At 34.3% G+C, this 57,671-nt stretch carries 56 protein-coding genes and 1 tRNA gene (1 of these 57 running past the window's edge); 26 read left to right on the top strand and 31 right to left on the bottom strand.

The genetic code is table 11. The features are described 5' to 3' along the window. The 12 genes from DK865_RS15025 to yieE all read right to left on the bottom strand — a co-directional run. Positions 1–598, bottom strand: partial view of a fimbrial biogenesis chaperone gene (locus DK865_RS15025; protein WP_023582957.1) — the 5' portion only. The gene continues 98 nt to the left of window position 1, outside the view; 598 of the gene's 696 nt are visible here — the first part of the coding sequence; the start codon lies at positions 596–598; the stop codon falls past the left edge of the window. A gap of 8 nt (positions 599–606) precedes the next feature. Next, the gene (locus tag DK865_RS15020; RefSeq protein WP_023582956.1) at positions 607–1,149 is read right to left on the bottom strand and encodes a fimbrial protein; all 543 of its coding nucleotides are present in this window, start codon (positions 1,147–1,149) and stop codon (positions 607–609) included. Between the two features lie 10 nt (positions 1,150–1,159). After that, positions 1,160–1,714, bottom strand: a complete 555-nt coding sequence (locus tag DK865_RS15015) for a fimbrial protein (protein ID WP_162556636.1) — start codon at positions 1,712–1,714, stop codon at positions 1,160–1,162. Then, complete coding sequence (locus DK865_RS15010) at positions 1,692–2,393, bottom strand: fimbrial biogenesis chaperone (RefSeq protein ID WP_081705910.1); 702 nt, start codon at positions 2,391–2,393, stop codon at positions 1,692–1,694. The genes DK865_RS15015 and DK865_RS15010 overlap by 23 nt, the downstream gene beginning before the upstream one ends. Positions 2,394–2,453: 60 nt before the next feature. Then, a complete protein-coding gene (locus DK865_RS15005; RefSeq protein WP_228407797.1) occupies positions 2,454–2,915 on the bottom strand; it encodes a fimbrial protein in 462 nt (153 codons plus the stop codon). An 825-nt stretch (positions 2,916–3,740) separates the two neighbouring features. Continuing rightward, positions 3,741–5,120, bottom strand: coding sequence for an APC family permease (locus DK865_RS15000; RefSeq protein WP_023581404.1), 1,380 nt, complete (start codon positions 5,118–5,120; stop codon positions 3,741–3,743). Continuing rightward, positions 5,110–5,319 (bottom strand): hypothetical protein, encoded by a 210-nt coding sequence (locus tag DK865_RS19075; RefSeq protein WP_071788546.1) that lies wholly within the window; start codon positions 5,317–5,319, stop codon positions 5,110–5,112. Before DK865_RS19075 ends, DK865_RS15000 begins: the two co-directional genes overlap by 11 nt. A gap of 766 nt (positions 5,320–6,085) precedes the next feature. Beyond that, positions 6,086–8,104 (bottom strand): ligand-gated channel protein, encoded by a 2,019-nt coding sequence (locus tag DK865_RS14990; protein WP_023581403.1) that lies wholly within the window; start codon positions 8,102–8,104, stop codon positions 6,086–6,088. Positions 8,105–8,276: 172 nt separating this feature from the next. Then, complete coding sequence (locus DK865_RS14985; RefSeq protein WP_023581402.1) at positions 8,277–9,059, bottom strand: ABC transporter ATP-binding protein; 783 nt, start codon at positions 9,057–9,059, stop codon at positions 8,277–8,279. Then, positions 9,059–10,066, bottom strand: a complete 1,008-nt coding sequence (locus tag DK865_RS14980) for a FecCD family ABC transporter permease (protein ID WP_373931058.1) — start codon at positions 10,064–10,066, stop codon at positions 9,059–9,061. Before DK865_RS14980 ends, DK865_RS14985 begins: the two co-directional genes overlap by 1 nt. A 566-nt stretch (positions 10,067–10,632) precedes the next feature. Further along, positions 10,633–12,120, bottom strand: coding sequence for an amino acid permease (locus DK865_RS14975; RefSeq protein ID WP_023581400.1), 1,488 nt, complete (start codon positions 12,118–12,120; stop codon positions 10,633–10,635). 118 nt (positions 12,121–12,238) lie between these two features. Then, entirely contained in the window at positions 12,239–13,132 is an 894-nt protein-coding gene (gene yieE, locus DK865_RS14970; protein WP_036912259.1) for a DNA-binding transcriptional regulator YeiE, read from the bottom strand. 184 nt (positions 13,133–13,316) lie between these two features. On the opposite strand from yieE, the gene DK865_RS14965 reads away from it, so the two are divergent. Then, positions 13,317–14,411 (top strand): YeiH family protein, encoded by a 1,095-nt coding sequence (locus DK865_RS14965; protein ID WP_162556635.1) that lies wholly within the window; start codon positions 13,317–13,319, stop codon positions 14,409–14,411. A 165-nt stretch (positions 14,412–14,576) separates the two neighbouring features. Further along, on the top strand, positions 14,577–15,419 hold the full coding sequence (nfo, locus tag DK865_RS14960) for a deoxyribonuclease IV (protein ID WP_023581397.1): 843 nt from the start codon (positions 14,577–14,579) through the stop codon (positions 15,417–15,419). A 52-nt stretch (positions 15,420–15,471) separates the two neighbouring features. On the opposite strand, the gene fruK is transcribed toward nfo, so the two are convergent. Further along, positions 15,472–16,410: a 1-phosphofructokinase gene (gene fruK, locus DK865_RS14955; RefSeq protein ID WP_023581396.1), complete on the bottom strand. Its 939-nt coding sequence runs from the start codon at positions 16,408–16,410 to the stop codon at positions 15,472–15,474. A gap of 188 nt (positions 16,411–16,598) precedes the next feature. Between fruK and DK865_RS14950 the strand changes: the two genes are divergently transcribed. The 3 genes from DK865_RS14950 to yeiP all read left to right on the top strand — a co-directional run bounded on the left by DK865_RS14950 (position 16,599) and on the right by yeiP (position 19,281). Further along, positions 16,599–17,015: an NUDIX domain-containing protein gene (locus DK865_RS14950; protein WP_023581395.1), complete on the top strand. Its 417-nt coding sequence runs from the start codon at positions 16,599–16,601 to the stop codon at positions 17,013–17,015. A gap of 290 nt (positions 17,016–17,305) precedes the next feature. Continuing rightward, the gene (gene mtr / locus DK865_RS14945; RefSeq protein WP_023581394.1) at positions 17,306–18,547 is read left to right on the top strand and encodes a tryptophan permease; all 1,242 of its coding nucleotides are present in this window, start codon (positions 17,306–17,308) and stop codon (positions 18,545–18,547) included. A gap of 161 nt (positions 18,548–18,708) precedes the next feature. Continuing rightward, positions 18,709–19,281 carry an elongation factor P-like protein YeiP gene (gene yeiP / locus DK865_RS14940; protein WP_036912255.1) on the top strand — a complete coding sequence of 191 codons (573 nt, stop codon included), beginning with the start codon at positions 18,709–18,711 and terminating at the stop codon, positions 19,279–19,281. A 141-nt stretch (positions 19,282–19,422) separates the two neighbouring features. On the opposite strand, the gene DK865_RS14935 is transcribed toward yeiP, so the two are convergent. Then, a complete protein-coding gene (locus DK865_RS14935) occupies positions 19,423–19,752 on the bottom strand; it encodes a hypothetical protein (protein WP_109392272.1) in 330 nt (109 codons plus the stop codon). Positions 19,753–20,017: 265 nt separating this feature from the next. Then, entirely contained in the window at positions 20,018–20,329 is a 312-nt protein-coding gene (locus DK865_RS14930; RefSeq protein WP_036912249.1) for a hypothetical protein, read from the bottom strand. Positions 20,330–20,675: 346 nt separating this feature from the next. On the opposite strand from DK865_RS14930, the gene DK865_RS14925 reads away from it, so the two are divergent. Next, positions 20,676–21,383, top strand: a complete 708-nt coding sequence (locus DK865_RS14925) for a phosphatase PAP2 family protein (RefSeq protein WP_023581390.1) — start codon at positions 20,676–20,678, stop codon at positions 21,381–21,383. 362 nt (positions 21,384–21,745) lie between these two features. After that, positions 21,746–22,360 (top strand): bifunctional murein DD-endopeptidase/murein LD-carboxypeptidase, encoded by a 615-nt coding sequence (gene mepS, locus DK865_RS14920; RefSeq protein WP_109392271.1) that lies wholly within the window; start codon positions 21,746–21,748, stop codon positions 22,358–22,360. Positions 22,361–22,486: 126 nt separating this feature from the next. Here mepS and DK865_RS14915 read toward each other — a convergent pair whose 3' ends face one another. The 3 genes from DK865_RS14915 to rsuA form a co-directional block, all read right to left on the bottom strand. Then, a complete protein-coding gene (locus tag DK865_RS14915) occupies positions 22,487–22,834 on the bottom strand; it encodes a YejG family protein (RefSeq protein WP_036912246.1) in 348 nt (115 codons plus the stop codon). Between the two features lie 521 nt (positions 22,835–23,355). Then, positions 23,356–24,540, bottom strand: coding sequence for a Bcr/CflA family multidrug efflux MFS transporter (locus tag DK865_RS14910; RefSeq protein ID WP_323368375.1), 1,185 nt, complete (start codon positions 24,538–24,540; stop codon positions 23,356–23,358). A gap of 37 nt (positions 24,541–24,577) precedes the next feature. After that, positions 24,578–25,282 carry a 16S rRNA pseudouridine(516) synthase RsuA gene (gene rsuA / locus DK865_RS14905; RefSeq protein WP_036912241.1) on the bottom strand — a complete coding sequence of 235 codons (705 nt, stop codon included), beginning with the start codon at positions 25,280–25,282 and terminating at the stop codon, positions 24,578–24,580. Positions 25,283–25,463: 181 nt separating this feature from the next. Here rsuA and DK865_RS14900 point away from each other — a divergent pair, with 181 nt between their 5' ends. Together DK865_RS14900 and rplY are read left to right on the top strand one after the other, a co-directional pair. Further along, positions 25,464–27,227: a DEAD/DEAH box helicase gene (locus DK865_RS14900; RefSeq protein ID WP_109392269.1), complete on the top strand. Its 1,764-nt coding sequence runs from the start codon at positions 25,464–25,466 to the stop codon at positions 27,225–27,227. A gap of 144 nt (positions 27,228–27,371) precedes the next feature. Next, on the top strand, positions 27,372–27,656 hold the full coding sequence (gene rplY, locus DK865_RS14895) for a 50S ribosomal protein L25 (RefSeq protein ID WP_023581385.1): 285 nt from the start codon (positions 27,372–27,374) through the stop codon (positions 27,654–27,656). 82 nt (positions 27,657–27,738) lie between these two features. Here the strand turns inward: rplY and yejK are convergent, their stop codons facing one another. Continuing rightward, positions 27,739–28,743 (bottom strand): nucleoid-associated protein YejK, encoded by a 1,005-nt coding sequence (yejK, locus tag DK865_RS14890; protein ID WP_023581384.1) that lies wholly within the window; start codon positions 28,741–28,743, stop codon positions 27,739–27,741. 155 nt (positions 28,744–28,898) lie between these two features. Between yejK and DK865_RS14885 the strand changes: the two genes are divergently transcribed. The 9 genes from DK865_RS14885 (at position 28,899) to DK865_RS14845 (ending at position 36,108) form a co-directional block, all read left to right on the top strand. Beyond that, positions 28,899–29,126, top strand: coding sequence for a YejL family protein (locus DK865_RS14885; protein WP_004247042.1), 228 nt, complete (start codon positions 28,899–28,901; stop codon positions 29,124–29,126). A 26-nt stretch (positions 29,127–29,152) separates the two neighbouring features. Next, positions 29,153–30,889 carry an LPS biosynthesis-modulating metalloenzyme YejM gene (yejM, locus tag DK865_RS14880; RefSeq protein WP_023581383.1) on the top strand — a complete coding sequence of 579 codons (1,737 nt, stop codon included), beginning with the start codon at positions 29,153–29,155 and terminating at the stop codon, positions 30,887–30,889. A 203-nt stretch (positions 30,890–31,092) separates the two neighbouring features. Next, positions 31,093–31,169, top strand: a tRNA-Pro gene (locus DK865_RS14875). A 214-nt stretch (positions 31,170–31,383) separates the two neighbouring features. Then, positions 31,384–31,635, top strand: coding sequence for a hypothetical protein (locus DK865_RS14870; protein ID WP_109392268.1), 252 nt, complete (start codon positions 31,384–31,386; stop codon positions 31,633–31,635). A gap of 58 nt (positions 31,636–31,693) precedes the next feature. Continuing rightward, entirely contained in the window at positions 31,694–32,263 is a 570-nt protein-coding gene (locus DK865_RS14865; protein WP_109392267.1) for a serine acetyltransferase, read from the top strand. Positions 32,264–32,449: 186 nt separating this feature from the next. Next, positions 32,450–33,625 (top strand): tyrosine-type recombinase/integrase, encoded by a 1,176-nt coding sequence (locus tag DK865_RS14860; protein ID WP_109392266.1) that lies wholly within the window; start codon positions 32,450–32,452, stop codon positions 33,623–33,625. Positions 33,626–33,959: 334 nt separating this feature from the next. Further along, positions 33,960–34,463, top strand: a complete 504-nt coding sequence (locus DK865_RS14855) for a hypothetical protein (RefSeq protein WP_109392265.1) — start codon at positions 33,960–33,962, stop codon at positions 34,461–34,463. A 434-nt stretch (positions 34,464–34,897) separates the two neighbouring features. Beyond that, on the top strand, positions 34,898–35,491 hold the full coding sequence (locus DK865_RS14850; RefSeq protein WP_109392264.1) for a hypothetical protein: 594 nt from the start codon (positions 34,898–34,900) through the stop codon (positions 35,489–35,491). Between the two features lie 182 nt (positions 35,492–35,673). After that, on the top strand, positions 35,674–36,108 hold the full coding sequence (locus DK865_RS14845) for a hypothetical protein (protein WP_023581381.1): 435 nt from the start codon (positions 35,674–35,676) through the stop codon (positions 36,106–36,108). 444 nt (positions 36,109–36,552) lie between these two features. Here the strand turns inward: DK865_RS14845 and DK865_RS14840 are convergent, their stop codons facing one another. After that, positions 36,553–36,732 (bottom strand): hypothetical protein, encoded by a 180-nt coding sequence (locus DK865_RS14840; RefSeq protein ID WP_036912237.1) that lies wholly within the window; start codon positions 36,730–36,732, stop codon positions 36,553–36,555. A 260-nt stretch (positions 36,733–36,992) separates the two neighbouring features. Continuing rightward, positions 36,993–37,916, bottom strand: a complete 924-nt coding sequence (locus tag DK865_RS14835; RefSeq protein ID WP_109392263.1) for a 5'-nucleotidase — start codon at positions 37,914–37,916, stop codon at positions 36,993–36,995. Positions 37,917–38,495: 579 nt separating this feature from the next. On the opposite strand from DK865_RS14835, the gene DK865_RS14830 reads away from it, so the two are divergent. Then, positions 38,496–39,917 carry an SMI1/KNR4 family protein gene (locus DK865_RS14830; RefSeq protein WP_109392262.1) on the top strand — a complete coding sequence of 474 codons (1,422 nt, stop codon included), beginning with the start codon at positions 38,496–38,498 and terminating at the stop codon, positions 39,915–39,917. A gap of 1,014 nt (positions 39,918–40,931) precedes the next feature. Then, positions 40,932–41,243 (top strand): hypothetical protein, encoded by a 312-nt coding sequence (locus tag DK865_RS14825; RefSeq protein WP_109392261.1) that lies wholly within the window; start codon positions 40,932–40,934, stop codon positions 41,241–41,243. 423 nt (positions 41,244–41,666) lie between these two features. Here DK865_RS14825 and lpxL read toward each other — a convergent pair whose 3' ends face one another. The 4 genes from lpxL to DK865_RS14805 all read right to left on the bottom strand — a co-directional run bounded on the left by lpxL (position 41,667) and on the right by DK865_RS14805 (position 45,327). Further along, positions 41,667–42,596 carry an LpxL/LpxP family Kdo(2)-lipid IV(A) lauroyl/palmitoleoyl acyltransferase gene (gene lpxL / locus DK865_RS14820; RefSeq protein WP_109392260.1) on the bottom strand — a complete coding sequence of 310 codons (930 nt, stop codon included), beginning with the start codon at positions 42,594–42,596 and terminating at the stop codon, positions 41,667–41,669. A gap of 468 nt (positions 42,597–43,064) precedes the next feature. Beyond that, a complete protein-coding gene (cspE, locus tag DK865_RS14815) occupies positions 43,065–43,277 on the bottom strand; it encodes a transcription antiterminator/RNA stability regulator CspE (RefSeq protein WP_004247021.1) in 213 nt (70 codons plus the stop codon). Positions 43,278–43,672: 395 nt separating this feature from the next. Then, a complete protein-coding gene (locus tag DK865_RS14810) occupies positions 43,673–44,530 on the bottom strand; it encodes an alpha/beta fold hydrolase (protein ID WP_109392259.1) in 858 nt (285 codons plus the stop codon). Between the two features lie 464 nt (positions 44,531–44,994). Further along, on the bottom strand, positions 44,995–45,327 hold the full coding sequence (locus DK865_RS14805) for an MliC family protein (protein ID WP_023581374.1): 333 nt from the start codon (positions 45,325–45,327) through the stop codon (positions 44,995–44,997). A 377-nt stretch (positions 45,328–45,704) separates the two neighbouring features. Between DK865_RS14805 and DK865_RS14800 the strand changes: the two genes are divergently transcribed. Next, positions 45,705–46,601 carry an AraC family transcriptional regulator gene (locus DK865_RS14800; RefSeq protein ID WP_109392258.1) on the top strand — a complete coding sequence of 299 codons (897 nt, stop codon included), beginning with the start codon at positions 45,705–45,707 and terminating at the stop codon, positions 46,599–46,601. 76 nt (positions 46,602–46,677) lie between these two features. Here DK865_RS14800 and DK865_RS14795 read toward each other — a convergent pair whose 3' ends face one another. Beyond that, positions 46,678–48,174, bottom strand: a complete 1,497-nt coding sequence (locus DK865_RS14795; RefSeq protein ID WP_109392257.1) for a C69 family dipeptidase — start codon at positions 48,172–48,174, stop codon at positions 46,678–46,680. A gap of 597 nt (positions 48,175–48,771) precedes the next feature. Here DK865_RS14795 and DK865_RS14790 point away from each other — a divergent pair. Continuing rightward, a complete protein-coding gene (locus DK865_RS14790; protein ID WP_109392256.1) occupies positions 48,772–49,704 on the top strand; it encodes a LysR family transcriptional regulator in 933 nt (310 codons plus the stop codon). 51 nt (positions 49,705–49,755) lie between these two features. Here DK865_RS14790 and DK865_RS14785 read toward each other — a convergent pair whose 3' ends face one another. The 3 genes from DK865_RS14785 to cbpA form a co-directional block, all read right to left on the bottom strand. After that, entirely contained in the window at positions 49,756–51,030 is a 1,275-nt protein-coding gene (locus DK865_RS14785; RefSeq protein WP_109392255.1) for an amidohydrolase, read from the bottom strand. A gap of 246 nt (positions 51,031–51,276) precedes the next feature. After that, complete coding sequence (gene cbpM / locus DK865_RS14780) at positions 51,277–51,582, bottom strand: chaperone modulator CbpM (protein WP_023581369.1); 306 nt, start codon at positions 51,580–51,582, stop codon at positions 51,277–51,279. Continuing rightward, positions 51,582–52,523: a curved DNA-binding protein gene (cbpA, locus tag DK865_RS14775; protein ID WP_023581368.1), complete on the bottom strand. Its 942-nt coding sequence runs from the start codon at positions 52,521–52,523 to the stop codon at positions 51,582–51,584. The genes cbpM and cbpA overlap by 1 nt, the downstream gene beginning before the upstream one ends. 361 nt (positions 52,524–52,884) lie before the next feature. On the opposite strand from cbpA, the gene DK865_RS14770 reads away from it, so the two are divergent. Both DK865_RS14770 and DK865_RS14765 read left to right on the top strand, forming a co-directional pair. After that, positions 52,885–53,217, top strand: a complete 333-nt coding sequence (locus DK865_RS14770) for a DUF1971 domain-containing protein (RefSeq protein ID WP_023581367.1) — start codon at positions 52,885–52,887, stop codon at positions 53,215–53,217. Positions 53,218–53,226: 9 nt separating this feature from the next. After that, positions 53,227–53,565, top strand: a complete 339-nt coding sequence (locus DK865_RS14765) for a DUF1869 domain-containing protein (protein ID WP_023581366.1) — start codon at positions 53,227–53,229, stop codon at positions 53,563–53,565. Positions 53,566–53,646: 81 nt separating this feature from the next. On the opposite strand, the gene DK865_RS14760 is transcribed toward DK865_RS14765, so the two are convergent. Then, positions 53,647–54,510, bottom strand: coding sequence for a LysR family transcriptional regulator (locus DK865_RS14760; RefSeq protein ID WP_023581365.1), 864 nt, complete (start codon positions 54,508–54,510; stop codon positions 53,647–53,649). A 100-nt stretch (positions 54,511–54,610) separates the two neighbouring features. Here DK865_RS14760 and DK865_RS14755 point away from each other — a divergent pair, with 100 nt between their 5' ends. Both DK865_RS14755 and DK865_RS14750 read left to right on the top strand, forming a co-directional pair. Next, positions 54,611–55,063, top strand: a complete 453-nt coding sequence (locus tag DK865_RS14755; protein ID WP_109392254.1) for a multidrug/biocide efflux PACE transporter — start codon at positions 54,611–54,613, stop codon at positions 55,061–55,063. Positions 55,064–55,273: 210 nt separating this feature from the next. Then, positions 55,274–55,798, top strand: coding sequence for a DUF4303 domain-containing protein (locus tag DK865_RS14750; protein WP_109392253.1), 525 nt, complete (start codon positions 55,274–55,276; stop codon positions 55,796–55,798). Between the two features lie 348 nt (positions 55,799–56,146). On the opposite strand, the gene DK865_RS14740 is transcribed toward DK865_RS14750, so the two are convergent. Beyond that, positions 56,147–57,274: an ABC transporter substrate-binding protein gene (locus tag DK865_RS14740; RefSeq protein ID WP_109392251.1), complete on the bottom strand. Its 1,128-nt coding sequence runs from the start codon at positions 57,272–57,274 to the stop codon at positions 56,147–56,149. Positions 57,275–57,671: the final 397 nt, after the last annotated feature.

Raw genomic sequence — 57,671 nt, 5'->3', positions numbered from 1 at the left:
TCGTTTGAGAATAAGGTGCAATAATGATGCTTTTACTATATTTCTCTTTATTTAATGTTATTTTTGTTAATGTAAAGTAATAAGGTGTTGGGTTATTAAAAGACCAGTTTTTTCCTTGATTTTGTAGTTTTATTTTTCTGTAATCAATATCAGTAGGTTTACTTAAAGAATCAGGTCGATAAATAACTTTAATAACGAAACTTGTAATTAAAACTAATTTAGAGATCTCATCATCTGGATTATTCTTTTCCGTTGAAGGAATAATCTTTGTATTCAAGTAAAAAAGTGATTCTTTATCATTAGGTAAAGAAACAACATCTTTTAATAAAATTCGCATTGACGATGTGCTTTTATTTTCTAGCCGAAATATAGGCGGTGTAACAATAAAATGAGGGGATAAATTACCATCAAGATCCGTCGTTACACCGGCTTGTATTAAGTAAGGCTTATTATCATCATTGGTGATAGTGACACTTTCACTATAGCTTTCACTAAAAATAACCCGCGTTTTGCCTAAGCTAACACCTTGTGTATAAGCCCCAAAACTTGTCATAAACAAAGTAAAAGTTAATATGATATCTCTTATTAAATTTTTCATTTCAGCTATTAATCAACATAATATGAAAATGTTAATGTAGAAAAAAATTCACCCGCTTCTGGTTCACAGGCAGTTCCCGTTTTACATTTAACATAAGTATAAAGTTTCTTTTCTAAATTATTTTTATCAATATTCGTCCAAACAGTGTCACCTGATTTAATAAAATCAGCATCATTATTTGATTGAGTTGCCGTTTCACTTTCTGATACCCGAATACCAAAGCTTTTCGTTATATCGTCATTAAACGTGACTGTGTTCAATGTGGATTTTGCTGCCATTTTTACGTAGGTATCAGAGAAATCATCTGTTTTACAATCTGTAAGTAATAATTTAATTGGGATAGGGTCCACTAAATTATTTTTGATTTTAGAGGCTTGAATGCTACCAAAATCAACTTCATTGTTACTGGTTCCAGTAACCGACAATTTGCAAGTTTGTTTATCAACAGTCACTTTGAATTCAAATTCAACGCTTTGCACATCAAAGCTAATAAAAGACAACATCAAGATAAATAAACTTAAAATCTTTCTTTTTAATAGAACTATCTTCATTTTTATCTTCTCAAGGTTGTACCAATGTCAGTGCTAATATTGCTTTTAAAGCCCCTGGTTTAGCCGTTGAAGTGTCTTTTTTTACCACTTCGACCTGAAAATCTTTATTTTTTGTTCCGTTACCAGTTTGAATAAACACAGAGCTCACACCTGCGTTAAAATTCACTAATGAACAGTTGCTACTTTTACAGTCATAAAGTGCAAAACTTGAATTTGTTATATTGGTGACTGGTGATATTTTATTATTCGTAATTTGAGTTCCGGCGCCTGCTTTAATTATGACTTCCATATCGGGTGTTTCATCTGAAAACTCTTGGCAGTTATACTCGACCGTAAATGGTAATTTGTTTTCATCTTTTTCACCTATTTCAACAACATTCTCCACTAAAATAGGCTTAGAAAATTTCACTGTTTGATCTGATAAAGTAAAGGCACAAGTCCCCCTAGTGACTTTACCTTTAACAATTAACACGGCGTCTGAATTTACTGCACTATATCCAGAGCTCGTCAGCGCCAATAAAACAATCCCACATAAATAGTGACTAAAATTTAGCTGAAAATTCATTATATCCACCCAAGTCATCAATAGTACGCCAGTGAATGTTTCCTTTCGTCACACCTGTCGGTAGAAAATATTTGATTGAGCTATAAGGTGCTATCATTGCATTATTGTTTGCTAAGCTAACATCAAGTTTGATGTTATTAACTGAAAAACCAGCAAAGTTAATATAATAAGGAGAGTTGTTGGTCACTTTTAATTGTTTTCCCTCTACACTAAAACTTAATTTTGCTTGAGCTTCATCAGAAGTCATAGGTAAGTTATTTGGGCGATAAAATAATTTAATAACATTATCGAAACCAACACTTATACCTAAATTATCGGTTTTACCTGCTTGTCCTGGGATCATCTTTGCATGGAAATAAAATACGCTTTCTCTGTCTTTAGCTAATTCATTACTTTTTGCATAGATTTTTACTTCATGCCTAGAGGCACTATTAAGTCTAAAAATAGGAGGCGTTACTTCAAAAGTAATTGGATATTCATTTGATGTAATAAAGGCTTGAACTAAGTAGTTAATATTAGGCTCTTGGTTACGAACCACTATTCCAACACTTTTTTCATTCTCAGGATAAATAATCCTAGTGGCATCTAATCCGACACCCTTAGAATATGCCAGAGGAGAGATTATCATTAGTAATACAACAAAAAATTTTGCTATTTTATCTGTAATATTAATCATCATAACTCTCTTTGAAAGAGAGACCCTGTTATAAACAGAGTCTCTTAATTAGTTTAAGTAGAATTAGTTATAAGCCACAGTAAATGTTACTGGTACTTTTAATTCATCTCGATCAACTTTACCTGTAGTTAAATAAAGTCCAGCAGTCATAGGAATTGTTGCATTACCACCTTGAACAATCTCAGTACCTAATTTCAAACCTGTTTCTACGTTAGGGACAACTAATACATTCTTCGATGTTGCTAATAATTTAACCGCCAAAGAACGCGCTGTTGGGTTAGCAAACATTTCAGCATCAAAATTTGATTTATTACCACGAGCATATAGATTGATGGTGCCATCGGCGGCCAATGGAGCGGAACAGTTAGTGAGTTCTAAATTAAATGTTTTGTCTTCACCCAATTTGTCGCCCACGTTTTTACTAGCTACATCAGCACTCGTAAAGGTTCCCCAGTCAATTCTGGAACCTTCAGTTGTCGAAGAAACATCACAACTTGCGGCACGAATTAATGCTTCAAATGTCACAGTTGTACCCTGTGTTTGCGCTATTGCATTACCAGCTACTAAAAAGCCTGACATTACAATAAATGGAGCAACTTTTTTAATTAAAGACATATTGTCACCTTTTGTTTTTAGATGAACTTCATTTATAGATTAGTTATATTTCCTTATTAAGAACAAGTAATAAAACATATTTACTAATCCTATTTAAAGCGTAGCACAACAATAAAATAATACTTATGAAGTAAGTAAGTTGATAGGGGTAAAATGATGATGAAAAATGATGACTTTATAAATAAAAAGTAAGTTATTTAGTTATATATACCTATTACACAACTAAATAAAAATAAATTTATAAGCTTAGGAAACATAACATAAAGTAAAGATACGTTTTTGTTTTTATTAAAATATAGTTATTTAAATTTAAATATTAACTTATTCTAACTTATAGAAAACGTACGTAATTATCATTAAGTAATAACTATTAAGTGTTTTTTACTAGCTACTTTTTATTTATTCTCATAACTATGATAGAGATCAAAATTATTAAACAGTTCTTCTTTGTTTACTTATTAAAATAATTAAATATAAAATAGTAATAATTGATTAATATGATTATAGATGTTAAATATAAATTAACATTATATTAATATTTTGTTTATAGCGATACGATTAGTTATTTTGTAACGTAATGCTGAACATTAGAAAATGTATAAACCATCCTATTATTATTGTTTCATTTCCTCGTTGATACTGCGAAATTAATATTGATACTTTAATCTGGACAAAAAAATGGCTTCATTACTGAAGCCATTTTTACACTGATTTTTTATGACTTTTTTTATCGCTTTACTTTTCTGGCATCTGTGGCATTGGGCGACGGAAACGACGGGTGAGCCACACCATATAAAGGATACCAATTGCACCCCAAACAAGCCCTAACTCCATAGAACCTGGTTCAAGGTTTATCCACAAGACACCCATTGTCGCGGCACCAATAATAGGTAATATCAGGTAATTAATGTGATCCATTAATCCTTTATTACGGCGCTCACGAATATAGAATTGTGAAATAACAGACAAGTTCACGAAAGTAAACGCCACTAACGCACCAAAGTTAATTAATGCAGTTGCCGTCACTAAATCAAAGAATACGGCACCTAAGGCTAAGAAACCGACTAATAGCACGTTAAATGCAGGTGTACGCCATTTAGGGTGTACGTAACCAAATGTCTTCTCTGGGAATACACCATCGCGACCCATAACATAAAGTAAACGAGCAACACCTGCGTGAGCCGCCATACCAGATGCTAATACAGTCACACATGAGAACACTAAAATAATAGACTGGAATAAAGCCCCAGCAACATACAGCATTATTTCAGGTTGTGACTCTTCTGGGTTTTTAAATCGTGAAATATCTGGGAAATACAATTGTAAAAAGTAAGATACGGCAATAAAGATGATCCCACCAATCAGCGCAGTTAAGAAAATCGCTTTAGGGATAACTTTACCGGCATTGGGTGTCTCTTCTGATAATGTACTGATACCATCAAAACCTAAGAATGAGAAACAGAGTATTGTTGCTCCGGTTATCATAGGTATAACTTCAGCATCAACAGACGCAAACGGTCTAAAGGTCCATAACTCCCCTGCACCTTCTCCGTTATACACACCGTGAATAAGTAATCCTACAAACACAACCATTACTGCAACTTGCACAATAACAATTGCTGTATTTAAGTTAGCAACAACGTTAATACCCCGTAGGTTAAAGAACGTCATTAACGCCACTAAACCAAATACAAAGATCCACGGTTCAACGCCCGGGAATATTGCTTGTAAATAGATTTTAGCCAATAAGATATTGATCATTGGCATAAATAAATAGTCAAGTAAAGATGACCATCCCACCATAAAGCCAACATAAGGACTCATGGATTTTTGAGCATAAGTATACGCAGAGCCTGCTGAAGGAAAACGCTTAACTAATTTTCCATAGCTTACCGCTGTAAATAAAATGGCAATCAATGCAATCGCATACGAGGTTGCTACGTGACCATTCGTAATGCCAGAAACGATACCAAATGTATCGAAAATAGTCATAGGCTGTAAAAAAGCAAGCCCCATCATGACTACCTGCATGAGCGTCAAGGTTTTACGTAATTGAACTCGATTGTTAGCACCAGTTTGGTTAGTGCCGATAGAGGAGATGACGTTATCTGACATTCGCGAACCCTCCCATAACTTCGGTTTGAGTATTCAATAAACTCAACCGACAGTTACTGGGAAGACTTCGCATCTGCCTATAAACAGAATAGAATGAAGTTTTTAAGGATGTGTATGTGTTTAGGAGACGCCGTGCTCCGTAGTCATCATTACCGCAGGTGCCGTTAGGCCCGACTGCGAAAGAGAATAATTGTACCATATTAGCATTCCTCTATCATGACAACCCTTTCTCTAAGGGGCTGGCTGCTAATCAAATTATGTTATCTATTCAGACTCAAATGAATCTGACCTCTTGGTGTAGTAATAAGTAAAAATGCAAAAAAAAACCGATGCACTTTAAACGCATCAGTCATATTTTTAGTGGGCGCATTTTGCACGTCTCAGACTTAAATAGCAATACATTTTCATCAAAAAACCCCCTTTTTTTACGATCTTTTCAATTCGCAAACTAAGTCAACATATAACGCCACATTTTATTAACAATAATTGTGATTTTATCACAAAGACTAAGATGTAAATATTTAGAAAAACAGAATCACACCTCAAAAAACAACCACGCAACTCATTGATAAATAAAAACTAAAAGACATTTTAAATTTAGCATCAATATCAAACAATCAAAATAAGGCACTTAAAATACATTAATAAGATTAATGCTATTAAATTGTTAAAACTCAGTCCGACTTTTCATCAAAACGTTTTTTTAATAAAAAATATCTATTTTTTATAGACCTATTTAACACAACAAAAATGTAAGAAAAAAAATCAAAGGAAAAATGGCAAATAATACGTAGAAATAACAAGTTATTAGTCAGAATAAAGCGATTAATAAGATTATTTATTGAGCTAAATATAAACCTCAATATTTAAACTTTCCAGTATTAATTATGTACAAATGAAAGGAAATTAGAGATAAAAAAAGACTCCACAAAGGGAGTCTTAATGACACAATATGAGGGGGGAAATTAGAAGTTATAGTTCAAACCAATGTTGTAACGACGACCTTCTAATGTAGTATTAAAATGTTCTTGGTCAATACGGCGATCTAACACATTATAAACACCACCAATCACATTTAATTGCTTGGTTAAGCTGTAGCTGGTACCGATATCAACAAATGCATAAGAAGGCGTACCATGTGACATAGAGGTGCGTGATAAGTAATCAGAGGTTTTACCACGGAAGTTAATACGCGCCCATGTTTCCATTTCTGGTGTTGTTTCCCAGTTTAAGGTCGCATTAGCCATATGGCGTGGCTGTTTATTTAAAGGCTTACCTTTGAAATCACCACTTTTTTGTTCAGTATCCGTAAAGGTATAGTTAGCCGCTAAATTCCACTCTGGTGATATTGTCCAGTTAAAGGTCGCTTCAATACCACGCATATTGGCTTTATCTACGTTAGTTCTATCACTAACAAAGTCATAAGGCTTCCCATTATTACCCACGCCATCTGCTAATGTACAATCACGTAGATCCGTCATTTTAGAACCGTCTTTATTTGTACGGCTATCACAACGACGCTCTTCCATAATCTTATCTTTAAAGTCGGTATTGAAAAGACCTAAACTTGCCGTCAGATTTTCACGATTATCCCAAATAATCGAGATCTCTTCAGTAACAGATTTTTCAGGTTTTAAGCTTGGGTTACCATAAATAACCGCATCATAGCTACCCCCGCCCGTACCTTGCCCCCATGATGCTGTTGCTTGACGTAAATCAGGTGAACGATAGCCAGTAGATACCCCCCCTTTTAGCGTCCACTCATCAGCCAGATGCCATACACCATATACTCGCGGTGTCCAGTGCGTACCAAAGTTTTCATCTTTATCCATACGCAGACCGCCAGTTAAAGCAAAATCGTTGGTCATCGCCCACTCATCTTCAGCAAATAGAGCCCAACTATAACGGTCTAATTTATTGCTACCTTTAAGTTTATTACCTTCATCTTTTAACTCTTCATAACGATATTGGGCACCAACACTTAAGGTATGATCACCGAACATTAAAACGGTCTGATTACGCACTGTTGTGTCGTCATAATCCATTTTACGGGATGGATTACGGCTTTCATCACGTTGAACATACGTATTCATAGTTCCAAAATCATAAATGCCATCATGGGTAAGTGCATAATGTGTCAATTCATAGTCAGTAAAACTACTTTCAGGGGCTTTTCCTCGACTAGGCAATCCCGATTTAGAATGCCACACGCGAGAGTCACGATGTTGATTATCTTTTTTAAACTCAAAATCAATCGTGTTCTGCTCATCAGGTGTCCAACTTAAAGTACCGCCACCTGTTGCGGTGATCTGACGGTTATAGCCATTCACAATTTTGTCTTCACTACGATGTGAATATTGACCTTGAATTTTCAAGCCCAGCACATTATCAATTAATGGACCAGCCGCATAAAAACTGCCTTGATTAGTGTTCCCTGAATCTTTACGCTCTGTGATAGTACTGTCTGCACGTAAACTAAAGTTCCACTCTTTTTGCGCTTTACGGGTAATAATATTGATAACTCCACCCATTGCATCTGAACCATATAAAGAAGACATTGGACCACGCACAACTTCAATACGTTCAATGGCTGGTAAAGGCGGTAACCAACCTTGTTCAATACCGGCATTATCACTATTAGGGCGCGTTTCACGCGATGCAACACGCTTACCATCGACTAAGATCATGGTATATTTTGCATCCATACCACGAATACTAATATCCGAACTACTTCCACCGCCTGTGACCAATACACCGGGTACATCTTTTAGTGCATCTGTGACATCACGGTAAGATTTAGTTTCTAATTGTTCACGCGTGACAACAGAAACCGATGCAGGGGCATCTTCAACGGTTTGTTTAAAACCAGACGCGGTTGTAACAATCAATTTTTCTACATTTTCTGCTGTTGCAGTCATAACAAAACTTGATGCAATAGCAGCAACAACGCCAAGCGCAATTTTATTTTTATTTAACACGACCATTCCCGATTCTCCAAGAATATATATTCTTTAAATTTTATATAGATGGATATATCGACATTTGCTCAAAATTAGGGTAATAAATTTAATTACCCTTGGTTATTTTAATATTATTTTTATATCCCTATTTACTGCATCCCTATATTTACTTCTTCTCTCTTTCTCTTTTACTTCTCTATATTTTATCCACTAAACCATCAATAATAATTTGAGGTATTCCTTGTGAACAATATTCCAATCTACCTTGAACGCCATAAACATCAGCAAGGCTTTGCGCCGTAATAACCTTATCTGGCGCACCTTGTGCAATTAACTGTCCTTGTTTCAACATTAAGACATGTTCTCCATGTCGTAAGGCGATATTAATATCGTGGACAACGACAACCGTAATAATATTTCTACGGTGTGTTTCTTTAGCGATTAAATCCATAACATGATATTGGTAATTAAGATCTAACGCGCTTAATGGCTCATCCAATAATAATAAAGAAGGTTGTCTAATTAATGATTGAGCAAGCCCAACTAATTGTTTTTGACCACCCGATAATTCATCTAAATAACGTAATGCTAAATGCTCAATACCTAATTGGCGTAATAAGTGCATTACCTGAGCTTCACTATGTTGATTATGTAATCCACCCGAAGCACGTTGCGCCACAATAATGGATTCTAAAACATGTAAATGAACACCAGCAGGTAATGTTTGTGGTAAATAGACTACATTTTGAGCACGTTGTGCAAAATTCATCGATGCAAGATCGTTGCCATCTAAACTGACAACACCTGATGATTTATTTAATCCAGCTAACGCTCTTAATAATGTTGATTTTCCGCTACCATTTGGCCCCAATAATACGGTGACTTTTCCTTTTGGCAAGGGCTCAACATCCAGTGCCTTAATGATAAGATGTTTAGCATATCCGGCACTAAAATCTTGGATCTTTAATCCTTCCATCATTAGATATTCCCCCTATGACGTAAAATCATACTGAGGAAAAATGGCACGCCCACCAGCGATGTCACAATACCCACCGGAATAATGACACCCGGTATTAAATTTTTAGACGCAATAGATGCCAATGATAAAACTAAAGCACCAATTAATGCACTTGCGGGCAGATAGAATCGATGATCTTCACCAAACATCATGCGAGCAATATGAGGGGCAACTAAACCAATAAAGGCAATGGGTCCAACAAAAGCAACAGCGAGTGCAGTTAAAATACTGATGCGCAGTAATGAGCCTAATCTTAAACGCTTTACATCAATGCCAAAGCTGATCGCTCTATCTTCGCCTAATCGCAATGCGGTTAATTTCCATGAACTCATCCATGAAATCACCATAATGACAGCAAAAGCCCCCGCCATAACACCGAGTTTTATCCATGTTGCACGCGTTAAACTTCCCATAGTCCAGAAAACCAGACCTTGAAGAGTGTCTTCTGTTGCAATAAATTGCATCATTGAGACTAATGCATTAAAGGTAAACACCATTGCAATACCAAAAAGCACCACCCCAGATGTAGGAACTCGAGTCCAACGAGTTATTCCGTCTAATAATAAAGCTGATAATAGTGCAAAGAGAAATGCATTCGCCGAAATAAACCATTGATCAGGAATACCCGGAATACCAATACCTAAAACAATCGCTAATGCAGCACCAAATGAAGCGGCATTTGATAGACCAAGTGTAAATGGGCTTGCTAATGGGTTATTTAGAATAGTTTGCATTTCTGCACCAGCTAACCCTAGCGACATCCCTACAACCACCGCCATTAAGGCATAAGGCAAGCGGATATCCCATACAATCACTCGAGAACCCGCATCAACAAGCTCAGGTTGAAAAAGGGTTGTTAATAATTTATCAAGTGATAAACCTGAAGGTCCCATGGTGAAATCTAACACCACTGAACCACAAATAATTAAAACGATAATTCCCAACCATAGCATGCGTTTGTTCATCATTTTTCGATAATGAACTTTCACATTATCTGATGTGTTTTCACCATGCTCTTGTGTGACGAGTCGCTCTGATATAATGCTCATATCAATTGTTGTACCCAGTTTTTTTTCTACGTTTTTCTGCTCCTGCCAACACTTTCGATAGGCAAAAACATACCGTACAACTCATCGATTGTTTCTTATGCACAGAAAGCCAATTATTAATTTGAGAGAATTCATTCAACAAAGAAGTGAATTGCACAATAGTTATACGACGAAAGAGATTCACTGTATAACTCATTATATTTCGATAAGTTATTGGTTGGATGTATTGAGCACTAAAAAGGCTAATTATTATTAAACTCACTATACTAATCATATTATTTATAACCAATAGCGCCATTATTTTATTTTCAGTAAATAAATTATACGCTAACAATAAAGCAAACAATAACCATTATCAATACGATTGGTAATATAATTAGTTTTTTTGCCTTTTTTCTATAACTGATTAGTTGAAAAATAAAAAAACGCCCGTTTTATAGTGATCTAAATCACAAAACAGGCGTGTTAATAATTTGATTTATAGGTTATTTTTTATTCGCAATATGTGTTGGAAATTCCATTTCGTTATAACGAATAAAGCGGGTTTTCTTCACAATCTTATAAGTAAACCAAATTAATAAAAATAATGGGATACCAATATAGGTTGCAATTGCACCATACCAATCAATCGTATCTTCTAAGAACGCTTGGTAATTTTGACCTAATGTAATGATTAAACACAATATAAAGGCAAAAATTGGACCAATTGGGAAGAAGCCTGAACGATAAGGTAAGTCATTTAAATCGCGTCCTTGTGCAACATAACCTTTACGGAAACGGTAGTGACTAATCGCAATACCTAACCATGCAATAAAGCCAGTCATTCCCGAGGTATTTAATAACCACAAGTAGACCGTTTGGTTTCCGTACATTGAGCTTAAGAAGCATAAACCAGCTACAACTGTGGTCGCATAAAGCGCATTACGTGGCACACCGTTTTTAGACAATTTACCAAAGCATTTTGGTGCTTTGCCTTCTCTTGCTAATGTAAACAGCATCCGCGTTGATGCATACATGCCTGAGTTACCAGCAGAAAGTACCGCCGTTAAGATAACCGCATTCATGATGGCTGCCGCAGATAATAATCCCGCATTTTTAAAGACTAGCGTGAATGGACTAACGCTAATATCACCTACATCATTACGCAGTAAATTAGGATCAGTGTAAGGGATAATTAAGCTAATAATTAAAATTGCGAAGATATAAAATAATAAGATACGCCAGAAAACTTTACGCACCGCTTTTGGAATATTTTTAGCCGGATCTTTGGATTCACCCGCCGCAATACCAATTAATTCTGTACCTTGGAATGAGAAACCCACAATCATTGCCACACCAATCATGGCAGCAAATCCACCCGCAAAAGGTGCATCACCAATTTCCCAATTATGCCAACCTGCGTTTTCGGCACCTTTCATAATGCCAGTGATCATCGCAATACCCACAATAATAAAGATAATGACTGTGGACACTTTGATTAAGGAGAACCAATATTCTGCCTCACCAAACCCTTTTACAGAGATATAGTTGAGTAAGAAAATCACGCCAAGGAATAGAGCACTCCAGATCCAACCATCAACATCAGGGAACCAATAGAGCATCACCAATTGTGCAGCAACAAGGTCAACGGCAATGGTTACTGCCCAGTTATACCAATAGTTCCAGCCTAATGCGAAACCAAAACCTTCTTCTACATACTTAGAGCCATATGTCGAGAATGAGCCGGAAACAGGCATAAATGCGGCTAATTCCCCAAGGCTGGTCATTAGAAAATAGACCATTAATCCAATTAAAGCATAAGAGAGTAATGCCCCACCCGGCCCTGCTTGAGCAACAGTTGCACCCGATGCGACAAAAAGCCCTGTACCAATTGAACCACCAATAGCGATCATCGCTAAATGTCGCGCTTTTAACTCTCTGCGCAAAGTGCGTACTGCGCCCGAACCAGCAGTACTATTTTGTTGTTCTGACATAACATTCCACTTTTATATTCACTTTTCTAACGAGGATTGTAGCAAATCTGTCGTTCGTGAATAGCAAGGATCTAGGATTATAAGATACCTTCATGATCGGGCGTCAATTATTAGCAATTTATGAAAAATTGCCGATTAAATGTTCAGCATGACAATATGTCAGCAGTTTTTTCAGTGCATCAGAGACATGTTTTTGACGATGATATACAAGATATAGAGTGCGTTGTAAGGTCAACCCTTCTACTTTTATCTCTTTTAATGAGCCATTATTAATCTGCTCTTCAATAACTCGACGAGATAAACAGCTGATCCCCATTTCATACATCACAGCATGTTTTATTGCTTCTGAGTTACCTAATTCCATTTCAATGCGGTAACCCGGTAAAGAGGCAAATAGAATATGGTTAAGTACATCTCGGGTTCCCGAACCATTTTCTCGTAAAATCCAAGGTGCTGACTGTAAATCAGTTAACGTCACTTTTGGTGCTTTAGCTAACGGGTGATCGGGCGAGCAAAAAATAACCATTTCATCTAAAAGCCATTTCTGGCTAATGAGTTCAGAACTTTGGCAAGCGCCTTCAATTAACCCTAAATCAACACGGAATTCGCTCACTAATTTAACGACTTCCTCAGTATTACCAATGCTCATTTCTAGTGGAATGTCAGGATAATTACGATGAAAATTCCCCAGCATTTGAGGGAGAATATAATTCCCTATTGTTGTACTTGCAGCGATGCGTAAAGCCCCATTTCCTGCTTGAAATAACTGCTCCACTTCCGTTGCTCGTTCAAGTAAAGATAATGCTCTGGGATAAAGTAATCGCCCATGTTCATTTGTGACAAGTCGTTTTCCCACTCTATCAAAAAGCTGTACACCTAGTTGGCTTTCGAGATCAGTTAAAGATGCACTGACAGCAGATTGAGATAAAGAAAGCTGTTGTGATGCCTGCGTTGTAGAACCACTCTTGAGAACTTCAGTAAAGACTTCCAGTTGCCGCAACGTAATTCGCATATCCATTCCACCTTTGAGCCGTCATTGTAATAACATACTATCCACAAACCAGTAACATACCAAGTACATTTAAGAAAATACACCTATATTACTTTTATTGGTTATTATTATAAAAATAATGAGTTTAATAAATAAGATTGCTTGTTATATGCTTATGCAAAATTCATATAAGCAAGGTTTTTCTATGTCAGAGCAAAGTCAACCTATTACATTGGCGAAAAAATGTTTTACTCCCGTCTATCGCTGGCTCCCTGGTTTATTACTAACAGGCGTATTAACTGCGCTTGCTATTTATATTGGTGATATTCCTTGGTTTTCTAGCATGGGTTTAGGCGCATTAACACTGGCGATCTTATTCGGTATTATTGTGGGTAATACTTTTTATCCTGTTGCAAAGCCTTATAGTGACGAAGGTGTCAAATTCGCTAAACACTATTTACTGCGTGCAGGTATTATTTTATACGGTTTTAGACTCACTTTTCAGCAAATTGCAGATGTAGGCGCAACAGGTTTAATTATAGACGCCATTATGCTGGCATCGACTTTTCTTATTGCAATGTGGATTGGTCGAAAATATTTTGGTTTAGATGAACAAACGGTGATTTTAATTGGTGCAGGTAGTAGTATTTGTGGTGCAGCAGCCGTTATGGCGACAGAACCCGTAGTTAAAGCACAAGCAAGCCAAGTCGCGGTTGCCGTTTCTACTGTTGTGATTTTCGGCACGATTGGTATTTTCCTTTATCCTTGGTTCTATCATTTAAATGCGTTTGCAGGCTGGCTACCCTTTACTGAAGAAACCTTTGGTATTTTCTCCGGTTCAACAATTCACGAAGTAGCTCAAGTCGTCGCCGTAGGACACTCAATTAGCCCTGATGCAGAAAATGCGGCAGTTATTAGTAAAATGATCCGCGTAATGATGCTAGCTCCGTTCTTAATTATTCTTTCAACTTATTTAAGTAAGAAGAAAAGCAAGGCAAACAATGGCGCACAAGCTACTGAGAAAAACCCAATTACTATTCCTTGGTTTGCCGTATTCTTTATTTTAATGGCGGGCTTTAACTCTCTGAATTTAATTCCTGCGTCTATTGTTAGTTACATTGTGACTATCGATACCATTCTATTAGCAATGGCAATGGTAGCACTAGGTTTAACAACGCACATTAGTGCTATCCGACAAGCTGGCGTCAAACCGTTATTGCTAGCTTTATTCTTATTTTTCTGGTTAACCCTAGGTGGTGCGATGATTAATATCTTTATTCAAACTGTGCTGATGTCTTAGCAGGAATATCGATAAAAAATAACCCCCCTTTATATTTCGCCTTGAGAAGTTTTTTCGATTGCGCAACTATTTTTAGTTGCGCTTTTTTGCTTTTATCATCTCAATATGATGTTATACGCGGTATGTTTGTTATCATGGTGTAAAATAAATCTAAGGAGAGAAAAAATGAAATTTGTTGGCGCACATGTCAGTGCTGCTGGTGGCGTCGATCAGGCGGTATTACGCGCACATGAAATAAAAGCGACGGCGTTTGCCCTTTTTACTAAGAATCAGCGCCAGTGGAAAGCCGCACCATTATCCACAGAAGTTATTGATAAATTTAAAAAGAACTGTGAGATTTATAGCTATAGCCCTTCTCAAATTTTACCCCATGACAGTTATCTCATTAATTTAGGTCACCCTGAAGAAGATGCTCTCGAAAAATCAAGAGATGCATTTCTAGATGAAATGCAGCGGTGTGAACAACTGGGTATTGAGTTACTCAATTTTCATCCAGGAAGTCATTTAAATAAGATTGATGTTGATAAGTGTCTACAAAAAATTGCCCAATCAATTAACATCACTTTAGAGAAAACTAAAAATGTCACTGCCGTAATTGAAAATACAGCAGGACAAGGAACAAACCTAGGCTATCGTTTTGAACATCTCGCCGCCATTATTGATGGTGTAGAAGATAAATCTCGTGTAGGTGTTTGTATTGATACCTGCCACACTTTCGCCGCAGGTTATGATCTAAGAACAATTGAAGATTGCGAAAAAACATTCGCTGAATTTGAAAAGATTGTCGGCTTTCAATACCTAAAAGCGATGCACCTTAATGATGCAAAAAGCGAATTGGCCAGTCGTGTAGACCGCCACCATAGTTTAGGTGAAGGTAATATAGGTAAAGTGCCTTTTAGTTATATTATGCAAGATAAACGTTTTGATGGTATTCCGCTGATTTTAGAAACGATTAATCCTGATATTTGGCCAGAAGAAATTGCTTGGTTGAAATCACAACAATCCTAACAGTAATGAAATTTGCGGTTTTTCGTTTTATAACAATAAACCGCAAATGAGTTTATTTAATGGGAGTTAATTCAATCTTAGTCATCATTTCAGCAAGCTGGCTTCTGTCTTTTATTCCTACATCAGGTTGACTGACTGATAACGCAGAAATAGCGGTTGCAAGGCGCAATGTATGCTCACTCGTTTGGCTCATTAATAAGCCATATACTAATCCAGCAACCATTGAATCGCCTGCACCCACGGTGCTTATCACATCACAATGTGGCGGTTTTGCAAGCCATGCACCAGAGGCATTTACCCACAAAGCCCCTCTTTCACCCAGTGAAATAACGACATGTGCAATGCCTTTATCTCGCAGTTGATGAGCCACTTGAATAATATCTGCCATTTCAGTTAATGAATGCCCAGCCCACGCCTCTAATTCACGATGATTAGGTTTTATCAACCAAGGGGCGGCTTTTAAACCTGCGACTAAAGCATCACGACTACTGTCAAAAATAATGCACGGGCATAATCTTCTTAACTTAATCATCCATTGGGTAAAGGCTTCAGGATCAACACCATTCGGTAAACTACCACTGACAACCACCATATCGAAATGACCAAGCCAATTAAGCGAGTCCGTTGCAAAACGCTGCCAATCTTGCGGTGATACTGTAAATCCTGAAAAATTAAAGTCCGTGACTTGCCCTTTTCCCTCAGTTAGCTTCACATTAATGCGTGTTCGTCCTGACACGAGATAAAAACGGTTCGCCATCCCATTTTCACTAAAAAAGTGCTGAAACTCTTCTTGATTTTCGCGTCCCATAAACCCACTAACAGTAATGTCGATACCTAAATCACGTAAAACTTTCGCGACATTATTGCCTTTACCCGCAGGATTAAGCCCAGCAGTTCGGACTAAATTAACACCACCTACATCAATAGCTGGACAAGCACCAACAAGATCATAAGCAGGGTTTAAGGTGATCGTAGCGACACGGCGACTCATGCCTTCACTCCCCAATCATTTTTTATTATGAATATTTAGGATGCTATATATAGCATTAATTAACCTTTTATTCAGTGAAATTGAGCGAGGTTCTTCTTGCACTCTATTCATCCTCAATAGAGAATATTGCCCGTAAAAACGACTTATTTTATACATTAACTATATAAAAAAGAAAAAAGGAGTCTCAAATGTCAGTCGTAGTCGGCGTGGGCGTCATTATCACTAATGAAAATGGTGAAGTGTTATTAGGAAAACGTTGTGGAAAGCACGCCCCTTATTGGTCAATTTTTGGTGGACATGTTGATGAAGGTGAAACTTTTGAGCAATGTGCTATTCGAGAAATAGAAGAAGAGATTGGTATTGCGATCACGAAGCCACAAGTGATTGGTATTAGCAATAATCTAGAAACTTACCAATTAGAAGGTAAACACACTGTTTCTATTTGTATGATCGCACAATATCAAGGTGACGAGCCTAAATTGATGGAGCCAGATAAATGTTCTGAACTTCGCTGGTGTTCTCCAGATGATTTACCTGAGCCACACTTCGAAGCTAGTCGCAATTCCATTGCATTATGGAAAAGTAAGCAGTTTTATCAAGGCTAATTAAAAATACCCTATCACTTTCATTATTCTGGATCTTTTTTGTTCAGAATAATGTTCAGATTATCTATTTCTGCGCAAATCTTCACTTATTTATAGCGGTATTTCTTTATCATTTCTAATAATCCTCTCACTAATCTATTGATTTATATAATTACCTTTTCCTACTGTATTATTTTTACTCACTTTTTTCTTTTATAAAGCACAATAACCTCTATTTACACCTTTATGGCAAACGTGTATTCTTTACACCATCAAGCTAGTACATTGAGTCAATTTTATAAGGACATCCTATGTCAGAAGTCACATCAATAACAAAGCGCCCATCCATACTTGGTGGTGCAATGATCATTGCTGGCACCGCTGTGGGTGCAGGCATGTTTTCCATTCCTATTGTGACTTCCGGTGTCTGGTTTACCGGTTCTATTTTTCTTTTGATCTACACTTGGTTTTGTTTATTTATGTCTGGGTTAATGATTTTAGAAGTGAACCTGCATTATCCTTTAGGTTCAAGCTTTCATACCATTACCAAAGACTTATTAGGAAAAGGTTGGAGCACCATTAATGGATTATCTATTGCGTTTGTGCTTTATATTTTAACTTACGCTTATATTTCTGCGGGTAGCTCCATTATTGTGCAAAACTTTGCAAATGTGATAAGCGTACCTCAAGCTATTGCAGGTTTAGTCTTTGCGTTAATTGTTGCTTTCTTTGTTTGGTTATCAACACGCGCCGTAGATAGATTAAGCACCATTTTAATTGGCGGTATGGTAATTGCCTTTGTGCTAGCCATTGGCGGTCTATTTACAGAAGTAAAAATGCCAGTGCTATTTAATACCAATGAAAGCAATGCAAGTTACTTGCCTTATGCTTTAGCCGCATTACCTTATTTACTGACCTCATTTGGTTATCACGGCAATATTCCAGGCTTAGTGACGTATTACCGTAAAGATGGTAAAGCTGTCATGAAAAGCTTGCTTATTGGTACATTGATTTCTCTGGCAATTTATATTTTATGGCAGTTCGTTGTACAAGGTAATATTCCTCGTGAAGGTTTCAAACAAGTGATTGCTGATGGTGGGAATATTGGTAACTTATTAGCGCAAATGCGTTCAACAACGGCTAATGCCTCTGTATCAATGTTGTTAGACTTGTTCTCTTATATGGCATTGGCAAGTTCATTCTTAGGCGTGTCATTAGGATTGTTCGATTACTTAGCAGACTTCTTTAAGTTTTCGAATACAGGAAGCGGTCGATTAAAATCTGCATTAGTCACCTTTATACCACCGACTATTTTGGCAATTATTTTTCCTGATGGTTTCTTATATGCCATTGGTTTTGCAGGACTGGCAGCAACCATTTGGGCGGCTATTATTCCAGCATTAATGGCAAAAGCGAGTCGTGAACGTAATCAGAGTCAAAGCTTTAAAGCGCCTGGTGGTCTATTTATGATTGGTTTCGTCATTTTATTTGGTGTTATCAATGCCAGTGCACATATTTTAGCGAACTTTAATCTTCTTCCTATCTACCGTTAATTTCTTTTCTAACAGCCATCATCGAAAGCCAGCCCATATTTGAGCTGGCTTTATTTTTTCATCAAATCTTATAAAAAAATGTGCGAATAACTTGCCAAGTTTCTGCACTGCGAGTAATTTTGTCGCCATTATCGTCAATGTTATTTAATGGAAGGTTTTATATGGCAAAAGCCAATGAAATTAAACGTGGTATGGCTGTTAACTATAATAACAAGTTATTACTGGTAAAAGATATCGACATCCAAGCACCCAGTGCGCGTGGGGCTAGTACACTGTACAAAATGCGTTTTACTGATATCCGTACAGGCCAGAAAGTAGAGGAGCGTTTTAAAGGCGATGATATGATTGATACCATCAGCTTAACGCGTCGTGCTGTTAGCTTTTCTTACATTGATGGTGATGAATACATCTTTATGGATAATGAAGATTACACACCGTATACCTTCAAAAAAGATCAAATTGAAGATGAGTTACTGTTTATTCCTGAGGAAGGCTTAGCGGGAATGCAAGTATTAACAATGGATGGTCAAGTTTTAGCATTAGAATTGCCACAAACTGTTGATATGGAAATTGTTGAAACTGTTCCAGGGATTAAAGGCGCTTCTGCAAGTGCTCGAACTAAGCCTGCAACCTTACCAACAGGGTTAGTTATTCAGGTTCCTGAATACCTTTCTACTGGCGATAAAGTTCGTATCCATATTGCTGAACGTCGCTATATGGGTCGAGCTGACTAATCAACAGTCAAAAGGCCTACTCATTAGCATATAGCTAATGTTGCTTTAAATAGGTCAGATAATCGTAAGAAACCCAATGTGACAAACGATTATTTGACTTGTTTATCTTTTGCTTCCTACCTCTGTCTACCCGCCGACGCCTTAAAAATATTGAACATCAATAACACCATTCTTTTGGGTATCATCCATCCAACGGATCTCAGCCTTGCCCATATCTTGAGGCAAAATAATAGTTTGTTGGGATTTATCAAAAGACGCAGGAACAATAGATTGAGTAGATGTAAACACTTTGTTGTGTTTGTAACATTGGTATTCAGCTTTATCAAATGTGAAATTCATCTCACATGCAGGATCTACAATCGCACCCCGCAGATAAATCTGCCCTGTTGTTTGCATGGGATCAGATGCCCAAGCTAATGATATCGAACTGGAAACGAGAAGACTGCATACTACGGTCAGATATTTTCTCATAACGACCTCACTTCTTGTTTGCGCTAGCAGGTATGAGGATCACACCTACCCGACATATTTTCATCATAGCAATAAAATATGACATTTATATAGACAGAAGAGGAATATTTGATGTCTATCAAATATAAGTGTTCGATATTTATAAATAAGAAATCAACGTTGATTAAACTTAAGTGAAATATTTTTAACTTTAATAACCTTTCTATAAAAGCATTAAAATTTTATTTAATTAATACAATTATTTTTATTATTAGAACTAGGAAAATTAATTATAAACAATATTCATTACAGCTAAATTATCATTAATCCATTTAATATCCATAGAACCTTTGTTGTTAATCAATTTAGAGCTAAAGTGCTTATTCCTTTCTAACTTATATTGAGATTCCTGCATTTCAGTTCCATTCCAACAGCTTGTTTTAAAAGTATTTTTCTCTGTATCCATTAGACAATTGCCCTCAACAATTGCACCAACAAAAGTTATCGTTCCAGAACCAATGACTTTATTTTCTTTAGCCAAAGTAGATGTACTTAATAATAAAGTTAAGCACGTAGCTGCAATACATAGCTTATTCAAAACTAATCTCCTATGATTATTGGGTGTATAGATTCCACAAGCCAATATGTTATTAAAGTCTTAACTAATATCGGCCTGTTACTTTATTTATTTAACTTTTATCTTTAATTAAAGAATAGAAAAAAATTATATAATACTCAAATTACGAGCATCAAGAAAAAATATTCTAAATTTGAGTTAAGTGGATATGAAAAAATCCAACAGAAATGAAACCAAAGTATAACATTTGCATAGACAGCAAATTGCAAAGATCTATTTTTTTATTTTGGTTATAGTCCTATAATCAAACTCAAACTTATTGTGATCTAGATCACCAAATACACGCAAAATTTGTCATTTTATTACTATGAAACTTTCTTATTTTCACCAAAAAGCACTGGCTATTTTTCTACTTAATCTTGCAGGACTAATTATTTTTTTCTCGTGGTATCTTCCAGCACAACATGGATTTTGGCTATCAATTGACACCCATATTTTTTATTTTTTTAATCAGCACATTTTACCTGATACTTTTTTTGCCTCTTTTGTGGCTTATACCAATAATAGAAAGTTTGATTTGGTTATTTTGCTGGCGATGGGTGCACTTTATTACAATACATTTCGTAAAAAAGATTATATGGGTAAACGCCATCTTGTCATCGTGGGATTAGTGATGGTAATAAGTGCAGTGCTGATTAATCAAATTGGGCAAAATATTCCAATTGAAAGACCAAGCCCGACACTTCATTTTCAAGATGTGCATAGAGTGGGCGTTGTGACTGGCATTCCGACAAAAGATGCCTCAGGTGATAGCTTTCCCGGCGATCATGGTTTAATGCTACTTATCTTCTGTAGCTTTATATTACGTTATCTCTCGTTTCGTGCTTTCTTATGTGCTCTTCTTATTACTGTCGTATTTTCATTACCAAGAGTGATGGCCGGTGCACACTGGGCATCAGATATATTAGTTGGTTCTATTTCTTTAACTTTAATCACAACAAGTTGGTTATTAATTACGCCATTATCAGATTTTATTGTCAGACAATTAGAAAAATATCTTCCTTTTAAAAAATAAAAGGGAAAACACATCTAACTTATAAAAAAAGAATAAGTGTAATATTGCACTTATTCTTTTGGTCATTTTTTTGACAATTAAATGATATTATTATGACAAAATGAGATCTATTTTAAGTATTAGCACTTTATTATCTAATGTTTTGTAAATTAAGCTCCTTTTCTCTCGCCATTTAGTCCCTCTTTCTGTACACTTTTCTGGTTTCCTCATTATTTATTGTTTAATGTGGATATTTACGTGCTTTAGAGCACGTTTTTCGCGAAATAGGGTTGCCAGAGTTAAATTACACTATATTCTCTGGTTATTTGGTGAATAATTCATGTGCGCTTCTGCACGTAAGGATGTAAGGGAAATCTGTCACAATGAGAACAAAACCGTATATGAGAATGCTTAAGCTCATACCGGCGTTCATTGTTGTAGCTACGCTATCAGCATGTAGCTCACAGAACGCAAATTCACGCTTAGCGAATTCAAGCACCACCCCACTTAATACATCAACAAGCACATCAATTTCCCAAGCATCACAAGATGAATTTGAATCATTGGTGAAGAATCTCGATATAAAATCTAAGATACTTGACCAATATGCAGACTGGAAAGGTGTTGCTTATCGTTTAGGTGGAGATACTAAAAAAGGCATCGATTGCTCTGCCTTTGTACAAAGAACTTTTCTTGACCAATTCGGTGTAGAACTCCCTCGCTCAACTTCAGACCAACAGTTCTCTGGTACTCAGGTTAATAAATCAAAATTACAAGCAGGCGATCTTGTTCTATTTAAAACAGGCCGTACTATGCGCCATGTTGGAATTTACATCGGTAATGATAAATTTGTACATGCATCCACCAGCAACGGTGTAACAGTATCAGAAATGTCTAATACCTACTGGAATAAACGTTTTTATGCCGCTAGACGTGTTATTGATAAAAATGACGCGTACCTTGTTGAAAACAACCTTTCGCAAAATGTATTAAGATAATTAATTCCCTTATATCTTATTGCAATAAAAAAGCCTCATTAATTAAATAATGAGGCTTTTTTTGTATTCTTTGACCATGCTTGAATCGCACAGTAACTACCTTGGTTTTATAACATTAAGCCGATGTTATAAATAAGAATATGCTGTTGGGAATGGCTCAGCAATAGCAACCCCCGCGTTTTTTAAGCAACATAATGCAGCACATTCATCATCGCTATGAAGGAAAAGGCAAGGCGATCCATCCCATTCAATCACAACGCTATCAATATGGAGATTACTCAGATACTGACGCAAATTCTGTATTGCTTCATCCAGTGTCATACCATCATGACTTAATAATTTTAAGCCAATCAGCGTATTTTGCTTTCCAGCATCATTTTCAGGCAGTATTTCTACTCTTGTGCCTGCAAAGCCCGCTAGCCACCGATAACTCAGCGGCAGCTTATGAACTACCGAAAGTTGTACATTATCCACAAATCAATCCTGTTTCATCAACACGTTAATTTAATACATCATCAATACGAGTTTGAACTGACTTGCTCACACGCATATTAGAACTTTGTTAATCATAGAACATAAATGTTACAATTGCTTTACAAAAAAAGCGAAGAGACGTATCAAACCATTCGTTTAGCTTAGTGTTTGCAGATATTCATGTCTGCAATGCTTAATCTCTTCAATTATTCTTTCATTTATTTAACATTTTATCAACTATATAAAATAATTGTATAAAATATTACGCATTCAAGTAAAACAATCCATCAATTTTTATCACGATACTACATATCAACAAAACAACAATAGATGATTATTAAAATAAATTTTACTTAATTTAACAAAGTGACAACATCAAGTATTGATTCAAATCAAAAAATCACACTAATTTGAAACGATTCATGAAATACAGCAGAGGAAAATCTGGTGTTTTTAGCGGAAATAGAGGCAGGAAAAGAGGAGCACGCTATAAATTTCTAATTATTTATAGCGTGGTGTTCTTATTTATAACGACGAGCAAGCAAAATAAAACCCATAGCAAACAGCACACAGAATGCCATAGAACTTACCATTGGCCATTCTGATTTTGCTGGTAGCATAGCAATAGCCGTTCCAACTAAAGCACCTACACCAAAACGCACTGTTCCTGCAAGAGAAGAAACCGTCCCTGCCATATGGGGATAATCATCAAGAATTACGGCCATCGCATTCGATGTGATCATCGCGATCCCGCCCACATACATTGCAACTCCCACGACAAGGTAATAAAAATGTAAATTAAAAGCGACCACCAGCAATAAAAAGATCCCCATAAAACATTGAATAGTTAATCCTAGGCGTAACATATTCAGCGCACCAAATCGACGAACATATCGCCCATTAATGCTTGTCATCACAATTAAGAAGATAATATTAAAACCAAAATATAATCCAAATTGATCAAAGGGAATACCATGTAATTCGATGTAGACAAAGGGGCCAGCACTAAGAAATGAAAACATGCCAGCAAAAGAAAAACCTGAAGCCAAAATATAGCAAAGGACACGACGTGTTCTAAACAGGCTAATAAATTGGCTAAATGTCACTCTTAGGCTAAAACGTTGGCGACGCTCTTTTGGTAATGTTTCTGGAATATAAAAAGCAATTAATGCCGATGCAATCACAGCAGCTATCGCGATACTCCAAAAAATAGCATGCCATGAAAACCAATTCATCACCCAAGCACCTAATAATGGTGCTAATAAAGGCGCGATAGTCATAACAAGCGCAACAAAAGACATACTTCTAGAGAAGTCATCTCTAGAAAACATATCCCTCATCAGTGCGTTAATCACCACACTTGCCGCAGCGGCTGCAAAGCCATGTAAAAAACGCATGCCAATTAGCATATCTATTGATTCAGATAATGCACATGCACTAGAGGCAAAAGCAAAAACAATTACGCCGCCCAAAATGACAGGCTTACGCCCTAAGCTATCAGCCATAGGACCATAGACTAATTGTCCAATAGCAAAGCCAAAAATATAGATACTTAATGTCATTTGCACTTTACCACTAGGCACACCAAAATCTTGCGCAATAGTAGGTAAACTTGGCAAATACATATCTATCGCCAATGGCATAAGCATGGAAATAAGTCCCAGTATTAAAATGAGACTAAGGTACGACGAACGTTGCTGTTGCACGCAGATAAACTCCCAAAAACGACAGGATGAATAATAATTATTGAGGCAGGTGAATGCTGTTGATCTCTTCTTCTGTTAATGGACGATATTCGCCCTCAGCTAAAGTCTCATCTAATGTGATGTCCCCAATACGCTCACGATGTAATGCACTTACATGATTACCCACAGCGGCAAACATACGTTTTACTTGGTGATATTTGCCTTCACTAATAGTGAGTTTGACTTCTGTAGGGGTAATAATTTCTAACGTAGCAGGTTTTGTGAGATCTTTTTCGCCGTTGAGTTGAACACCTTTTTGGAATTGTTCAGCGACACTTTCCCCAATCGGCTCTTCTAACGTAACACGATAGGTTTTTTCACAATGATGTTTTGGTGCCGTAATACGATGCGACCATTGACCATTATCTGTCAATAAAACAAGCCCTGTTGTATCAATATCTAAACGCCCAGCAGCATGTAATTTATGTGCCAAAGGTTCATCAATAAAATAGAGGATAGTTGGATTAACGGGATCGTCTGTTGAACATACATAGCCAATTGGCTTATTCAACATAAAGTAACGAGGTCCTAAAATTTGAGTTAAGACATTACCGTCATAAGCTACTTCTTGCTCTGGTGCAATTTTGGTTGAACCGCTTTTCACCATTTCGCCATCAATTGTTACAAGCCCTGCTCTTAATTCACGAAGGATCAAGCTACGGCTAATACCCAATTGCTGGGATAAAAATTTATCTAATCGCATGAATTTCTCTGAAAAATGGAAGAATACCATCTGATATGAGGTATCTATTAAAAATGAATATTAACAATAAAACAACTAATTAATTTATAAATAAACTATCACGCCCTTTACGCCTCCCTGATTCGCGCCTTTCATAAAAAAATGTTACGCTGATGCTCCGTTTGATTTCTTATACAGAGTTATGGCTTTTACACTCAGACCTTATCAACTTGACGCTGTTAACGCGACAATCTCTTATTTTCGCCAACACAATACACCTGCGGTAATTGTATTACCTACTGGCGCAGGAAAAAGTTTAGTGATTGCAGAACTCGCTAAAAAAGCGCGCGGACGTGTATTGGTGCTAGCACACGTAAAAGAATTAGTAGAACAGAACCATAGCAAATATGAGGCTTATGGTCTATCTGCGGATATTTTTGCTGCGGGTCTACAACAAAAAGAAAGTAGCGGAAAAGTTGTATTTGGTAGTGTGCAATCTGTTGCTCGTAATTTGTCACGGTTTAGTGATACTTTTTCTCTTCTTATTATTGATGAATGCCATCGCATTAGTTTGTCTGAAGATAGCCAATATCAGCAAGTCATTAAACAATTACAATCCATTAATCCACAATTACGGATCTTAGGATTAACTGCAACACCTTATCGTTTACCTACTGGTTGGATTTATCAATATCATTATCACGGTATGATCAGAGGCGATGAAAACTGCTTTTTCCGTGATTGTATCTATGAATTGCCTTTGCGCTATATGATAAGCAATCATTTTTTAGTTCCACCAACTCGCCTAGATATGCCTATATTGCAATATGACTTTAGCCAAGTAAGAACAAGTCAAAATGGAATATTTAATGAAGAAGATCTAAACCGTGAAATAAAGAGACAAAAACGTATTACACCTCATATTGTGGCGCAAATTATTGAATATGCGCAAAATTGCCGAGGTGTAATGATATTTGCAGCAACGGTTGAACATGCAAAAGAGATCCTTTCTCTTTTACCACAAGATGAAGCGGCATTAGTCAGTGCGGATACCCCCTCTTATGAACGTGATGATCTTATTTCCCGTTTTAAACAGCAACAATTACGTTATATGGTTAACGTTGCCGTACTCACAACTGGCTTTGATGCACCACATGTTGATTTAATTGCAATCTTACGCCCCACTGAGTCTGTGAGTTTATACCAGCAAATTGTAGGACGTGGTTTAAGATTATTTGCAGGAAAAACAGAATGCTTGATTTTAGATTATGCGGGAAATCCTCATGATCTCTATCTCCCCGAAGTTGGTACTAAAAAACCCAATCCAAACAGTAAGCCTGTACAAGTTTTTTGTCCTCTTTGCCAATTTGCCAATACCTTTTGGGGCATTGTAGATGCTGATGGGGATATCATTGAACACTATGGTCGCCGCTGCCAAGGTTGGGAACTCAATGAACAAGGGCAAAAACAACAATGTGAATTTCGTTTCCGCTTTAAATTATGCCCTCACTGCAATGAAGAGAATGATATTGCAGCACGTCGCTGTGTTCATTGTGATGAGATCTTGGTTGATCCTGATGATATGCTCAAAGCAGCATTAAAACTCAAAGGGGCATTAGTTCTACGCTGTGGTGGAATGCAATTTAAATCAGGAAATGATGTTAAAGGTGAATGGTTAGAAATTAATTATTACGATGAAGAAGGCACTTCTGTCTCTGAACGTTTTCGATTAACAACCCCAGCTCAACGAAAAGTATTTGAATTAAAATTTTTACGTGAACATCAACGCGCACCAGGTGTTCCTTTTGTTTGGCATAATGCCAGCGACATTATTAAACAATTTGATTGGTTACGTCATCCTGACTTTATTGTGGCACATAAAGGTAAAAAAGAGAGCTTCTGGAAGATAAGAAATAAGATTTTTGACTATGCAGGTCGCTACCGAAAAGCAGATACCTTGTATTAATCTGGATTTATATTTGCTGTTAGAGGACTTTTTCGTTAAAATGCGCCCCGCTTTATCTATTTTTAGATAAACCAAATCTCGAGCTTGTTGCTGGGTCGCCTGTAACAAGTATGTATTTTCTTTCTTTTTTATAAGAGAAAAAAGATGTTAACTATCAAAGCAACTGTACGTAAAGAGCAGGGTAAGGGTGCGAGCCGCCGCCTGCGTGTGGCTAACCGTTTTCCTGCTATCGTTTATGGCGGAAATGAAGAGCCAATCGCTATCGATTTAGATCACAACGAAGTTATCAACCAAGAACACAAATCAGAATTCTATTCAGATTTCGTAAACCTGGTTATCGATGGTAAAGAAACTAAAGTTAAAGTTAAAGCAGTGCAACGTCACGAGTATAAACCAAAAATTACTCATATCGACTTCCTGCGCGCTTAATAAGCCACCCTTCGAGCTTTATTTTCGGGACGCCGAGCATATAACGCCACTTAATGTGGCGTTATTTGTTTCTACTGTTTAATTATTTTTCTGATGCTCTTCGTTGTAGCTGATCACGTAAATTAGGCGGTGTACCTTTAATGGTGAGTGTATCTGTTGCTGGGTCCCAGAATATTCTCTCCCCTAATAATTTCGCATCAAAATTCACTGTTAATCCACCACCACTTCCTGAGTACTTCATCAGTTGACGTAACGTACTGCGATCGGCTGGGAAGGTTTCCGCTAATTCATAGCCTTTTTCTTCAGTAAATTGAGCAAAGTTTTGATCGCCCAAAGATGGTAATTCTTCTGCAAGCTCTGTTAAGGCAATTTCTTCGCCCGATTGTAATTGCTCGTTACAGTAACTGTATACTTGCTCACGGCAAGTTTGACGTTCTTGTTTACCCATTTCTGAAGCTTCACAAAAATCGTCAACCGCTTGTAATAAGCCTTTATTTTGAACTTTAGCGTTTAAGCCTTCTTGAGCACCTAAAAAGTCCATGAAAAAATCAGAGACTTTGCGTCCAACACGACCTTTTAAAAACGTTAAATAACGTAAAGATTCGGGTGCCGTTTCCCACTCAGTTAAATCGATACGAGCAATAATGTCTGCATGAGGAATATCTAAATAACGTGTTGATGACACATCAAGGCTGTCATTTACCCACATACTGTTACAGCTACTTAGTACAGCAATTAAAAGGTAATCCACCGCTAAATAGCGATAATGACAAAATAGAACGGTGCCACCTTCTGCAAAAGGGTATTTTGCTAATTCATCCTTTAGTCTCACCGTTGCAGCTCGTGAAAAACCTAAAAAGTTTTCTTCGCCTTTACGTTGTAAGCGTAGCGCTTCTGCTAATTCGCTTTCTTCATTAAACAGACCATAAGCTTTACTTTTTGCACTGTATACGCGATGCAACTCTTCAATCATCTCCTGAACAACAGGTTCAATTTCTAAGAGTGAATCCCGTAGCACAACTTCTAATGTCTGCTCATCTCGCTTAATAAGTTGATGCAAAACTAATTGGTTAATATCTAGACTCATGGTCGTCCTCTTCTATTGCGTCTCTTTCTCGTGCGCGTATTCAAACACTCCCTACTTTCAGTATCAAGGGAAAATTAATTAATTTAATAGCGGAAAAAGACCTAGTAATACGGTAACATATAGCGTTTTATTCATTTAGTAGGAATTCAGATTTTATGCCACAAAAATCCCGTTATAGTGATGAACAAGTTGAGCAATTACTTGCAGAACTTGTCAGCGTTCTTGAAAAACATCATACTCCTACAGATCTTTCTTTGATGGTGTTGGGGAACATGGTGACAAACTTAATTAATACAAGTATTGCCCCTGCTCAACGAATGCTGATTGCAGATTCTTTTGTTCACGCATTGCGTGCTTCAATTGATGAAGGCAATATTCACTAATAAACATAGAAAAATTATTTATAGACATGGTAACGAGACCTCAGTCCTATCGTGAAAAAGTATCCCAAATGATCAGTTGGGGTCACTGGTTTGCGCTATTTAATATTATTCTAAGCTTACTGCTTGGAAGCCGTTACCTGTTTATTTCTGATTGGCCTGCAACATTTGCTGGTCGTTTTTACGCTATTGTGAGTTGGATGGGACATTTTAGTTTTATTGTCTTTGCTATCTATATACTCATCCTTTTCCCTCTCACCTTTGTCGCGGTTTCTCAACGGCTACTTAGAGTTATTTCCTGCGCCCTTGCCAGTGCCGGATTAACTATCCTCATTTTTGATATCGCCGTTTACCAGCAATTTCAACTCCATTTGACTCAACTTGTTTGGGATCTCGTCATTAATCCAGATGAAGGCGAAATGGCGCGTGAATGGCAACTTATCTTTATTGGCATTCCCATCATCTTTCTTGTTGAAATGCTGTTTGCAACATGGAGTTGGCAAAAATTACGTAGCTTAAATCGCCAACGTTGGGGTAAACCATTAGCGGGTGTCTTTATTACTTGCTTTATATTATCTCACTCAATGTCAATTTGGGCTGATGCGAATTTCTATCGCCCAATCACCATGCAACGTGCTAATTTACCGCTATCTTATCCAATGACGGCACGTAAATTCCTTGAGCGCCATGGTTTTATTAATCAATCAGAATATGAGCAACGTGTTATTAGTGAAGGTAATCCCACAGCACAAGGTATCACCTACCCTCTTGCTCCATTAATCTATGCAAAGGATACTTATTCTTATAACTTGCTAGTGGTTGTCATTGATGGTCTAGGTAACGAAGAAGTACCTGAATTACCAAGCTTGCAAAAATTTGCGCAAAATAATCTTTATTTTTCACAGCATTATTCATCAGGCATCAATAATGACACTGCATTATTTGGTCTCTTTTATGGTATTTCACCTTCTTATTTAGACAGTGTATTAAGTAACAGAAAAAACTCTGCCCTTTTCGATGCGTTAAGTTATCGGAACTACCAATTAGCCTTGTTTTCAACTAATGGTTTCCAAACCCCACTGTTCAAACAGGCTGTTCTATCAGATTTCTCTCTCCCAACATCACGCAGTGGTGATAACAATGCCACCATTGATAGTTGGAGTACTTGGTTGGTCAAAAACAACCAAGTAGCCCCTTGGTTCTCTTTCTTACAAATTGATGGTCACACCAATAATGCATCTCAACGCAACGCATTAGATGACCAACTAGAGACAATATTTAAGACATTACAAGAAACCAAGGTGCTAGATAATACTGTTGTGGTTGTCACTTCTAGCTATCATCAAGACAGTAATAAGAAACAGATTAACCAATGGCTTTCAGATAAGACCACCTTTAATTTAAGCCAGTCACAAGTGCCTTTGATAATACATTGGCCAAATATGACACCACAGGTTATTGATCGCATGACAAGCCATCAAGATGTTATGACAACCTTGATGCAACATGTTTTACATGTCATTAGTCCAGCTGATAACTATTCACAAGGTGAAGATTTATTCGCAAGTACTCGTAATCACCCATGGATTTTTACAGGTGATGAAGAGGCATTTGTCGTCTTTTTACAAGATAATACCTTATTGATAGATAAGCATGGTCGGTACGCTTTATTTGATAAATCCGGGAAAGAGATCAGCTCTGCAAAACCGGATTTAAAATTATTACTGCAAGTTCTGGCTGAGCAGAAGCGTTTTATTGAACGCTAACACAATTAAGTAGCGTATAAAATTACATCACTTAATTAGCAAAGGGTTGCTTTAGCAGCTAAAAACAGTAATATACAGGGCACAAACGGCATGTAGCGCAGCCTGGTAGCGCACTGNCACAATTAAGTAGCGTATAAAATTACATCACTTAATTAGCAAAGGGTTGCTTTAGCAGCTAAAAACAGTAATATACAGGGCACAAACGGCATGTAGCGCAGCCTGGTAGCGCACTGTCATGGGGTGTCAGGGGTCGTAGGTTCAAATCCTATCATGCCGACCATTTTTAATTAAGAAAACCAACCACTTACGGTTGGTTTTTTTATGCCTAAAATTTGTGCGGGGTAAAATAGGGGTAAAACTGGGGTAAAACGACGACAAATCACCTCTCAAAACCCTCCTTTCTTTAGCTCATAAAATCGCCCTTTTCTCCTTGCTATTCTATTCGTTACCTTATATAAATTACTGTATAAAAACACAGTCAAATAGGTGATATCATGATTAAACTCGAAATAAATAATGCGGAATATATTGCTCAGTTAGAAGAAGCTCGTTTATCTGCAGATAACCCGTATGGCTATCTGTTTATGGATATTATCTTTTCTGATCCAAGGTTTGATGAGAATACATTTGAAATGAAAAATGTAAGACGGGAACCGATGAGAACGTATATGACAGAGGCTGTGGCGAGGGATTTGTTTGAGAAGTTGGAGGGGTATTTTTATGGTAAATCAATTATAAAAAGTTAATGATTATCGATTGTTGATAAACTATCATATAAAAAACTTATTTTATAAGCGTATTTATATGAACCATTCACAAATAGGATTTTTAAAACTTTGTTTACAAAAAGAAGTTATAAAATCTGATACTAAAAGATTTTCATGGACAAAAACAATCCGTAGAGCATGGAAATATCCAGATAGACGATTCTATTTTTGGTGGCGTATTGCTAGTTATTTTTATCACTCCAATAAACACTTAAAATTAGCAAACTTTATAAATAGAAGATTACAAACTAAATATGGATGTGACATTGGGTTAGGTGCAAAAATTGGTGTTGGATTATCTATTAGTCACTATGTTGGATTGGTAATTGCCTATGAAGCTGTTATTGGTGAAAATTTTCATGCAAGACAAAATACAACAATAGGTATCGTATCATCATCTCAAAAAGGGCATATTTATATTGGTGATAATGTAACCATAGGTGCTAATTCTTGTATCATAGGAGATAATATAAAGATTGGCAATAATGTGATGATCGGAGCTATGAGCTTTATAAATAAAGATATTCCTGATAATTGCATTGTTTATACACCAAAATCTAGTAACTCGATCAAAATATCGACCATGAATAATAAAACCATTTGGTAAACTATATTAAACAAGGGATGTTAATAAAACTTAACATCCCATATTTAATGCCATCAGTCATAAATATCAATATTCGATGTCGTAATATTAGTTTTTAATATTGTTAAACTGGTTCCATTGCTATCTAACTTCGTATCGAGTCCGTTATTTCTTCATGTGTCGATGAGTTAATAAGGGCTTCTTGATATGGCCAGTAGACCAAGAAGAAAGGAATTTAGGCATCTACCTGACTTTCTGTATTACGATTCATCCAAAAAACAATATCGTTTAACGCTAACTAACGGTATTCGCAAATGTATTGGTGCAGATAAAGCAAAAGCTATCGCAATAGCCAGAGAATACAACAATATTATGCGACCAGAAAAATCTGTTTCTGTTAACTCATTAATTATTGACTCGGGAGGACAATATGGAGAGGCTCTCCCTCTTTCAGAACATTTAGATAAGTTATTTTTGCGGATCACTAATGATGAGAAACCATCAGACAGTACACTTAGTAACTGGGTTAATGACTTAGAAAGAATTAAGATCTTTTTTAAAGATATCCCCGCGAATGAAATCTCACTGGAACATGTAAATGGCTATATTAATGAATATCATGCCGATGCTTCTGCTAATGTACAAAATCGTAAGGTAAGTTTTCTAAAGAAAATTTTTAGTTACGCAATGGATGAATCTCTTATGTTCGATAACCCTGCTGAACGTAAGAAAATGAAAAGAGTTGATGGAAAAAAACGTAGAAGATTATCTTATGATGATTTTCTTAAAATTCGAACATCTGCAGAACCTTGGTTAAGAACAGCAATGGATCTGGCGTTACAAACAACACAAGCAAGGCTCGAAGTATCACGCATAAAATATAATATCAAAGCTCCCAAAGAAGGCATCTGTGGGTGTTTATGGTATGAAGAACCCTTAAATGGAATATACGGGATGATTTATATTCATAGACAAAAAGTGCAACATAAAGAGGCATCTCATATTGCGATCCCCATAGGTAAAGCGCTTAAGGATATTATCGATAATAGCCGTGACAATGTGGCAAGCCCTTATATTGTGCATAGGCTACCAACTCGTATCCCAAATAAGGTGAGTAAAGAAGTTAATCATCCCACACAAGTAGCACCTGATTATCTTAGTCGTGCATTTTCAACGTTACGTGATCGAGTGGGCGTTGCCAGTCATTTACCTTTAGATGAAAGACCAACCTTTCATGAAATAAGAGCGTTGGCAGCCTTTATGTTTAAACAACGCGGTTTTGATCCACAAGCTCGAATGGCTCACAGTGATGCAGAGTCAACCAAGATTTATACAGAAAACCATGTACAATGGGTTGAAGTGCCACATTGTGAGATTGCATAAGTTGTATTAGTTCAGATTTGAGCGAATACGAATGTAAAATTGAGTCAATTCTAATCTGAAAGATAGCACTACACCATAAGTGAACGTTGTTCCTCCTATAGCTCATCGTTGAGGCATTATATTTAGAGGATTATTTAGGAACAGTAAGTTTTCTTATATGTATAAATATTTTTTAATAATTGAATGTAAATAGCTAATTAATTTATCGACAGAAGCCGTCATCTAGATACAACATGTATTTTGCAATGAATGAAATTAGTTTAAAAATATTTACCTAAATATCGTATAATAAATAAAAAATGCCCCCAATTTTTGGGTACGTAAGGAAAATAAAATGACAAGACAAGAATCAGTTACTCATTATGAACAAAATGGTTTTAAAGTAATATCCAATAATTTATCAGGAATTAATACAGATATTCTAGTTAATGGTGCGACTGTTGTTCGTATTGGAGGTGATCCAGGTTACTCGCATTTCGCTAAACTTGTTTATTCTGCTACTTCTGGCCTAACGAATGTAGTTAGAATATATTTTCACGATGAGCCTTTAGGGCTGGTTAATAGTTCAAATCCAAATAACGAATACTCAATCACCGAAATGGAATTATTAACTCCAATGTCCCAATCCGAGTGTAGTGCTTATGAAGAATGGATTTTACCCGCTTTAGATGAAATAAGGAAAGGAAACAATCCTGCATCTGACCCTTATAATTTATCTAATGACTTGAAAATATTACTTAATTATTCAAAAACACATAATTTCAACATTGATTTACTTAAATCAGCCAATGTAATGAAACGGGGAAATGATTTTATAATACTAGACCCATTTTTTTAAATATATAACAGGAAAGAATTCAAGATAAGCAACTGCTCATTTATATGTCAGGTTTAGTTATATTCTATCTACGAAAACTCTAAGCTCAAGTCTAAGAAGTGAATATATAATTATAGTGGTAAAACTCCCTTTAACCCATTGATTCTTATAGTGCATATTTTGTATATTTAGCACTGTATGTAATCACATAAAAACACATTATTTATATTTATAATCAATGAGTTATGTTGCTTAAAATCGGTTTCATGGGGTGTCAGGGGTCGTAGGTTCAAATCCTATCATGCCGACCATTTTTAATTAAGAAAACCAACCACTTACGGTTGGTTTTTTTATGTCTAGAATTTACCACTGGTAAAACGCTGGTAAAATCCCCATTATATTTTCCCTGTATCTATACTAAACCATTTCAGGTTAATTATAATGAGGAGTGATTAATGATAGTAAAAACTAAAAAAGATAAAAAGTTATTAACTTTTATATCTCCACTCTTATCTGTACTAACCGCCTTATATCTTAGTATTACTATATTCATCGATTCTCAAAATATTTCGTTCTCACTTATCCTGTTTTTTGTCTTTTTTCTAAGTATGTTAATTTTTTCTTCTCTTACTGAGATTATCATAAGGGCTATCCATCTTAGATATTTGTTATTTATAGAAACCGATCTATTTGTCCTTGTTGTCTTTACTTATATGAGTTTTCTCGCAACGGGTATCGTATCAATAATGATATTTTATCAAGAAGGTATCCCATCTAATTTTTTTAATAGCTGGCATTTTGTTGCTTTATTGATTGCTTATTTTAGTTTTTTATTAATATCACTTGCTATCTCATTTATATATCTCATTGTTAAAAACAATAAAATTTTCTTTTTACTCTCGCTATTATCTTTATTTATTATTTTATTATCTATGGATAGTTATAATTCAATATTTTATCTACTTGTTGTTTTTATAGTATTTACAGGTATAACATTCATTATTATTAGCAGAAAATTTTGCAATAAACGAATAGGTAAAGAAATATAATATATTAAAAAGACGTGTCTACTCTTATCCTCAAAAATAAAAATCTGCACAATTAAAATAAGACCATCAAATAACAACTATCAAACAATGACTGATTTAAATTTATTAAATGTTTTATTTTAAAATTTAAGATATGATTATTAAATATATGGCATGAATTCCTAATACAATAAAGGATTATTATGATTAACAAATTAATTTTTGCTATTTCTTTCTCTTCCTTAGTCATACTAAGTGGTTGTACCCAAAGAGATCGTGATGCTATTTCAGACTTAACTTATGCTCTTACTGGAGTACCAGGAGCTAAACATAAACAAGCTTTACAAAACCAAGAGCAAGAGGCACCAAGTAAAGCAAGGTTAGAGAGATTAAAGCAGATAGAAGAGTTCAAAGCACGTAGATCGTATTGGGTTGGTAAATCAGTAGATGATCTTGTGATGTCTTGGGGCAGTCCAAGTAACACGCATAAAAGAACAGATGGTGGCACACAATACACATGGAAATGGACGCAAAATAATGGATGGGGACAATCAACGATTTGTACAAATAATTTTGTTGCTAATAAAAAAGGAACGATTACAGATTGGAATTATTCAGGATGCTGGGAACATTTATAATAAATTCCCTCAAAATAATGTAGGAAAATTAATGTTGTATTTTAATATGGTATGATTTTCTATATTAAACAGGTGAGTTTTTATATAAATAACTCACCTGTTATAGTAATAATATTTACCCACTTCTTCTTTATATTTATTCCACACATTATAAACCTTTAGAAACTCATCATATATTCGATAAATAAAATCAAAGATAAGCCATCAATAATATAAAAAATGTTGATGATTGCATATTACGGTGCTAGTCATTTAATATGATAATTACTTAGCATCAAATAATATTAAAAAACTTCCAGCCTTTATGCTAGAACTAGCAATCTGCTGGGGTTTAAAATTTAATAATAAATTTGTAGTGTTTTTAACGAATTAAAAATCGTTGCTATACAACCATCAACTGATATTTTTGTTAAAATGACTTTATATTATTTGCTTGTTATTTCATTATTTAAAGTTCATTAATTTTTTAAAATAAAATCCTTTTTTAGTTTTTGGAAACTTATTTCCGTTATATATTTTTCTTTCATAATCTCGTCCAGCATATTGATTATCACCATAAAACTGACCATACAATGCGGTTTTAGGGCATACATCATCAGAAAAAAACCTATGATTATTATCCATTTCTTTCCTCATTTACTTTTTATTAATTAAATGACCTCTTTAAATAAATTATAAATAAAATGTGATTAATTTATAATATATATAAATCACTAAACACCATACTACTTCTATAAAAATAGATCCAATTTTGTTCTTGTTTTTATGAAGAATAAATAAAACAATAAAATATCTCAAATAAAGACAATATTAGACAAAATAAAAAATAGGTGTATGATATGATTATCACACATCTTATTTATTATAAATATTTTATTTATTATCTATTTTTTATTCGCAATTCCAAATGGAATATGTACAGATGGAAGTTCAGATGAAGATTTTAAATGTAATTTTTGATCATCAAAGAATATATGTGGTTTTAAAATTTTCAATACATTCGCTTTTTCTACACCGCCCATAAAAAAGGCTTCATTAACAGAAATTCCCCATGCTCTCATTGTGTTAATAACACGTTTATGAGAGGGTGCATTGCGCGCAGTAACAATAGAGATTTTAAGTAATGGAATATAGGTAGGTTCCTGTTTTACTTTTTCTAATTCTAATTTTTGAATATCAGAAATGCGCTGTAAGAATTTTTTTAATGGTCCTGGATTATGAGGTATATCAACCATTTTAGCTTCATGATTATGAAATTGAGACAACTGACCTGAAGTTTTATAAATAACTTCAGCTTCATCATCAGCAATCACACCATCAAAGTCGAACGCAATTCTTAATTCAACATCGTCATCATCATTAATATGACCAGCTAATATCTGACCTGCGGGATAATTTGCCTTAATTGCTTGTAATACATCGCCATGATCTGCAGATAAAAATAATTCAATATCAAATGCTGGAATATAAATATGAGGCGATTTTCCTTGAAGAAATACCGCTCGAGTGATCCCTAACTTATAATGCTCAATAGAATTCATCACTCTTAATCCAGTGTCGGGATCATTTCTAGATAACAAAATAACTTCAACGAGTGGATCATCAGGTCTAATGTTATTTAGTTTCAAAAGCCTGCTAATAAAAGGGAATGCAACCCCCTTATTCAAAGACACATCTTGCATTTCATGTTGATATTTCCGATAAGCTTCCTCCCCCTCAGTACGAAAAATATTATCTGATTCTTCTAAATCAAATAATGCACTAGAGGAAAGCCCTATGACTAATCTCTTTGTTAAATCATATGCCATTGCCAAAACTCCCTGTAGTTCCTTTGATTATTCATATTATCACTCTTTTGAGTAGGGTGAAGATAAGAAAACAATACATTTACGTTCTCTGCAATTTAAAGATTTAGTCAATAAAATAAATACAATTAAAAAGGAAATAATTATCTTGTTGTTATTAAAAATAAATTTCAACATTGATTTCTGTAAAGTAAGCCAATTTATTACCTTTGAGTGTGAATAAATAGTAACCGTGATCTTCGTAGGGTTGACAAGTTAAATGATAATGATTATCTTTTAACTTGTGAATGGTTGAGTGTTTTACTCGGTTTTTCACAACGACATTGCTCACATTGCTTCTAGTATTTATTGACCAACTCTCCTAGCGTTGGTCTTTTTTTCTTTGTATTACCTCATACTCGATTTAAACCTAAATGTAGAACATACTTTCCTTAGAAATACTATTATCTTGTTGAAGCTAAAATAGTTTATAGTGAATTTAACGCATGATAATAATGTTGTATCTGGTTATCACTATCTAAAAAAGGACCATGAATAACCACGTTGTAATTAAACCATATCATCAATAGGGATTTTTAAATTATGGGTTTTATTTCCACAATCTTTGGAAAAAATAAAGAACTAACATCAAAGCAGCAATGGGAACAACTTAATAAAAAATATGCAGGTAATCCTATTGAGCGTATCCGTAAGAAATTAGCACTAGTAGCTAGTATTGATCATGCATATAAGGAATTTGGTGCTGATAATCATAAATACCAACTAAATTCGCCACTCTCAATAGAGAAAGTTAATCAGCTACAAGCAAAAGCAGGATGTGAATTTCCTGAAGATTATATCGCCTTTGTAACTCAAATTGGCAATGGTGGTACAGGCTCTTATGGTGGTGCTGGTCCTTACTATGGCTTATATGCTTTTGATGACGCTATAGATAGAAATGGTATACACAATTGTGCATTGCCTTGTTTACTAAAGCCTAAAATGGATATTGATGAGTGGAAAGCCCTTTGTCATGTCCCCGAAGATTGTAGTGATGAAGACTTTGATATTATTTGCGATAGAGTTCATCAAGGTACGCTTTATTTAGGTACTTGTGGATGTGAATACGACCTTTTATTAGTGATTAATGGTAAATATAAAGGACATATTTTATATACGTCTGATTGGGTTAATTCAGAGACTCCTTACACATTTTCCTATGAAACTTCATTTACACAATGGTACGAGCGTTGGCTAGATGAAGTAATTTTAGGCTATAACACAAGCTGGTTTGGTCATCGAATGGGCGGTAATGAAGAAACATTACTTCATTTTGCCCAAAACAATGAAGATATTACCAAAAAGATCAGTGCTATCAATTCATTAACTAAGCTACCTGAATTATCCAACAGCAGTTTATATTTTTTAGAGCAACAACTACAAACTAAAAATATTGAGTTATATAAAGTGTCATTAAATGTTTTAGCCACCTATTTTAAGGAACAAGCGCTACCTTATATTCAGCAAGCTTTAGTTGCCCCATTTGATGAAAAAACAGATATTGTTATTCCTATTATTTACTTTAAATATAGGGATCAATGTTCTCTTTTCAAAGATAATTTTTTCCCAATTCTTAAAGCAACGGATAACGAAGATACATTGCGTTTTATCGGTTACTTATTGGCAGAATTAAACGCCGTTTTAGTTGAAGATTTTCAACCATTCTTTACTCACACAAGCGTAGAAATAGTAAGAAGCGCAATTTATGCAGCCTCTCATGATATTAATTTAAAAGATAAAACATTAGCGTTTTATGAACTCGTAATCTCTGAAAATGAAGAGATCAGCTTAGGTGCAATTCAGGCATTATCAAGCTCAAATTACATCGATAGTGAATTGTTACCTTACTTACAACAAGCTTGGGAAATGTATCCCAAAGAAAAAAATCCTTATATACGCAACAATATTTCTTCTTATATTGCAAAGGGATATCAGAACAATGAAATTGATGTAACAAGATGGTAACTAACAGATAAATAGACATTTTTATTCTTATTTTCTAAATAGACGATAGTTTAGACATTATTATTGTCTATTTATAATTCTAATTGCATTATAAATAAGCATATTGTTATTCTAATCAACGAAATAAATTATCAAATTTTTCAACTAAATGTATATAAACTTTATAGCGAGACTAAGATAATTTTATCTTATATCATTTAACAGTAAAATTAAAACAAAATAAAATCAAGCAGTTAAATAAAGAAGATTCAAATTCCAGTTTATCTCTTTATAAAATAGCTCTAATTTTGCACGTATTCTTATCATTTCTTTTTAAAGTTTGTTACAGATTGATATCTCTTTTTCCCTTACTATTGGTTTCAGTATTTCATCACTGATAGATATTTAATTTCCCCCGTCTTGTGCGGGGATTTTTTTATCTAAATCACCCTCTTAAGATGTTCAATTATTAAACTCTCATTATTTTCAAACTAAACATACTTTTATATTTTTTCCCATAGCGTAAACATATTATGCCTGTGATATTTTTTTCGATGAACGGAAAAATCTATGACTATAATTAGTTTATAAATCATCAAATAAAGATGATTTTCTATTCTTTATAACCGTTTATTTGTAATACTTTGACAAGTTTTTTTGAACTCTGAAATTACTCATTTTATAAGTTTTATATTTTAACGACAAAATGTATCACTAAAAAATTAAGCAATTTAACTAATGTCAAAAAAAGTTAACTTATTAACAAAAATAATCAAAAATAGATTAAGTTGTTATTTTTCAAAAGATTAGACAATAACACATCAAATTACATTAATATTATGCCACTTAGAACGCCATGAAATCATTGATAAATCTTTATCTAGTTGTCATTAACCATCAAGATTTTTTACAGATTGATATATTTTTTTCCTCTAATATTCCTTCCATCAACTCGGTACAAAAGATATTTATTCATTGTACAAAAAATAACAAATCAAAAAATTAATCCAATAAAGATTATTAAAGGAATATAGAATGAAAAAGAATTTTATTATCGGAACTTGTTTAGCACTTTTATTATCAGCTCCAAGTGTAGCAAATAACAATAAAGTGATCGGTTCAGGAACAATTACATTTATAGGTTCAATTGTGGAAGGAAATTGTATAACCGACTCAGTAGAAAATACTTTTAAAGCAAATTGCTGGAATGGAACCGAAATGAAAGAAACTTTACATAAAATTGAACCAAATAAAATTTTCAATGCTCAATTAGGTGAAAATAAAGGTTCAATGAGCATAAATTGGATCAAAGAAAATGTAGGAATAATGGATATCGTATACAATTAATATAGCAATTTTAAAATCTATATTTTTAATAAACATTAACCTCTATTAAATAGAAATAATATTTATTATTAAATAACGAGTATATATTTTCCAAAAACTAGAATTCATTACTATATAAATGGTATTTTCTATTATGGTTATAATATATTATAGCAGATATAGTTTACATCTATATCTGCTAACTCAGCTTTCACTTATTTATAAATTTTTATCTTCGTATCTTCTTATCTTTACTTTGTACTCTTGTCTTTATCTTCCAAATCCATACAAATCTTAGGGTTGACAACATAAGTGATAATGATTATCTTTTACCTTGTGAATAGTTGAGTATTTTACTTGGTCTTTCACAACGACATTGCTCACATTGCTTCCAGTATTTACTGTGACCAACACATAATGTGTTGGTCTTTTTTATATAAAAAATTAATTATAAAAACTGGCTTCGCCTGTCGGTCGAGTTTTAAAACGGCGGTGGGCCCATAAATATTGATCTGGAGCTCGCATAATTTCTGTCTCAATCAACTTATTCATTCTATCTGTGTCATTTTGAATATTTTCAGAAGGATAATTAATCAGTTCTTTACCAATGATCAAACTGTATTTTTTGCCTTTCTGATTTTCATTTCTGACCAAAGTAACAGTTAAAGAAGGCGCCCCAGATAGTTTTGCTAATATAGCCACCCCTTTTGAGGTTGATGTTTTCTCAACAGAAAAGAATGGAGAAAATGTTGTACCTTTTAAACCAAAGTCTTGGTCAGGAGCAAACCAAATTGCTTTTCCTTTTTTTAACTCCATGACCATAAACTTCAAGTTACGTCTATCTATCATTCCCTTATCTGAGCGGCATCTTGCTTTAGTTTGGATAAACTCCATTGCTTTATTATTGTGTGGTCGATACATCGCATTCACAGGGAAACAAAGTCCCATAATACGCCCACCCAGCTCTAGTGACATAGAGTGTATACCAATTAATAAAATTCCAGCCTTTTTATCATTTGCATCAGTAAAATTGGAGATCCCTTGTACTTCAAAGAGATTTTTTAATCGGCGATCACTCCAAAACCACGCCATACCCGTTTCAAATAATGCAACACCTAGTGACGATAAATTATCCATAACAAGCTTGTTAATTTCATTTTTATCTTTATTAGGGAAGCATAATTCTAAGTTTTTCTTTATTATCGAGACTCTTCTTTTAACAAAGAAACGAGATAACAACCCAAGATGTTTACCTAAAAAAAGTAGCCAAGAATAAGGAAGTTGGACTAATAATAAAAGAATAAAGACACCAAACCAAGTTAAGAAATATTTGGGATGTAATAGATGTAATGAAAAAGCATTTTTAGCGTACACAAGTTTGTCCTTTAGGAACTAAAAAGCATTTAAGCCATGTTGAATTAGACAGCAATTATTTAAAATAAGTCATTAAATATTAATTTAATTTTTATCTTAAATTATTTTTTTATGATTTATCTGATATCTTTTTTATTTTAATGGTTTTTTTTTCTTTCTTTGGATTGAGAAGACAATATCTTAATGCTTTTATTTTGCCATTATAAAAAATTTTTTATCTATTAAATTATTTCTCTGTAAAAATCATTATCCATTAAAGTAAATAATTTTCTAAAATTTAAATTAATGTATATTAAATATTTACATAACTTTAATAAATCTATTTTTTATACGCTTGGCTAAATATACTTTAAATTTAAATAACTCTATAAATTGATATAAAAAAACCCCACCGAAGTGAGGTTTTTTAGAGCTTACTTATATCGATATTGCATTGAGCAATATTTACAGTAGCCACAGATCAATAAATTACAGACCGATTACGTTCGCTGCTGCTGGACCTTTAGCGCCATTTTCGATAGAAAATGAAACTTCTTGGCCTTCTTTCAGAGATTTGAAGCTATCGCTTTGGATCGCTGAAAAGTGTACGAATACGTCTTTGCTACCGTCTTTAGGAGTGATAAAGCCAAAACCTTTATCATCGTTAAACCATTTTACTGTACCAGTCATTGTATTAGACATAAGATTTCCTTTAATTAATTATTTAGCCATAAGGCATTGTTTGCGGTTTGATTTCGGATTTTTACTTATGGTCACTATTTGAAGGAATTCGCAACGAAGAGGTATCAGGGATAACGCTAAACGGTGAACTACTTAAAACTGCACTAACATAAATAGGTCTGTACTTCCAAACCAGTGGCGCTATTAAGTCATATAATTCATCTTATAGCAAACTATTTTCATTTTTATTTTAAAAAAACTTTTCGCATACCAAATTAGAAAATAATTATAAGATAAAAATAATTATCTATTTCACCTATCCCATTATTTTAATTTAAGAACATGAATAAAAGAGTAGATCCTGTTATTTTTTAAGATAACCGGTATCTACTCTATCATTAATGTACTACATCACCTTAATCAGCGAGTTCTAATAAAATTTCTTCTGTCTTCGTCCATAGAAGTGAACCACCTTCTTCTGGCCATAAATGCCGTTCAGCATTAGGAAAACGTTGAAATAATAAATCCCCAAAGTCCGGAGAATGAACTGTACTAGTATCTTTCATACCATACCACAAGGTTGTTGGTGTCTTTATTTCTTCAGGTGAAAATCCCCAAGGTTGCATAGTCATTAGCAAATCTTGAATGTATCCATCATTGCCTTGTTTAAAAGCTTCAGCCATACATTCTTGATAAACTGGGAGAAAATCAATTGATTTATAAATAGCCAAATCAACATCAGCACTGTAATTTAGAATAAAATCCATTAACCACTTAGCGGTTATATTTTGCTTAATCCAACTCGCTAACGAATCAGGTGATCCAACAGCTTGATGTTGCATATTTACAACATCATCTGTTAGCTTGTTTTGTGTATCAGGATAATCAAATTGATCTTGTCCTGCGACAATAAGTAATTTATCAACATGACAATAAACACAAAGAGCCATAGCAAAAACAGCACCTTGTGAAAACCCCATTACATTAATATTTTTGATATGAAGATGGTCTAATAAAAATAAAATATCTTTAGAAAAAGATTTTAACGACTTCTGAGGATCAAAAGTGGAATCACCTAATCCTGGTCGAGAGGGTGTAATCAATCGAATATTAAGCTTATTTAAAAGGTCAACATCTATTCCTAATAAACCACTCATACCGGCTCCGGTACAAAATAATACTGGCTTACCTTGCTCTGAACCTGATTCATACCACGTTAAAATTCTATTATCTGGTAATGATACGTTATATTTTCTTGAGTTTTTAATTTTCATTAGATTGGTCTTTTATTAATTTTTGATAACACACTGCCTGCCAATTTGGATAGCAATGTCTATTTTTAAGTTTTGCTTTTAAAAATTAATATTGGAACTAGCTAAGGGTAAGACTTCATATAAACTCACAATAATTTTTGTTTCGTTACAGATAAATAAACCGAAATTTATTTTTTGTAAACAATAGAAATGATTAATGATTATACTATATTCTATTAGTATACTTTAATTAGTCATAATATGTAAGAGCTCTACCATTGTTCCCCACAGCGAAAATCACAATAAGACTATTTTTATAACGGATTTATTTTTTATGACTATCTTATTTGTGTGATAAAAAACATGTTATCATTTTGGCTATACTCACTATTTTTACTTTCAAGTATTATATTTACTTAATCTTTTTCTTATAAAAAAAGAGGACAATAGAATTGTCCTCTTTTTATTTATAACTGTATTCTACGTTATTTTACTAATTTACAAGTGCGCCCTTTATCTTCAGCGACTCGTCCATTAACGGCATCATCTTCTGAAATCGTTGCTAAATTAAATTCACCTTTTCCTTTACCCCAGATTTGAAAATTCTCACCAACATAACGGGCTCCACTAGCTGCAACAGCTTCTTTTAAAACAATAATTTCGTCACTGTAATACATAACAGCTAGCTGTTCTGTCGGGAAAGAAACCCTGATTTTTTGGCCTTCACAGTTATAAGTATCCGTTTTAGCAGCCAACGCAGGAGCTGTTATTAATGAAGAAACTAAAGCAACAGCAGAAATAGAAAGTAACTTATTCATTTACATCTCCTAAAATAACCAAGTAAGGTTTTATTAATGAAATTAGACTAGGCTTTATCTTTTAAAGATAAAATAGGATATCTCCGCATTTTATTAAAACTAAAAACATATAAATATTTTAATTTAAGATTAATTTAATAAAAACTCATCAATCATTGATGAGTGAGTTAACATTCAATTTTTTAATAAAAATCAATTTAAATTCAAATAAATTGCAATACATAACTTTACATTAATATCTGTCTATTTTACTTTATTCAGTGTAATTATCACTATACGATATGCTATTATCCTAGAACCTATAAATTTATTGTAGTTCAATAAATTAAGTCGATCTTATTGAAAAATATCGATAAAGAAAAAGAATAGGAATATTCATGCTTCAAGAGAATGTTGTTAAAGATATTATTGTTTGGATTGAGCAAAATCTTGATTCACGCTTATCACTGGATATTGTTGCTGAAAAATCAGGCTATACAAAATGGCATTTTCAGCGCTTATTTAAAGCATACACAGGAATATCTTTAGGTAAATACATACTCGCCCGCCGTTTATCTTGTGGTGCTTACGCTTTACGCATAACGCGTTGTAGCCTGCTTGATATTTCCTTGAAATATCGATTTGACTCTCAACAAACATTTTGTCGCGCGTTTAAAAAACAGTTTAATATTACGCCTTCTGAATACAGAAAAAAACCGGGATGGGATATTAGCGAACTGATTTTCCCTGCACTAGAAACTGTTGAACTTAGCGCTAAATATGAAGTTGTTACCCTTCCTTCACTAAAATTAGCGGGCTTGTCTCACCAATACAACAAACCGGTTTCAACGTGGAATTCAGACAAGAAAAAATTTAGAAAGGAATTTTGGCGTAAATTTTTAAAAGATGTGCATACAATACCCACAGAGCTATATGCCATGCATCGAGCATCTGCGAGCACACTAGAAGATACAATGTATATTTATAACACCGCTGTTGATAAAGAAAAATTACCAACGATATCTAATCTATCGGCAATGTCACAATTAGAATTACCGAGTGGTAATTATTTAGCAATTACTTTTCATATAGATGAAATTTTAGACTCATTGACAGGTTACGATGATATTATTTACACGGTATATACTAAAGTATTACCAAAAATGAATTTATTACGTCGGCCTGGTCCTGATATTGAACAATATACACTAAAAGAATCTGTGAGTTACGATAAATTACTTGAGCAAAGTGGACAGTATTTACAAAAAATCAGCTATTACATCCCTGTTCTTTAATACCCCATATTGAAAAGATCCCAAAAAATGAACTGGGATCTTTTATTTAGATTGTATTTTAAATACAGGCTTTTGATTAATCTTTTTTAGACTTATTTGCAAAGAAAATATCGTCTTGAATATCTTTTGTTCTTACTGTAAACAGTTCATTCATTAAGTTTTCAGTTAATTTTTCAGCATCAGCCATAACTCGCAGATTAAATTCATTAAGCATTTTATCTGCACCAGCTTTATCTGTTTTCATCATAGTAAGATATTTAGCTTCCATTTCTTTTTGCTCTAATGCGGTTTTTGCTTCCCACTCTTGATAAGCTTTTTTCACTATTGGTGCAAGTTTTGGATAATCAGTCATTACTAATGTTTGTAACTTTCTATATTTCCAGTAAATAGAATCACTGTCTGCTTGATTACTTCCTATTCCATAATGTTGTGGATAAGCTTTTAATCCACTGTAATACGGAACAAATGCAGTTAAATCCGCCATTCCTAAACCAACATAGGTCACTTCACCTATTTCTTGAGGAAGTTCAGGGCGAACTTGCATAACATGCGCTTCATAAGTTCTAAATACACTAATTGGGCGCCATGGCTCTTGACCATTTAATCCATTGGTATATGGGTCGTGTTCTGTTCCTTCAAAGTGATTGCGTAACATCGCTTTAGCTTCTTCAACAGATACTTTTTTCTCTGGCGTTAATAAAGGTGCAAAGTTACGACCATCATCCACAGCTTGTTTTAATGATGGATTAAATTGTTGCTGGATAACCCATACTCGCGGATCATTATAAGTACGATCTCGTTCATCATCTCGTGTATAAGCTTTTGAAAAATTAAACGCTCCCTCTTTTTCAGGGTTATAAAGCCCTTTCTCAACAGCAAATTCCACTAGATTTTTAGAACCTAAAACATCATTATTGTTAATATCGTAGTGTTGTAATCGGCCTTGGTTTCCTGTCGCAAAATATTTATCTTTAGGTAATTTTTGTGCGATCCAATGATGTCCTGTTCCCGTTTCTAAATACCAAAGCTCATTTTTATCAACAACCGCAACACCAAATCCTTCACCAGCACCTTGTTTTTCAATAATGCTCCCTAATAATTCCACTGCTTCACGAGCGGTTTTTGCTCTTGAAAGTAGGACATCTGGAATATCATCTTCAGTAATTCCCGTTTCTTCAACATAGGGATCAAAAGAGAGTGCTTTAGGTGAAGCAAAAATAGATTCAGTACCACTGACACCTACACCGAGTTCATTAAATCCTGTTGCACCGTGGAGTTGCGTTTTCCAATTCGGTACAGTGGTATAACGTAATGAGTTTTTAGGTAATGGATACGTAAAATTATTGGCACCGTTATGTTCTTTGGTACTGTAAATACCTGTTTGATTCGTTTTAGCGGAATGAATAACAAAATGTTGTGCTTTTAATGCATCACTATCTGCGCTACGCGCAATAATCAACGAACCATCATTTGTTGCTTCACTTCCCGCTAACAACGTTGTACAGGCTAAAGCAGAAGAAACTAATGCAATATTAATAGATAAGGCAATAATACCCTTTTTAAATAAAGACATAAAACACCCCAATTGCTGTTATTTATAAGTTATAGAACAATTAAATATCTTTTTAGAATCAAAATAAAAAACCAGATAGATAATTTGATGCGAAATATTAGCAATGAAAAAGTGTGGGTTTCCGTGATTTATATCTCAATGATTATTATATTTATAAATAAAAACATTAATTATACACATCATATTAATATTAATGAGTTTTATGGGGGGATATATTTTACACACAAATAAATCCAGATAGATTTTGTTATTAATATTGTTCTTATGTAATGAATGACGATGTTATTTATATAAATAACCATTGATATTAAAGATGATAACAATACATTAAATCTGATAATGGCTTGTGTTAATTTTGTTTTACCACCCTAAAATTGATGACCAATTCTTTCAATCTCTCTTTTTTATTTTTTTATTAAACCATCTCGTAAAGAGGAATAAAGCCTGAATAGTCAGACAAGAAGCAAAAGCAATAAGAATATAAAGATTAAAATATTTCAACTTCTGTAAATCACCAATTACAACATTATTATTTAATAATCAACTTATTAGCTGTATAATCGAACATAAGATAAACTGACTAGAACAAAAAACACAATGGCAATTAATCTAAAAAGAACTTCTTGGTCAGGAGGATGGGCAACTTTACGTGACCTTGAAATTATACAAACCGTGATTGATCAAGGAAGTGTCACTAATGCAGCAGAGCAATTAGGCATTTCTCAACCCGCAGTAAGCCAGACATTAAATCAGATCGAAAAACGTTGTGGTAAAAAATTATTCACTCGTGAGAATAATAAATTAATACCAAACTCTGATGCCTTATTACTTTATGAAGAAATCACCAATATCGCAGAATCTTTCAACCGATTGAGCCATTTTCATCATCAAGAAAAAAAACGGAGTCTACGAATTCTCGTTCCACCAACATTAGCCTATGGTTTTATCAATCAGATCACGACTCTATTTATCAAAAAATATCAAGTTAATGTCCATTTAGAAATATCTAGAAGCGAGCAGCTACTTTCATTAATTGCAAAAGAACAAGCTGATATTGTTATTAGTGATAATATGACCATTAATAGCAATTATAATTTAACTCAAATTCCGATGAGAGAAACTCAAATTATTTGTGCAATCCCTAAAACACATGAGTTATGTACAAAAAGCGTCATTACACCTGATGATTTACATGAACAATCTTTTATTGCTTTAGTTAAAAGTAATATTGGACGTACAGTGATTGATCGAGCACTCCATAAATCAAAATCTAATCCCAATATTATTGCTGAAGTTTCTGATCAAGACACCGCAATGACATTTGTAAAAAATGGGTTGGGAGTGAGTTTAATTAATTCATTTCCTATTATTGAAACAGAAGATATTGTTTATAGAGAATTTATACCCGCGATTACGAGTAATATTTGTTTTTTTACCTCAAAAAAGACCGAGCATGAAACACAGCTCTATATTGAATTTATTAAAGAGCATCAGCCAAAAGCTTCTTTATTTTCGACTCCCATTAAATAAACATTAAGGTCTTATTCTATGCAATATCGGCAAAGAGAATAGACCTTCTTATTATTTTTGCATATCAAGAATAGAGATGATTCCTTCAGTAAAAAGTGTTAAGCCGATAGAAAGTGCTTCTTCATCGATATCAAATTTTTCTTTATGATGTCCATCACGTTGATCTGCACCGACTAAAAAGAATATCGCTTTCCCCTCTTTCTCTTGTACTCTTCTTACCATTAATGAAACATCCTCGCTTCCTCCTAGCGGTAATGCGACATTTAATAAATCTGGATGAGCATTAATGACACCCTGCATAATATCTATCATTACCTGATCGTTTCTGAAATTTGTCGCTTCCCCTGTAATATCTATTTTTGTTTCTAGTTGATAAGCAGTTGCAACACCATCAACATATTTTTTTATACTATTAAATAAGTATTGTGTTATTGCAGCATCTTGCCCACGAACTTCCAATTGCATTTTTGCCGAGCTAGGAATAAAGCTACGGTTTTCTCCAGCAATTAAGGTTCCAATATTCACCCGAGTCATTCCTTTACCATGCCTTGGTGTTGCTAATATTTCATTAGCTAAAAAGCATGCTCCAGATAATGCATTATTTCCTTTTTCTGGTTCATCAACCGCATTAGCAACCTTTCCTTTTAAAGAAATATCTAATTTAGTTGTACACAGAAAATCAAACGGATCGAGTGCAATTTCCCCCTTTTTTAAATTACATCCAATATGCATTCCCATAAAATAATCGGTATCATCTAATATTCCACTGTCACTGATTGCTTTTGCACCTCTCACCCCTTCTTCTGCGGGTTGGAAGATTAATTTATATTTCCCACGTAAAGCATGGATGTTTTGTTTTAACCAATGTGCTAAACCCAGTCCTATCGCAGTATGCCCATCATGACCACAAGCATGCATTAATCCAGAGCGACATGAAGCAAACCCTTGCTTATAAGGCAAATGAGTATCCTCATTTGACTCTTGGACATAAACACAATCAATATCAAAACGAAAGGTAAATGTAGGACCAGGAATTTCTGTATCAATAATTGCCATACAGCCTGTTAAACCATCCATTTCAGTTAATAACTCGGGGCTGATCCCTTTTTCTTTAGCTATTTTGATCGCTTCATTAACTAATTTTTCATCTCGACCTAAAATGCTTTCTCGACAAATAATATGAGGTCCCGCTTTTACTTCAATATTCCTCTCTCGCAATACATTGATTATCGTGCCTGTCGTCACGAATTCAGTCCAGCCAATTTCTGGAAACTGGTGAAACGTTCTACGCCATTCTATTAATTTATTGATTTCGATCGGCTTCATTATTTTCCCCTGACAAAAAAGGAATCTCTTATTAAGAAAAAAGAAATTATAATTTTTAAATTATAATTATCATAACTTAATAGTTATGCTTATAGGTGTGATCTCCACACCATTTTGCTTATTTCTAAAGCAAATGCTCTAATAACAGAAGTCGAAGGTAATGATGAAAAATAATGTTTATTTAAAGTTTAGGCATAAAAATAGCCACTAACGTTGCTGACTGTTTTAGTGGCTATTTATTGATCTTTATTCATTTATAAAACGCATTAACTGCTGACGTAATTGCTTATTTTCTTGTTTTAACTGTTCATTTTCATCTAATAAAGTCAGTGCTATGGCGATACCATGCCAATCTAATGCGAGTTCTTTATGAAGTTTTAAGGCTCGATGTGTCACCACAATAGCATTATCATCGAAAAACCACTCCTGAGTTTCAATTTCTAGTGGTTCGATCACACCAAGAGCGACAAACTCTTTGAGCTCATCATTTGATATTCCGGTATGATGACAAAACTCAGTAACAGTAAATACTGTTGTTGTTAATTGACCCATTATTTATTCTCCCAGTCTTTACGTGGATTATAATCGGTCTGACTATCTGCAATTTGTTGCCATAATTCGCGTATCTTTTCATCGGGTTTAGGTGGCATCACAATTTTTAAAATTGCATATAAATCACCGCTGACTTGTTTGCTAACTAACCCTTTTCCCTTAATACGTAGCTTTTGTCCTGCCTGACTTCCCGCCGGAATAGTTAACAAGATTTTTTCTTTTATTGTAGGTATAGGAATTTTTGCACCTAATGCAGCTTCCCAAGGAGCGACTGGAACAACTATTTCTAAATCATGACCTTTAACATCAAATAGAGGATGAGGAGCAATGCGAATAGTTAACCATAAATCACCATTTTCGCCTCCATTTTCACCCAAAGTACCTTGTCCTTTTAAGCGTATACGTTGCCCATCAATCACACCTGCGGGAATTTTAACATTCAATGTTTTAGGAATTTCTTTTTCCAAAATACCGAAGACATTGTAAACAGGTAAGTGGTAACTTATTGTGCGCTTCTGCTCTTCCTGTGATTCTTCCAGAAAAACAGCTAATTCTATTTCTAAATCATGTCCACGTTGTTTAGGCGCCTGTTGAGCTCGATGCCTTTCAAATGGAGAGTGTTGACCAAAAAATGAAGCGTAAAAATCATCAAAATCTTCTTGGCTAAAACTTTCTTGATCTTTATTTGAATGTTGTTGTGTAAATTGCCTAAATTTAGGATCGTTACGATGAGCCCAAAGTTCATCATATTCGGCTCTGCGTTGTTCATCGCCTAATATTTCCCATGCTTGAGCAATTTCTTTAAATCGTTCTTCTGCATTGGGTTCTTTACTGACATCTGGATGATATTTTTTCGCTAAACGACGATAAGCCGTTTTAATCGTTTTAGTATCATCAGTGGGTTTGACACCCATTATGGTGTAGTAATCCTTTAATTCCATAGTGACATCTCAATTATGTTAAATAATGAATTAAATATTAATACCCTAGACTTGCTTAATTATAGAACAAAGAAATTATATTGGTGAGTAAGAACCTGATAATAACACCGACAAAATGCCTAAAAAACACTCTTGAATTAAAAATATTTAAATTTTTAAAAAATAATTTAGTCAAAAAAAACAAGATATTAATTAATCCACCGTTCTATTATCACTTTTTTTTATAAAGTTGTATTTGAAATACTTCATTATAAGAGGTAGATTTTATTCAACAGCACAACAGCTTATTACATTATTAATGATAATTTTTTAACTAAGATGAAAATAGAAAAATAAATCTCTTCATTTTTAGGGAGGCAAAATGAAACGTATCATTATTCCCACTCATTATATTCATGTACGTTCAACACCACTTTGGACTAAAGATACTGCGCCTAAATCTATTTGGGAAAGACATTTAGACAAAGGAACTCGCCAAGGGGTTTACCCTAAACTATCTGTCATGCAAGGAGTGATTGTTTATTACGCATATATAGATGAATTTAGTCCTGAGCCAACAGAAACGCTAGTGATTAATGCAGGTGAATTTGGTGTTTTTCCACCAGAGACGTGGCACAAAATAGAAGCAAAAACAGAAGATACTGTTTTTAACGTCGATTTTTATGTTGACCCTAAAATACTTGCCGAAGGTTAAAATAATAGAATGAAAGATGAAAATAAAGGCTACTTATTAGAACTGATTAACACCAATGGCGAAGAGAAATCTCAAAAAATATTCCTCAACCCTAAAATTTTATATATTCCAGAAGTTGCTACAAAAGAAGTTTCATTTTTGGTTAATGAGCTACAAAGTCAGGTAAGTATTGATCTGCAAGAACTTACATTAGTATTAACAAACAAGAATAACGGTGTCTCTGTTGATAAAGATAGTTTTTTAGCTGATCTATTAGATGCAGATATGTCGAGTTTAATGGTAAAAGATCTTATCAATATTGTACGTGGTTATGATATGGATGAAGAAACAAATGTTTGTGGCTGGTAAGTTCACTTGTTAAAAAAGATATAAACCACTTTTACTATATTGATTAAAATAGAAGTGGTTTATTTTTTATCCCTAAATAGACTACGAAATATTGGTTTTCAAAAGCTTATCTATCATCCAATATCCTGCTTTTCCTGGCGGATTATTTCTTGACCAAACTAAATCGATATCAATTTTTTTGGGAAACTGGTCGTAATTTAAACTGACGAGTAAGTCATGCCCAAATTGCTCAACTAACCAAGTGGGTAATATTGCCCATCCCATTTCTTGCTCTGCCATTTCAAGTAGTAACAAATAGTTAGGTGCCAACCAATTCTTTTCACTATTAATAATAAATTGAGCACGACTACTTAACCTTAATTGACGATACATCGTTAAGTGCTGATAGTTAATTTTATTTTTTTTCGCAAGAGGATGATTTTTATGTGCATATAATCCTAACCTACCACTTATAGGTAAACGAGCAAAAGCAATATCAACTGGATATTCTATTCTTGATTCCATCATACCAATATGTGCCTGATTATTTTGTAGCATATTGATAACATCATCGTTTTCAGCGACAAGAAATTCAAATTCAATATGAGGAAATTCTTTATCTAGAACTTTTAAAAGTTGCTCAGAATGAGGAGGTTGATACATATCTGAAAAAACACAACTAAGCCGTGGTTCCATTTCTGGTGATAGCTCTATTCTTAATGCCTGTAATCGTTCATCTGCCGCTAATATATCTTCAACTAAACTTAATACCTTTTGCCCAGCAAAAGTTAGTGTTGATTCTCTACCTTTACGTTCAAATAGTTCAAAGCCCATATCATCTTCAAACCCACTGATCGTACTACTAACAGTAGATTGGCTTTTATTTAATTTTCGAGCAGCAGCAGAAAATGATTTTAGTGAGGCTGCTTCAACAAATGTACGCAAAGTTTCTATGGAATAATTCATTATGGTATCGGTTTTTTCGATGGCTCCTATTTTGTATATATACAAAATATCATCAATAATTGCATCTGTTTTTTGCTAAATAATTAATTTGAGGTGGGATATGAGCCAATATCAAAAAACATTTACTGAGCGAGTTTTTCACGCTGTTTCATTTGAAGTGATAGCCATCGCAATAACAGCGCCACTTAGTGCTTGGATTTTGGGTCGCTCAATTTTTCAAATGGGAACCGTTGCCATTGTTTTATCAACATTAGCTATGCTATTAAATTTATTTTATAACATGATCTTTGACCGTTATTGGCCTTTAATCAAAGGTCCAAGACCAGCAAAAATACGAGTCATGCATGCCATTGGCTTTGAATTAAGTTTTGTGATCATTGGGTTACCAATTTTGGCATTGTTATTAAATATGTCTCTGTGGAGTGCATTCTTATTAGAAATCGGCTTCTTTGCTTTTTTCCTTTTCTATACATATGCGTTTAATCTTAGTTACGATAAATTACGTGAAAAGTGGTTTAATTATAAAGATAAACGTGTTATGGCTCGTCAATAATTATTCGAAAGCACCTTTTGAGCTATCATTAGGTGTTTTTTATCACGGATCAAAAATCGAAACTCATTATTTTGTATCATTAAGTTATAATATTAATATACTATTCTAGTTATCTTCATATAGAGCAATTTTATGATTGATATTAGGACTAAACTCACCTGTATGAATAAAACGTATTGTGGCTGCATCTAACTGGATGATGATTTAACTATGATATTAAATGATGAAGTAATTAAAAATATTAAAAATGATATTATTTCTTTTGCGATAACAGAAACAGAGAAATTTTTAACGCAAAAAAGTGGCGAAATCTTTTACGCTTTTGCATTCGATTTAAATGCCGCATATGGAGAAATAAATCTTTGCTTTAACACTGAAGAACATTTTCAAAAAACATTAAAATACTATCAAAATCAATCTAATAGTTACAGTTACCATTCAAATGAAGAGATAAAAAGCTTAAAGTACAATACAGGTGATTGGGAATACCAATGCTTTAGTACTATTTATCCTATTGATGAAACATTCTTAGAACAACTTTATCAAACCTCTTATGAAGATGGCTCTTACTCTCACGTTTTGACAAAAATTATTCAAATATTTTCAGAATCTTTAACTCTGTTTAAGCAAACAGAAACTTACAAAAAAATTCCAAAAACTGAGGATTTTATTGCTTTTACAATTGATCATGATGAAGATGTTGAAGATGCTTTAATGCGTATTGAAGAATATTAATAAAATTGTATAAAACAATAAATACCATAGATATTCAAAAATAAAGTGATAACTGAACTGTTATTTATTATTAACACCAAAAGAGCATCAATAAATGATCTTTTTTATTAGTTATATGATTTTTTTTATTTTGTTGACCACTATATTAGCCTATTGGTGTTTCTCTGCACTTTTTCCTAAAGCGCCGCCTTCAACACTTTCTTGCCTTTTAGCAAGAACGTCTCTGGGTGTATTACTCATTATTATAGATATCAGTCTTATTTTAACTTTATTAAGTCAGATACTTTGATCAGTCAAAGTGTAAATGAATATAGAAAGCCCTTAAAAAAGGGCTTTGATTAAAATTTTTTATTTATCTGCTTTTGCTGCCCAAAGGAATTTGGCATTAGGTAGTGTAGTATATTTTTCTATTATCTCTTTATAGGTGTTTTCTGGATTTAATTCTGAAAATTGTTCAGGGTAAATGAACGTTGCTAAATACTCTAAGCCAACAATGTTATATGGATGATTATAGAAATTATGATATATACCATATAAACGCTGATTTTCTACTGCCGTGATCTGATTAAATCCAATTCGACTTTTCAACCTTTTAAAACCTTCTTGAGTCTCTTTGATCGATACCCCATAACCAAATGGTGCAGCTATATTATTTTTATTAATCCAGCGAGATCCCGTTACAATATATACATCAGGTTTAGTGCTAATAACTTGCTCTAAAGAAACAACCCCCGAAGCTCCTGGCAAGAAATGACTACCAATATTGTCACCACCAACAGCTTGAATCAAACCACCCCAACCCGCATTATTATGTGTAAAGCAACATCCGTCACCATTAGCTCCAGCCTTTGCTTCTACAAATACAGTGGGTTTATTTTTAATTTCTTGCGTTTTATTTTTAATATTATCTAGGTGTTGTTGATAAAAATCTGTATATTCTTTAGCTTCATTCTCTTTATTTAAAATAATACCAAGAAGTTCAATACTTTCTTTTGTATTTTTGACTGGCTCTAAGAAAGTATCAACATAAATAATAGGAATATTTGCCTCTTTTAAAATACTGGCAACACCCGATCCTTCTAATGCGGGTTTTGCTCTTAACTGAGCGATCAAAATATCAGGTTGTTGTGCAATAACTTGCTCTGCATTAACTTCACCTTTGTCATTAAATCCCATATCAGGGATCGCATTTATATTCGATTTCCATTTCTGTTCTAATAAAGAAACTGTCTGTGGGTCCGATTTTTTTAGATTATTATTCCATGCTACAACCCTTTCAAATGGATTATTTCTATCAAGCAACGCTAGCGTTAAAATATCTCTACCATCTTGTAATACAACACGTTTGGGTTCATGTTTTATCGTTATTTTTTGCCCATCGGTATCCGTAATTGTAACTGGATATGTTGTAGCCGAGGCAGTAAAAGGAAGTAATGCAGAAAAAGATATTGCTAACAGGTGATATTTATTTTTCATAGTATACTCTCCATAATAGAGAGTTAATGCTAACAATTATCATTAGCATCATCAATAGAAATCATCTTGTTCTGACTACTAAATAAATTAACTTTAGTCGGGCGATATCTAACAAAGATAGCCCACTACCATCCGCCAGCATGTATAACTTTTCTTTTGGCTTGGCACGTTTGTTAGCTTGATGAATCACCAATATTGTATAAGAAAACTGTAGCGATTTAGAAATGCGTTAGTAGATTTAGGTGAAATAAGATTTCACTAGAATGATTGTTTTACTGGGATTAAGAGACTTCAGGAGACGCTAGGAGATGATGAGATGGCGGAGGAGGAGAGAATAAAACAAAAGAAATAAAGCGTTGATTTATAAGTGTAAATTTAATAAGAATTATTCTTCTAT

It is taken from the genome of Proteus cibi (assembly GCF_003144405.1).
GTDB lineage: Bacteria > Pseudomonadota > Gammaproteobacteria > Enterobacterales > Enterobacteriaceae > Proteus > Proteus cibi.
This window is presented reverse-complemented; position numbering and strand designations above follow the sequence as displayed.

Coding starts and splice junctions, on each gene's coding strand:
- DK865_RS14885 (WP_004247042.1), top strand. CDS start 28,899: ATGCCACAAAAATCCCGTTATAGTGATGAACAAGTTGAGCAATTACTT.
- cbpM (WP_023581369.1), bottom strand. CDS start 51,582: ATGGGTCAATTAACAACAACAGTATTTACTGTTACTGAGTTTTGTCAT.
- cbpA (WP_023581368.1), bottom strand. CDS start 52,523: ATGGAATTAAAGGATTACTACACCATAATGGGTGTCAAACCCACTGAT.
- DK865_RS14850 (WP_109392264.1), top strand. CDS start 34,898: ATGATAGTAAAAACTAAAAAAGATAAAAAGTTATTAACTTTTATATCT.
- mtr (WP_023581394.1), top strand. CDS start 17,306: ATGTCAGAAGTCACATCAATAACAAAGCGCCCATCCATACTTGGTGGT.
- nfo (WP_023581397.1), top strand. CDS start 14,577: ATGAAATTTGTTGGCGCACATGTCAGTGCTGCTGGTGGCGTCGATCAG.
- DK865_RS14925 (WP_023581390.1), top strand. CDS start 20,676: ATGAAACTTTCTTATTTTCACCAAAAAGCACTGGCTATTTTTCTACTT.
- yieE (WP_036912259.1), bottom strand. CDS start 13,132: ATGCGAATTACGTTGCGGCAACTGGAAGTCTTTACTGAAGTTCTCAAG.
- DK865_RS14965 (WP_162556635.1), top strand. CDS start 13,317: ATGTCAGAGCAAAGTCAACCTATTACATTGGCGAAAAAATGTTTTACT.
- DK865_RS14770 (WP_023581367.1), top strand. CDS start 52,885: ATGAAACGTATCATTATTCCCACTCATTATATTCATGTACGTTCAACA.
- DK865_RS14845 (WP_023581381.1), top strand. CDS start 35,674: ATGATTAACAAATTAATTTTTGCTATTTCTTTCTCTTCCTTAGTCATA.
- DK865_RS14865 (WP_109392267.1), top strand. CDS start 31,694: ATGAACCATTCACAAATAGGATTTTTAAAACTTTGTTTACAAAAAGAA.
- fruK (WP_023581396.1), bottom strand. CDS start 16,410: ATGAGTCGCCGTGTCGCTACGATCACCTTAAACCCTGCTTATGATCTT.
- DK865_RS15000 (WP_023581404.1), bottom strand. CDS start 5,120: ATGTCAGATAACGTCATCTCCTCTATCGGCACTAACCAAACTGGTGCT.
- DK865_RS14750 (WP_109392253.1), top strand. CDS start 55,274: ATGATATTAAATGATGAAGTAATTAAAAATATTAAAAATGATATTATT.
- DK865_RS14860 (WP_109392266.1), top strand. CDS start 32,450: ATGGCCAGTAGACCAAGAAGAAAGGAATTTAGGCATCTACCTGACTTT.
- DK865_RS14900 (WP_109392269.1), top strand. CDS start 25,464: ATGGCTTTTACACTCAGACCTTATCAACTTGACGCTGTTAACGCGACA.
- DK865_RS14975 (WP_023581400.1), bottom strand. CDS start 12,120: ATGTCAGAACAACAAAATAGTACTGCTGGTTCGGGCGCAGTACGCACT.
- DK865_RS14935 (WP_109392272.1), bottom strand. CDS start 19,752: ATGAGAAAATATCTGACCGTAGTATGCAGTCTTCTCGTTTCCAGTTCG.
- DK865_RS14985 (WP_023581402.1), bottom strand. CDS start 9,059: ATGATGGAAGGATTAAAGATCCAAGATTTTAGTGCCGGATATGCTAAA.
- yeiP (WP_036912255.1), top strand. CDS start 18,709: ATGGCAAAAGCCAATGAAATTAAACGTGGTATGGCTGTTAACTATAAT.
- cspE (WP_004247021.1), bottom strand. CDS start 43,277: ATGTCTAATACAATGACTGGTACAGTAAAATGGTTTAACGATGATAAA.
- DK865_RS14980 (WP_373931058.1), bottom strand. CDS start 10,066: ATGATGAACAAACGCATGCTATGGTTGGGAATTATCGTTTTAATTATT.
- DK865_RS14830 (WP_109392262.1), top strand. CDS start 38,496: ATGGGTTTTATTTCCACAATCTTTGGAAAAAATAAAGAACTAACATCA.
- DK865_RS14755 (WP_109392254.1), top strand. CDS start 54,611: ATGAGCCAATATCAAAAAACATTTACTGAGCGAGTTTTTCACGCTGTT.
- DK865_RS14765 (WP_023581366.1), top strand. CDS start 53,227: ATGAAAGATGAAAATAAAGGCTACTTATTAGAACTGATTAACACCAAT.
- DK865_RS14840 (WP_036912237.1), bottom strand. CDS start 36,732: ATGGATAATAATCATAGGTTTTTTTCTGATGATGTATGCCCTAAAACC.
- DK865_RS14760 (WP_023581365.1), bottom strand. CDS start 54,510: ATGAATTATTCCATAGAAACTTTGCGTACATTTGTTGAAGCAGCCTCA.
- DK865_RS14800 (WP_109392258.1), top strand. CDS start 45,705: ATGCTTCAAGAGAATGTTGTTAAAGATATTATTGTTTGGATTGAGCAA.
- yejK (WP_023581384.1), bottom strand. CDS start 28,743: ATGAGTCTAGATATTAACCAATTAGTTTTGCATCAACTTATTAAGCGA.
- DK865_RS15015 (WP_162556636.1), bottom strand. CDS start 1,714: ATGAATTTTCAGCTAAATTTTAGTCACTATTTATGTGGGATTGTTTTA.
- DK865_RS14835 (WP_109392263.1), bottom strand. CDS start 37,916: ATGGCATATGATTTAACAAAGAGATTAGTCATAGGGCTTTCCTCTAGT.
- yejM (WP_023581383.1), top strand. CDS start 29,153: ATGGTAACGAGACCTCAGTCCTATCGTGAAAAAGTATCCCAAATGATC.
- DK865_RS14870 (WP_109392268.1), top strand. CDS start 31,384: ATGATTAAACTCGAAATAAATAATGCGGAATATATTGCTCAGTTAGAA.
- DK865_RS14790 (WP_109392256.1), top strand. CDS start 48,772: ATGGCAATTAATCTAAAAAGAACTTCTTGGTCAGGAGGATGGGCAACT.
- DK865_RS14825 (WP_109392261.1), top strand. CDS start 40,932: ATGAAAAAGAATTTTATTATCGGAACTTGTTTAGCACTTTTATTATCA.
- DK865_RS15020 (WP_023582956.1), bottom strand. CDS start 1,149: ATGAAGATAGTTCTATTAAAAAGAAAGATTTTAAGTTTATTTATCTTG.
- DK865_RS14805 (WP_023581374.1), bottom strand. CDS start 45,327: ATGAATAAGTTACTTTCTATTTCTGCTGTTGCTTTAGTTTCTTCATTA.
- DK865_RS14810 (WP_109392259.1), bottom strand. CDS start 44,530: ATGAAAATTAAAAACTCAAGAAAATATAACGTATCATTACCAGATAAT.
- DK865_RS15010 (WP_081705910.1), bottom strand. CDS start 2,393: ATGATGATTAATATTACAGATAAAATAGCAAAATTTTTTGTTGTATTA.
- DK865_RS14990 (WP_023581403.1), bottom strand. CDS start 8,104: ATGGTCGTGTTAAATAAAAATAAAATTGCGCTTGGCGTTGTTGCTGCT.
- DK865_RS19075 (WP_071788546.1), bottom strand. CDS start 5,319: ATGGTACAATTATTCTCTTTCGCAGTCGGGCCTAACGGCACCTGCGGT.
- DK865_RS14855 (WP_109392265.1), top strand. CDS start 33,960: ATGACAAGACAAGAATCAGTTACTCATTATGAACAAAATGGTTTTAAA.
- DK865_RS14785 (WP_109392255.1), bottom strand. CDS start 51,030: ATGAAGCCGATCGAAATCAATAAATTAATAGAATGGCGTAGAACGTTT.
- mepS (WP_109392271.1), top strand. CDS start 21,746: ATGAGAACAAAACCGTATATGAGAATGCTTAAGCTCATACCGGCGTTC.
- DK865_RS14795 (WP_109392257.1), bottom strand. CDS start 48,174: ATGTCTTTATTTAAAAAGGGTATTATTGCCTTATCTATTAATATTGCA.
- DK865_RS14740 (WP_109392251.1), bottom strand. CDS start 57,274: ATGAAAAATAAATATCACCTGTTAGCAATATCTTTTTCTGCATTACTT.
- rsuA (WP_036912241.1), bottom strand. CDS start 25,282: ATGCGATTAGATAAATTTTTATCCCAGCAATTGGGTATTAGCCGTAGC.
- DK865_RS14950 (WP_023581395.1), top strand. CDS start 16,599: ATGTCAGTCGTAGTCGGCGTGGGCGTCATTATCACTAATGAAAATGGT.
- rplY (WP_023581385.1), top strand. CDS start 27,372: ATGTTAACTATCAAAGCAACTGTACGTAAAGAGCAGGGTAAGGGTGCG.